General features: G+C 47.2%; 40 protein-coding genes and 3 tRNA genes (1 of these 43 running past the window's edge). 25 read left to right on the forward strand and 18 right to left on the reverse strand.

Going from position 1 to position 57,671, the window contains the following annotated elements:
* The 3 genes from H608_RS0110900 to H608_RS0110915 form a co-directional block, all read right to left on the reverse strand.
* On the reverse strand, positions 1-1,352 hold a 1,352-nt coding region (locus H608_RS0110900; protein ID WP_028787712.1), incomplete at its 3' end, for a hypothetical protein.
* A 51-nt stretch (positions 1,353-1,403) separates the two neighbouring features.
* Positions 1,404-2,789 (reverse strand): coiled-coil domain-containing protein, encoded by a 1,386-nt coding sequence (locus H608_RS0110905; protein WP_155990131.1) that lies wholly within the window; start codon positions 2,787-2,789, stop codon positions 1,404-1,406.
* Positions 2,790-3,137: 348 nt separating this feature from the next.
* On the reverse strand, positions 3,138-5,570 hold the full coding sequence (locus H608_RS0110915) for a TonB-dependent receptor (RefSeq protein WP_028787715.1): 2,433 nt from the start codon (positions 5,568-5,570) through the stop codon (positions 3,138-3,140).
* Positions 5,571-5,850: 280 nt separating this feature from the next.
* Here H608_RS0110915 and miaB point away from each other — a divergent pair, with 280 nt between their 5' ends.
* The 9 genes from miaB (at position 5,851) to H608_RS0110970 (ending at position 13,573) form a co-directional block, all read left to right on the forward strand.
* Positions 5,851-7,305, forward strand: coding sequence for a tRNA (N6-isopentenyl adenosine(37)-C2)-methylthiotransferase MiaB (gene miaB / locus H608_RS0110925; protein WP_028787716.1), 1,455 nt, complete (start codon positions 5,851-5,853; stop codon positions 7,303-7,305).
* A 10-nt stretch (positions 7,306-7,315) separates the two neighbouring features.
* On the forward strand, positions 7,316-8,566 hold the full coding sequence (locus H608_RS0110930; RefSeq protein WP_028787717.1) for a sigma-54 interaction domain-containing protein: 1,251 nt from the start codon (positions 7,316-7,318) through the stop codon (positions 8,564-8,566).
* A gap of 20 nt (positions 8,567-8,586) precedes the next feature.
* Positions 8,587-9,111 carry an LPS assembly lipoprotein LptE gene (lptE, locus tag H608_RS0110935; protein ID WP_081658865.1) on the forward strand — a complete coding sequence of 175 codons (525 nt, stop codon included), beginning with the start codon at positions 8,587-8,589 and terminating at the stop codon, positions 9,109-9,111.
* A gap of 24 nt (positions 9,112-9,135) precedes the next feature.
* A complete protein-coding gene (locus tag H608_RS0110940) occupies positions 9,136-10,101 on the forward strand; it encodes a hypothetical protein (RefSeq protein ID WP_028787719.1) in 966 nt (321 codons plus the stop codon).
* 2 nt (positions 10,102-10,103) lie between these two features.
* A complete protein-coding gene (secG, locus tag H608_RS0110945; protein WP_038008183.1) occupies positions 10,104-10,448 on the forward strand; it encodes a preprotein translocase subunit SecG in 345 nt (114 codons plus the stop codon).
* A 130-nt stretch (positions 10,449-10,578) separates the two neighbouring features.
* Positions 10,579-11,607, forward strand: coding sequence for an endolytic transglycosylase MltG (gene mltG, locus H608_RS0110955; protein ID WP_028787721.1), 1,029 nt, complete (start codon positions 10,579-10,581; stop codon positions 11,605-11,607).
* 14 nt (positions 11,608-11,621) lie between these two features.
* Positions 11,622-12,590 carry a YihY/virulence factor BrkB family protein gene (locus H608_RS22030; RefSeq protein WP_051268236.1) on the forward strand — a complete coding sequence of 323 codons (969 nt, stop codon included), beginning with the start codon at positions 11,622-11,624 and terminating at the stop codon, positions 12,588-12,590.
* Positions 12,591-12,629: 39 nt separating this feature from the next.
* Positions 12,630-13,241, forward strand: a complete 612-nt coding sequence (locus tag H608_RS0110965) for a thioredoxin family protein (protein ID WP_028787722.1) — start codon at positions 12,630-12,632, stop codon at positions 13,239-13,241.
* A 122-nt stretch (positions 13,242-13,363) separates the two neighbouring features.
* Positions 13,364-13,573: a hypothetical protein gene (locus H608_RS0110970; RefSeq protein WP_028787723.1), complete on the forward strand. Its 210-nt coding sequence runs from the start codon at positions 13,364-13,366 to the stop codon at positions 13,571-13,573.
* Here the strand turns inward: H608_RS0110970 and H608_RS22035 are convergent.
* On the reverse strand, positions 13,567-14,049 hold the full coding sequence (locus H608_RS22035; RefSeq protein ID WP_081658866.1) for a TlpA disulfide reductase family protein: 483 nt from the start codon (positions 14,047-14,049) through the stop codon (positions 13,567-13,569). The two genes, H608_RS0110970 and H608_RS22035, sit on opposite strands and share 7 nt — an antisense overlap.
* A gap of 131 nt (positions 14,050-14,180) precedes the next feature.
* Complete coding sequence (locus tag H608_RS0110980; protein ID WP_028787724.1) at positions 14,181-14,780, reverse strand: TrmH family RNA methyltransferase; 600 nt, start codon at positions 14,778-14,780, stop codon at positions 14,181-14,183.
* 157 nt (positions 14,781-14,937) lie between these two features.
* On the opposite strand from H608_RS0110980, the gene H608_RS0110985 reads away from it, so the two are divergent.
* Together H608_RS0110985 and H608_RS23630 are read left to right on the forward strand one after the other, a co-directional pair.
* Positions 14,938-18,024 (forward strand): AsmA family protein, encoded by a 3,087-nt coding sequence (locus H608_RS0110985; RefSeq protein WP_028787725.1) that lies wholly within the window; start codon positions 14,938-14,940, stop codon positions 18,022-18,024.
* Between the two features lie 304 nt (positions 18,025-18,328).
* A complete protein-coding gene (locus tag H608_RS23630; RefSeq protein ID WP_028787726.1) occupies positions 18,329-19,603 on the forward strand; it encodes a DUF6624 domain-containing protein in 1,275 nt (424 codons plus the stop codon).
* A 333-nt stretch (positions 19,604-19,936) separates the two neighbouring features.
* On the opposite strand, the gene H608_RS0110995 is transcribed toward H608_RS23630, so the two are convergent.
* From H608_RS0110995 to H608_RS0111015, 5 genes are all read right to left on the reverse strand, one after another.
* A tRNA-Pro gene (locus H608_RS0110995) sits at positions 19,937-20,010 on the reverse strand.
* A gap of 78 nt (positions 20,011-20,088) precedes the next feature.
* Entirely contained in the window at positions 20,089-20,382 is a 294-nt protein-coding gene (locus H608_RS22045) for a GIY-YIG nuclease family protein (protein WP_071836949.1), read from the reverse strand.
* Between the two features lie 205 nt (positions 20,383-20,587).
* A tRNA-Pro gene (locus H608_RS0111005) sits at positions 20,588-20,666 on the reverse strand.
* Complete coding sequence (locus H608_RS24945; RefSeq protein WP_028787727.1) at positions 20,657-20,905, reverse strand: GIY-YIG nuclease family protein; 249 nt, start codon at positions 20,903-20,905, stop codon at positions 20,657-20,659. The genes H608_RS0111005 and H608_RS24945 overlap by 10 nt, the downstream gene beginning before the upstream one ends.
* Before the next feature lie 41 nt (positions 20,906-20,946).
* Positions 20,947-21,020, reverse strand: a tRNA-Pro gene (locus H608_RS0111015).
* A gap of 254 nt (positions 21,021-21,274) precedes the next feature.
* On the opposite strand from H608_RS0111015, the gene H608_RS0111020 reads away from it, so the two are divergent.
* Positions 21,275-22,027, forward strand: coding sequence for a DUF4397 domain-containing protein (locus H608_RS0111020; protein WP_028787728.1), 753 nt, complete (start codon positions 21,275-21,277; stop codon positions 22,025-22,027).
* 231 nt (positions 22,028-22,258) lie between these two features.
* On the opposite strand, the gene H608_RS0111025 is transcribed toward H608_RS0111020, so the two are convergent.
* The 5 genes from H608_RS0111025 to H608_RS22055 all read right to left on the reverse strand — a co-directional run bounded on the left by H608_RS0111025 (position 22,259) and on the right by H608_RS22055 (position 30,043).
* Positions 22,259-24,385 (reverse strand): Ig-like domain-containing protein, encoded by a 2,127-nt coding sequence (locus H608_RS0111025; protein ID WP_081658867.1) that lies wholly within the window; start codon positions 24,383-24,385, stop codon positions 22,259-22,261.
* A gap of 370 nt (positions 24,386-24,755) precedes the next feature.
* The gene (locus H608_RS22050; RefSeq protein ID WP_038008190.1) at positions 24,756-26,387 is read right to left on the reverse strand and encodes a PAS domain-containing sensor histidine kinase; all 1,632 of its coding nucleotides are present in this window, start codon (positions 26,385-26,387) and stop codon (positions 24,756-24,758) included.
* Positions 26,388-26,460: 73 nt separating this feature from the next.
* Positions 26,461-28,188 carry a S41 family peptidase gene (locus tag H608_RS0111040; protein ID WP_028787730.1) on the reverse strand — a complete coding sequence of 576 codons (1,728 nt, stop codon included), beginning with the start codon at positions 28,186-28,188 and terminating at the stop codon, positions 26,461-26,463.
* A 136-nt stretch (positions 28,189-28,324) separates the two neighbouring features.
* A complete protein-coding gene (locus H608_RS0111050) occupies positions 28,325-29,461 on the reverse strand; it encodes a FecR family protein (RefSeq protein ID WP_028787731.1) in 1,137 nt (378 codons plus the stop codon).
* A 39-nt stretch (positions 29,462-29,500) separates the two neighbouring features.
* Entirely contained in the window at positions 29,501-30,043 is a 543-nt protein-coding gene (locus tag H608_RS22055) for an RNA polymerase sigma factor (RefSeq protein ID WP_071836950.1), read from the reverse strand.
* A gap of 122 nt (positions 30,044-30,165) precedes the next feature.
* Between H608_RS22055 and H608_RS0111060 the strand changes: the two genes are divergently transcribed.
* The 7 genes from H608_RS0111060 to H608_RS24110 all read left to right on the forward strand — a co-directional run bounded on the left by H608_RS0111060 (position 30,166) and on the right by H608_RS24110 (position 47,075).
* On the forward strand, positions 30,166-33,612 hold the full coding sequence (locus tag H608_RS0111060; RefSeq protein ID WP_245565752.1) for a TonB-dependent receptor: 3,447 nt from the start codon (positions 30,166-30,168) through the stop codon (positions 33,610-33,612).
* A 75-nt stretch (positions 33,613-33,687) separates the two neighbouring features.
* The gene (locus H608_RS0111065; protein ID WP_028787733.1) at positions 33,688-35,265 is read left to right on the forward strand and encodes a RagB/SusD family nutrient uptake outer membrane protein; all 1,578 of its coding nucleotides are present in this window, start codon (positions 33,688-33,690) and stop codon (positions 35,263-35,265) included.
* A gap of 11 nt (positions 35,266-35,276) precedes the next feature.
* The gene (locus H608_RS0111070) at positions 35,277-36,224 is read left to right on the forward strand and encodes a DUF5017 domain-containing protein (RefSeq protein WP_028787734.1); all 948 of its coding nucleotides are present in this window, start codon (positions 35,277-35,279) and stop codon (positions 36,222-36,224) included.
* A gap of 6 nt (positions 36,225-36,230) precedes the next feature.
* On the forward strand, positions 36,231-37,652 hold the full coding sequence (locus H608_RS0111075) for a sialate O-acetylesterase (RefSeq protein ID WP_028787735.1): 1,422 nt from the start codon (positions 36,231-36,233) through the stop codon (positions 37,650-37,652).
* Positions 37,642-39,669 (forward strand): polysaccharide lyase family 8 super-sandwich domain-containing protein, encoded by a 2,028-nt coding sequence (locus tag H608_RS0111080; RefSeq protein WP_051268240.1) that lies wholly within the window; start codon positions 37,642-37,644, stop codon positions 39,667-39,669. Before H608_RS0111075 ends, H608_RS0111080 begins: the two co-directional genes overlap by 11 nt.
* Positions 39,670-39,680: 11 nt before the next feature.
* The gene (locus tag H608_RS23640; protein WP_051268241.1) at positions 39,681-43,715 is read left to right on the forward strand and encodes a polysaccharide lyase family 8 super-sandwich domain-containing protein; all 4,035 of its coding nucleotides are present in this window, start codon (positions 39,681-39,683) and stop codon (positions 43,713-43,715) included.
* Positions 43,716-43,721: 6 nt separating this feature from the next.
* On the forward strand, positions 43,722-47,075 hold the full coding sequence (locus H608_RS24110; RefSeq protein ID WP_155990132.1) for an FAD-dependent oxidoreductase: 3,354 nt from the start codon (positions 43,722-43,724) through the stop codon (positions 47,073-47,075).
* Between the two features lie 135 nt (positions 47,076-47,210).
* On the opposite strand, the gene H608_RS0111095 is transcribed toward H608_RS24110, so the two are convergent.
* The 3 genes from H608_RS0111095 to H608_RS0111105 form a co-directional block, all read right to left on the reverse strand.
* On the reverse strand, positions 47,211-47,666 hold the full coding sequence (locus H608_RS0111095) for a RidA family protein (RefSeq protein ID WP_038008193.1): 456 nt from the start codon (positions 47,664-47,666) through the stop codon (positions 47,211-47,213).
* Between the two features lie 29 nt (positions 47,667-47,695).
* Positions 47,696-50,848, reverse strand: coding sequence for a PAS domain-containing protein (locus H608_RS23645; RefSeq protein WP_051268242.1), 3,153 nt, complete (start codon positions 50,846-50,848; stop codon positions 47,696-47,698).
* A gap of 139 nt (positions 50,849-50,987) precedes the next feature.
* Complete coding sequence (locus tag H608_RS0111105) at positions 50,988-53,147, reverse strand: tetratricopeptide repeat protein (protein WP_162142868.1); 2,160 nt, start codon at positions 53,145-53,147, stop codon at positions 50,988-50,990.
* 320 nt (positions 53,148-53,467) lie between these two features.
* Here H608_RS0111105 and H608_RS0111110 point away from each other — a divergent pair, with 320 nt between their 5' ends.
* From H608_RS0111110 to H608_RS0111135, 6 genes are all read left to right on the forward strand, one after another.
* On the forward strand, positions 53,468-54,112 hold the full coding sequence (locus tag H608_RS0111110; protein WP_155990133.1) for a hypothetical protein: 645 nt from the start codon (positions 53,468-53,470) through the stop codon (positions 54,110-54,112).
* A gap of 13 nt (positions 54,113-54,125) precedes the next feature.
* Positions 54,126-54,782, forward strand: coding sequence for a hypothetical protein (locus H608_RS0111115; RefSeq protein WP_028787740.1), 657 nt, complete (start codon positions 54,126-54,128; stop codon positions 54,780-54,782).
* A gap of 28 nt (positions 54,783-54,810) precedes the next feature.
* Complete coding sequence (locus H608_RS0111120) at positions 54,811-55,479, forward strand: hypothetical protein (RefSeq protein WP_028787741.1); 669 nt, start codon at positions 54,811-54,813, stop codon at positions 55,477-55,479.
* Between the two features lie 93 nt (positions 55,480-55,572).
* Positions 55,573-56,295, forward strand: a complete 723-nt coding sequence (locus H608_RS0111125; protein WP_028787742.1) for a LytR/AlgR family response regulator transcription factor — start codon at positions 55,573-55,575, stop codon at positions 56,293-56,295.
* A gap of 146 nt (positions 56,296-56,441) precedes the next feature.
* Positions 56,442-57,101, forward strand: coding sequence for a hypothetical protein (locus H608_RS0111130; RefSeq protein WP_028787743.1), 660 nt, complete (start codon positions 56,442-56,444; stop codon positions 57,099-57,101).
* Positions 57,102-57,320: 219 nt separating this feature from the next.
* Positions 57,321-57,671, forward strand: the 5' end (the start) of a protein-coding gene (locus H608_RS0111135) for a T9SS type A sorting domain-containing protein (protein WP_028787744.1). Its footprint extends 1,272 nt past the window's final position; 351 of the gene's 1,623 nt are visible here — the first part of the coding sequence; it begins with the start codon at positions 57,321-57,323; its stop codon lies beyond the right edge, outside the window.

Raw genomic sequence — 57,671 nt, forward strand, 5'->3', positions numbered from 1 at the left:
TATCCCCAGAAATCGTTCAGCTTCGAGTCGCGCAGATTCAACTGTAAAGGATTGTACTCAAATACCGTCGGACGCGAGATCACCCCGTCATTGGAAATTTCTTTGATGGAATCCAGGCGGAGACGCTTGGTCCAGTCATTGCTTGAGAGATAGCCAACATGAGGACTGCCGGTGGAAGCAAAATAACCATAACTAAATACCGTTTTCTTGACCAGTTCCTGGTTCATGTTTTTTACCGACAAGCCTGTCAGCGCACTGCTGCCCGCGAGGTCCTGACGCACCAGGTCATAGTCAAACGTTACTACCGAACTATCGGGGAGACGGATTTTTTTCACAAAACCTTCTTCAAAAATTTCCAGGTAAGTATAACTGCGGCTTTGATCATTGACCGTAAAATCCGTGATCACCGTGTAGTCCATCGGGTCGCGTTTGGTGATACCAAACGTCTGGCTCTCGTTAAAACCTGTTTCATAAGCGATCCCTGACGGTGTGGATGCATACTCAAAAGTGATCTCGTCATTGGTTTCCGGGTCTTTAATGGAGGTGATCAGCCAGCTCGAAGGAAGGGTTACCGAACCGGGTGACACCGAAGAAGAAGTGGAATAGGTCGTTGCCTGCTGTACTTCTTTTTTGGCAAACGTGTAAACGATGCCTATATCAGAAAGAACCGTAAATGAGTTGATGCGTCCGGTTGTGCCGTCCAATAAATAAGCAACCTTGTTATTATTTTTCTCCAGTTGCACCACCTCGCCATTTTTATTGATCACAAAACGGCCGGAGCCTCCGGGAAAGGAATAACTAAACAGATCGAGTTCTCCGTCCGTCACGCCTTCAGCAATATCACGGACAAGATTGGAATAGGCAGAGTTGTAATGGGAGACCGCTTCGTTAGGATTCTGGCTGGTCCAAAGTGACGTGAGGTAAGCCGGCATGGCCACATAACCTCCATTATATAACGTCGTTACCAGCAAAGGCAGTGCTGCCGTATACAGGCTTCCTTTCACCACCAGGTCATCCGGCAACCCTCTCACCGTACGAGATACACGGCCGATGCCGCTCAGCGCCCAACCCAGACCCGTATTCGGTGCCATGTCTTCGACCTTGTGGCCACCCGCATGATAACTTAATCCCAATGCGAGGGAAAGTTTGTTACGTTTCCAGCTCCACAGCGGATAGGAAATCTGCGGCACACCTGTGGAATAATCCACTGGGATCGTTCCAAACTTGTCAATGGCGGCTGAGTTAGGTGTGGAAGGAATCACATTGTTCAATGCCTGGTTGAGCTCTTCTGAGGTTTGTGCAGAAGCCCCAAGGCTCCACCATAAACAGGCGGCTACTAATAATCTTCTCATCTTGGTTTGTATTAAAACTCCACCAGTGGTGATACCGGCTTCGTGGTTCGCTTAAAAATTATATCCTACCCGGAACAGGAACTGCTGCGTTCGCGGTACCTGCCGGTAGCTTAAGAAATCCCACAATAACTTTATGCTGGTTTTCTTGAATACTTTACTTTGAAGGGAAACAACCTTGCTCATACCGATCAGCCCGCTCTGCTGCCAGGCATTCCGCCCCTGCAACTCTTCCCATCTTTTAAATTCCGCGCGGTGATGTTGCTCGTAGCCGCCCGAGAGCCAGAAGCTGCCTTTGAGTTTCACATCTACAAAACTCCTGAACCCGATTCCCTGGTGGCTGATGCGGATCTTGCGGATGCCTTCATGGCCCCAGCCCATGCTGTAGTCCATGCCAATGCCCACGATACTTTTATCATTGATCTTATAGCCAACCGATAAGCCGAGGTCGGTACTTGCTGGCAGGTAACCATTGCCCTTGCGGCTCTGCACCTGTGTGCTGTATTCCAGTCGCTGAAAGAATGATTTATTCTTCTGGTTGTTGGGTTTAAACCCTTCCGGCATTTCCACATCCCCGTTACCACCGGCTTTATTGATCTTATCTTTTAACGAGTTGAGTTGCGATTGTGCCTGTTGCAGGTTGTTGCGGAACTGCTCCCTCGCCGCAGGGCCGCCCGCTGCCAGTTGGTTTTCGATGAGGTTGTTGATCTCGGTCCTGGTCTGCAAACCAGCGAGGGACGCGGCATTGCCATCTTGTCCCGGTGTGCGGAACAAAGAAGCCAGCATACTGTTGCGCTTCATGAAGTCGCGGAATACGCGCGTCTTGCTCAGCATTTCCAGTGCTTTCTTCTCTGCCTTCTTATGATCTTTTAATAACTCCTTGTATTCGGCAACCTGTGATTGGTAATAATAAACCTGTTTGTTGAGTTGTTTGAGTTCTTTGGCCCACCCCATTTTCAACAGTTGCTCTTTTAGTTGCGCGCGGCGTTCTTTGATGAACTGCTGCACCGATTCTGCCTGCGCAAAGCCTTGCTGCAGTCCTTTTACTTTGTCCAATGATTGCGTTACATCTTTGGCAATCCCATTTTGTTGCAGGAACTGCAGGCTAGTGGCCATGGTATCGATGGACGCATTGTAAGAACCGGATTGTATGTGGGAGAGTTTGTCGCGGAGGCCGTCGTATTTGGCCCTGGTGTCGCCGAAGAGCTCGGCGGCTTTGGCGGAGTCTTTGCGCGCGAGTTTACGGCGCATTTTTTCTTCCTGCTTTTGCAGGGACGACAGCAGTTTATCCGTTTTTTTATCGAGTTGTTTGTCGATGGACGCGGCTTTAGCGCCGATCTTATCAACGTAAGAAGCTGGTACCTTTTCAGGTGCCAACGTATCGTGTTGGGCAAATACTATTGCTGGCACCAGCAATAGTACGAGTAGCAGGTGGCGCATCGGTGGATGGACGGTTGGTTGGTTTGGACTGCATGCCCAGCGATGGCTCAGGTCGCCGTACATGGTTTATTCTTCTCAGACGCAAAAGTCGGTTGTTTACACAACAAATCCTGAACGACTTCCAAAGAAGTTTTCCACGAAAAAATAAATTAACAAATAAGAAAAAAATTAGAAGTGAAAGAGATTTAAACAAGATTGACGGCATGTTCGCAGGAGACTAAGCAGCACAAACTGTACTGACTGACGACGCAATTTTCACGCAAAGACGCTTAAGGAGCAAAGACGCAGAGAACAACTTTATTCTGGTTGGCTGTTTATACTTATAACTTATAACGGTTGTTTAACTTACTACTTTATCGCCTTCAGCAGCGCCTTCTGCTGCGCCTTTGTCGCTTTCTGTTTATTACGTTTGAGATTGTACGCAACGGCTATACGCACATTGCGCGTGCGGGTCTGCGAGTAACTGTCCACCTGGAAATTTTTTCCATAAGTCACTGTATTGAACTCCTGCTGCGCAAAGATGTCGATCATGCTCAGCGTTACCGTCAGTTGTTTATTGAGCCATTTGGTCATCAGGCCGAGGTTTTGCTTGATGTTGCTCGATGAGCGGCCCTGCGCATTGGCAATGGAGTTATAACGGATATTTCCTTCCAGCGTAATGCGGTCGGTAAAAATATAATTGAAGTTGAGACTGCTGTAAAATGTGCCGCCATTGCGATAGCGGTTGTTGAGCCGGTCATATTCACTATAGACATTGTAGGAATAACCCGAGCTCGCATTCATGCGCAATTTTTTCGAAAAAGTGTATCCACCAAATATACTTGCCTCGTATTCTTTGCGATCGGTAATATTCTGATAAGTGATCTGCGTTTTATCGCCGGGGATCAATGTCCTGATCGACTGAATGATATCCTTTACCAGGTTGTATCCGGCTGATACATTTACATAATACTTTCCTTTATACAATCCCACATTCCAATCGAAGTTATCGGCCAGTTGTGGCAACAGCACAGGATTACCAAAACGTAAATTGTATGGATCGTTGTAGTCGATACTCGGATTCAGCTGGCCGATACCGGGACGGCGGATGCTTTTACGGTAAATGACGGAACTGCTCCAACCACTGGCCAGCCATTCCTTCCGCAGGGTGAAATTGGGCAATACATTCCAGTAGTTATTGGCATAGTCTTCCGCTATTTCTTTGAAAGCAAAAGAGATTCTTGTGTTCTCTGCCTGCGCACCGCCCACGATGCGCCACTTGCGCGGCAGATCGATGGTGAATGCGGCCCGCGCCGTATGTACGTCCTGGTAAAACCAAAAGTCATTACTCAATAAAGGATTGTTGAAATAATCGCCACTGCCATTGCGCAGCACATCTGTATTCAAAATATTATGAAATCCTGAACGGCTGCTCGATGCTCCGGTGCTCAATGTCAGCCATTTCATCAGCGGTTTGGTATAATCCAGCCGCAAGGTCCAGGTGCGGTTCGTATTGTTTGTTTTCTGGCGCTGTGTACTGTCCAGCCCGGTCGGCGATGCGTCCGGATTCAGGAATTGCTGAAAGAAGATGCGTTTGTTATCATAACTGCCGGTAGCAAAACTTCCGATAAAACGCAATACTTCACGCACATCTTTGCCTTTGCGCGTGTAGGTTACCGAACCTGTTGGCGTAAGACTATTACCGGTAGTGGCATTGCTACGCGTGCTGTAACGGTAGATATCTTCAAACCGGTTACGGTTGATGTATTCGGTTTCGCTGAGGTTGTCAAAGAGGTTGGCATTGAACAAAGCCGTTACATTCAGCAGGTTTCTTTTATTGAATTCATAATCCGCCGTGATACGCAGATTCGGGCGCAGACTTTTATTGACATAATCGCCGCTGGTAGCGAGGCTGTTTGTTGAATCCGCATAAAAATTCTGCCGGAAGGAAGAGTTATCGCCGGTAATGCGGCTTGCCCCCGCTCCTGCGGTCAAATTCAAAATCAATTTTTTCTCTCGATACGAAACGTTACCCGAGAGGGTTGCCTCGCCCCTGGTGCCATAAGCCAGGTTGATGCGGCCGGTCAATCCTACACGGCCTTTCTTGGTAACGATATTAATCACCCCTCCGCTTTCACTGGCGTACTGTGGAGGCGGATTACTAAGCAGTTCAATTTTTTCAATCAGACCGCCGGGCATCGATTCCAGCAGATCACTCAGTTGTTCGGCAGTAAGATCCGTTGGTTTGTCGTCGATCAGGATTTTGGGTTCTTTTCCTTTTAATAAAATTCGGCCGTTGGCATCGGTTGACACCAGCGGCATGTTTTTCAATAACTCCGAAGTGCTCGATCCCGCGCTCAGCGCCGACTCGCCTACATTATAAATAATGGCGCCGTCTTTCGCTTCAATCAATGGCTTTTCGGCATAAACGATCACTTCATTCATTTCGCCAACGGCTGGATACATCCGTACATCACCCAGGTTGAAATCGAAACGGTCTTCACGGATATGAATGCTGTCGATGCGAACGGTGCCCATGCCCACGGCCGAGAAACGTATATTATAATAACCAAAACGGATATCGTTGATTTCAAATACGCCGTCTTTATCCGTCAGAAGTGATTTGGAGTGCAGGGAATCGTCGAGTGACAACAGGTCGATGGTAACGGAAGGAATGCCTTTTCCGGACAAGGTGTCGATGACATTGCCGATGATAATACCGGTGATTTCTTTTTTGCCGGATTGGGCGCGGGTGGAAAGGGTAATAAGCAGTAATAGAAAAGCCAGCCAGTTTCTTCTCATGCCGCAAAAATAGCAGAATGAAGCATTAGGAAATGATTAGAACCCTTATTTTATCTGACTTCTGCACCGCAGAAAACCGCATTTTAAAAGTCAAAAATCCGCCTCGTTTCAGCGAAAGGTATTTTTCACGCAAAGATGCATAAGAAGCGAACGCGCAAAGGCTTCTATCAGTTACTTTTTTGACTTTTGAATTTTGACTTTTGAATTATACCCTCCCTGCCATCCTGTCACTTTTCCCTTCTTTTTCGCTATCTTTGCCTTCTTTTCAATTTTCATAAGTATGCTCGATTCAGGGATCAATAAAGTACACGATGAAACGCGGCAGGGTGAGGCATTTGCTCCCTTTGCCCTCGACCCCAATCAATATTCGAAACGTTTCTATATTGAAAGCTACGGGTGCCAGATGAATTTTGCGGACAGCGAGATCGTAGCGTCTATTCTCAACCAGCAGGGTTTTGGTGCCACGCGCAACGTGGAAGAAGCGGATCTCATTTTTGTCAACACCTGCTCCATCCGCGAGAAGGCAGAACAGACCGTTCGCAAACGCCTGCACGATTTCCGCCGTATCAAAGAAGAGAAGCCCGGCCTGCTCGTAGGCGTACTGGGTTGTATGGCCGAGCGCCTGAAAGCGAAATTCCTCGAGGAAGAAAAACTCGTGGACATGGTGGTTGGCCCCGATGCTTATCGTTCGCTTCCCGCACTCGTAGAAGAAGCCGGCAGCGGAAGCCGCGCCATCAATGTGTTGCTGAGCCGCGACGAAACCTATGCCGATATTTCTCCCGTGCGTCTCGACAGCAACGGCGTTACCGCTTTTGTCAGCATCATGCGCGGTTGCAATAATATGTGTTCGTTCTGCGTAGTTCCTTTTACCCGTGGCCGCGAACGCAGCCGCGACGCAGGCAGCATCCTCCGCGAATGCACAGACCTGTTTCAACAAGGTTACCGCGAAGTGACATTGCTCGGACAAAACGTGGACAGCTATCATTTTAATGATGATATCCATACCGCGCCCGTCACCTTTGCCAACCTGCTGGAAAGCATTGCACAGATCTCTCCCCTTTTACGTGTGCGTTTCTCTACCTCGCATCCGAAAGATATCACAGACGATGTGTTGCACACCATGGCGCGTTACGACAATATCTGCAAATACATTCACCTGCCGGTGCAAAGCGGCTCCACCCGTATCCTGCAGATGATGAACCGCACTTATACCCGCGAATGGTATATGGCGAAGGTCGACCGCATCCGCGAGATCGTGCCCGACTGCAGCATCAGCGCAGATATCATCACCGGCTTTTGCACGGAAACGGAAGAAGATCATGCCGAGACACTCAGCATCATGGAGTATGCCGGTTATGATTACTCTTATATGTTCTTTTACAGCGAACGTCCGGGCACATTGGCGGCACGCCGCTATAAAGATGATGTTCCCGAAGACGTGAAGAAGAGAAGATTGAGTGAAGTGATTGCCATGCAAAACAAACTTTCGCGTGAACGCAACCGCTTCGATATCGGGCAGACCTACAAAGTGCTGATCGAAGGTGAAAGCAAAAAAAGCAAAGACGACTGGATGGGTCGCAACTCCCAGAATAAAGTAGTAGTGTTTCCCAAAGGCGACCAGCCCCGTGCAAAAGGCGATTATGTATGGGTGAAAGTGAACGAATGCACGCAGGGAACGTTATTAGGAGAAATTGCAGTAGAACAGCCTGATGAACAGGCATTGGTCACTGCCTAATTAACACGTAATGGATATTCAAAGTATAAAAAACCGTTTTGGTATCATCGGCAATTCTCCTGCGCTCAACTATGCGCTGCAGGTGGCCGTGCAGGTAGCCGCTACCGACCTCACGGTGTTGATAATGGGCGAAAGTGGTGTAGGTAAAGAAGCCTTCTCCGGAATCATTCATGCCCTGTCATCAAGAAAACACAATGCCTTCATTGCCGTTAACTGCGGCGCGATACCCGAAGGCACCATCGATTCAGAATTATTCGGCCACGAAAAAGGCTCGTTTACCGGCGCTGTCGATGCACGCAAAGGTTATTTCGAAACCGTAAACGGCGGCACTATTTTCCTGGATGAGATCGGGGAAATGCCACTCGGTACACAGGCGCGTTTGCTGCGTGTGCTCGAGGCCGGTGAATACATCCGCGTGGGTTCATCCAAAACACAAAAAACGGATGTACGCGTGATTGCCGCCACCAACAAAGACCTGCTTCAATTGGTGCAGCAGGGCAAATTCCGTGAAGACCTTTACTATCGCCTCAGCACTGTGCCTATCCGCGTGCCGGCACTGCACGACCGCACCGAAGATATTCACCTGTTGTTCCGCAAATTCACCGCAGACTTCGCCGACAAATACAAGACCTCGTCTGTACAACTGGACGACGAAGCAAAAAACCTGTTAATTACCTATCCGTGGCCCGGTAATGTGCGCGAATTGAAGAATATTGCCGAACAGATCTCCGTGCTGGCACAGGATAAACTGATCACCGCAAGAGAACTGTCGAAATACCTTCAACCCTATTCCAGCAATCGTCTGCCCGTACTCGCACACCAGAACGGAAGTGCGCCGGGACAAGACTTTGCGAATGAACGGGAGATTCTTTACAAGCTCTTTTTCGATATGAAAAAAGACGTGACGGAGTTGAAACGTATGTTCCTGGATGTATTGCAAAACCCCTCGCTGGCCACACAGAATCCTGCCTTCATCAATGAACTGAAGGAACTGAAAAACCACGAGAGCTTTGCCCCGGTTCCGGCTGTTGGTGTACAACCCGTATTGCAACCAACGCATCATCAACCGATGATACTGGACAACGACATTCATGATCATGTGGAAGTGGAAGAAAGTCTCAACATCATGGACAAGGAAAAAGAACTGATCATAAAAGCGTTGAAGAAACACCGCGGCAAACGCAAAGACGCGGCACTTGACCTGGGCATCAGCGAAAGAACCCTTTACCGCAAACTAAAAGAATACGACATCGAGGAGTAATCCTTCTGAAAATAATCTGCATGTTGTCATTATCGCGTTTAGCAAAAAAAATAAATACGGGCCTGCTTCTTTTACTGGCTGTGGCTATTTTCGCCGGCTGCAAGGTGTATAAGTTTGTGGACGTATCCATTCCTGCGGATATCAAAACGATAAAGATCAACTTTATCGAGAACAAAGCGCCTTACATCAACCCGCAACTCAGTCAGCGCGTAACGGACCGTCTGCGTCAGAAAATATTGAGCCAGACGCGGCTTAACCAGACGAATGCCGACAATGCAGACTGGGAAGTAAGCGGTGAAATCCGCGACTATTCCTTCAGTACATCCGGTATCTCCAATCAGCAAACAACCAATTCGCGTATCACGGTCAGCATACACATTACGGTGTATGATCACAAAGCCGGCAAGCCGACGGAATATGATGTCAGCCGCAACTTTGAATTTGATTCAAAGCTGTCGCTGCAACAAGCCGAAGCGGCACTGGCCGACAACATGATCCGTGACCTCACAGACGATATCTTCAACCGCATCTTTTCAAACTGGTAGGTAGTTTATTATTAACTTGCGCCCATGAATCAAGCTGTCAACGACATAGCTGCCATATTGCTTCAGAAGGAGTTGAAAGATGCAGACGAAACGCAACTTCGCCGTCTCGCAGAAGCGCATCCGTACTTTGCAGCCGCCCAGTTGTTGCTGGCAGCAAAGCTTCAGCAAAATGACGATGCACAATTTAGTGCCCAGTTACAAAAGACCTTTCTCTATGTGCAGCCGCCGCTGCGCCTGCAACATTTATTATACAGTACAGGCGATGCCGATGTGGAAGAAAAAGCGGGAACGGAAATCATTGCTCCGGTTATCGAAAAAGAAGAGCCGGCGGCTGACATCCCTGTTCCGCTTGTTGAAACTACTAGTCCTGCTGTTAGTGAAACAATAGATCAAGTGCCCGTAGCCGATGCCGGCAGCAAAACCATTTTACCGGAAGAATTACCCGAACAACCTGTAGCCCCTTCATTGGAAGAGACCGAACTGGTGATCGATCAGACGCCACCGGCCATGGAAACAGCATACGAAGAAGAGCCGCTGCCTGAAGGTGCAGAAGATGATATGCCGGCAAGACCCATTCCCGGTTTAAAGATCGAGCCCATCGATCCGGCAAAAGCAGAACTCAATTTCACACCTTATCACACAGTCGACTACTTCGCATCGCTGGGAATCCGCATGCGCGAAGAAGAAAAACCTTCCGATAGTTTCGGCCGTCAACTGAAAAGTTTTACGGAATGGATCAAGGTAATGCGTAAGCTGCCGACGAGCGAGCTAAACGCCCGCACCGATGCCGTAGCCGAGAAAAAAGTGGAGATCCTGGCCAATGATTCGGTGACCGGAGAACAGGCTGAAACAGAGGCGATGGCGGAAGTCTGGGAAAAACAAGGCAATATTACCCGTGCTGTGGCCCTTTACCAGAAATTAAGTTTGCAAGATCCCGCCAAAAGCGCTTATTTTGCGTCCAAAATCGAAGAACTAAAGAAAAAGAACTGAATATGACACTTTTGTTTGTGATCCTGATTGTAATTGCGACGGTGGTGCTGAGCCTGATCGTACTGGTACAAAACCCCAAAGGTGGTGGCCTGGCCGGCACATTCGGTGGCATCAGCAACCAATTCATGGGCGTTAAACAAACCAACGACGTGCTGGAAAAAGGCACCTGGATTTTCTCTGGTATCATTGGCGCACTCTGCCTGCTGTCTTCCCTGTTCATTTCAGGCGGTAGCGGTCCCAACACTTCTACCATTGACAACGTTGGTGGCAAAGCAGCTCCTGTACAGCAGACAGCTCCCGCTCCGGTAACACCTGGTCAGCCTGCTGCGCCAGCTCCGCAGCAATAAGTTTTCAACTATCTTATTCTGAATAGATTAAACCCTGTCGAAAGACGGGGTTTTTTATTATTTTGAGATTGATTTCCATAAGGTCTGGCATGATGTTTTGACGCTTCAGCCCGGCATTATCCCCCATTTTATGCGTATAAGAAAAATTCTGTTGCTGCTCCTCCTGCTGGTTTTGCTGATTGGCGGTTTTGCAGCTTATAAAATAATCGGACCCGCTACCCGCAAACCGGCCGATGGCTTCCTGTATATTCCCACAGGTTCCTCTATGGCCGATGTTAAGCGTTTACTCGTTGAACAGAAAGTGGTGAGCAGCACCTACTGGTTCTCCTTAACCGCACGCGCTGTGGGTTACGACCGTGTAAAACCGGGAAAATATGCCGTGCCATCCGGTACCAGTATGCTCACCCTGGTACGCAAGCTCAACAACGGCCGGCAAAGCCCCGTTGAATTTGTGATTACCAAACTCCGCACAAAAGAATCATTGGCGGGAAAAGTGGGCCGGCAATTCGAATGCGATTCGCTGGCCTTTATCAACTTCCTCAACAGCCCCGACTCGCTCAGCCGCTTCAATCTCGATACCAATACCGTAATGGCCGCCGTGATGCCGTACAATTATGAATTGAAATGGACAACAACGCCAGGGCATATCATGGAGCAGTTTGAGGCTGCTTATAAACGTTTCTGGACGGATGAACGCAAAGCCAAAGCAACGGACCAGGGATTAAGCCCGATGCAAGTGATGATCCTCGCATCAATCGTGGAAGAAGAAAGCAACGATGCCGAAGACAGATTAAAAATTGCCAGCACCTATATCAACCGTTATAAAAAAGGCATGTTGCTGCAGGCTGACCCTACGGTGAAATTCGCATTGAAAGATTTCGCACTGCGTCGCATTTTATTTGGGCATCTGAAAGCGGTTTCACCTTATAATACTTACCTGAATAAAGGCTTGCCGCCGGGTCCGATTTGTACGCCATCGCAGCAGGCTATTGAATCGGTGCTCAACGCTCCTAAAACGGAATACATTTATTTTGTAGCCAGCGCCAAATTTGACGGTTCGCATATCTTCACCACCAATTACGAAGACCACATGAAGTATGCGAGAGAATTCCAGGCAGAACTAACACGCCGGCAGAACGCCCGCAAAAACGCACCCTAAACATTCTTAATCTATTGTCCCTGTTCAAAAATATCCGACACAATATTGCCACATCGGCTCCCGTGAACTTTGTGGTAAACCGCAGCAAAAAAGTATCGCTGCCGGGTTTCAGGCGAATCCCTATCTATGATGTAGTGGAGTTTTTCTTCAAGCAGATCCGCACGGCGGGTATGGTGGAGCGGGCTTCGGCCATCGCGTTCAATTTTGTCATGGCCATCCCTCCCGCCATCATCTTTTTGTTTACACTCATTCCTTACATTCCCATTAACCGGCAATTTGAATTCGCTTTGTATGGTTTGATCCGCGATATTATTCCCGGTGAAAATAACAACGGCGCCATTATTGCCTTCCTGAGAGACTTCATCAACAACCCGCGTAATGGTTTGCTGTCATTGGGTTTTCTATTATCGCTTTTCTTTTCGTCCAATGCGATGATGGGAATTATGCGTTCGTTTGATAAAAACTATCCGGGTTTCCGCAAGCGGAAAGGCCTGCAGAAACGCGGCACGGCCCTGCGGATGACATTGGTCTTATTCGTGTTGTTCTTTATCTGTATTGCCTTATTGGTGTTGCAGGGAGCGGTATTGAAATGGCTGGGGGTGGCCAGGGCCGATATCCGTGCGCTGATCAATAATGTGCGGTGGATCTTCATAGCCCTGTTGTTCTTTGCCTGCATTTCCTATATCTACCGCACGGCGCCCGCCGTGCATAAAAAGTGGCGGTTTATCAATCCCGGCTCTATTCTTGCTGCCTTCCTGATGATCCTGTTTACACTGGGATTTTCGTGGTGGGTCAACAATTTCGGCAACTATAACAAGCTCTACGGATCTATCGGAACTATCCTGATCCTCATGCTGTTAATCTTTTTTAACTCCCTGGTGCTCCTGGTCGGATTTGAGTTGAATGTGAGCATCAGTTCGCTGAAAAGAATTGCAGATGAGCGGAAAAATAATGAGGCGGATGGTCAGGTAAGCTCCTCCTGATTTCGGATATTTACAACTCAACCTAAAAACAGACCTTTTATGAAAAAGATGCTTTTGCCGCTCCTGGTACTTGGAGCCACTCTGGGTTTTGCATTCCGTCCTGCGGCAATCGACCCGCTGCCGATCGGTGCTGCCATGCCTAAAGCTGATGTAAAACTGACTGCGATATATGGTAGCGACGGCACGCTGGCTGATGCCCGCAAAGAAAACGGCCTGCTGGTGATCTTCAGTTGCAATACCTGTCCTTATGTAATCAAAAATCAGTCGCGCAACAATGAAGCGGCTGCTTTTGCTGAATCAAAAGGTATTGGTGTGATCATCCTCAACTCCAACGAAGCCCAGCGCGAAGGCGCCGACTCTCCCAAAGAGATGAAGAAGTATGCGGCCGCACAACAATACAAATGGACTTATGCCATCGATAAAAATGCAGAGATCGCCGATGCGTTCGGTGCCACCCGCACACCGGAAGTATACCTGTTCGACAAGAATAATAAACTGGTTTATCACGGAGCCATTGACGACAATCCTTCTGATGCGGCAGCGGTTACCCGTAACCACCTCAAAGAAGCTATCAATGATCTCACAAGCGGACGTGAAGTGACGGTGAAGACGTCGAAGTCTGTCGGCTGTTCGATCAAACGCGCTAAATAATCATAGCAAACTGCTCGTTTCAAGGTCCTCCTGCCAACCGCAGGGGGATTTTTTTTATTCCTTTTATGGAAAAATAAATCCCGTGCGTCTAGTGCTTATTACCTCACGCTAAAACCGGGCTTATGAAGAGTAGTACATTCCACCTCATCTTTATCGGATTTCTCGCGCTCGCAGGTTATTCACTGGGCTGGGCTATCCGTCAGAACAGCATTATCGGCATGGTATCGTCAGGCATCAGCCTTTCGGCTGGCGCCTGCTTCCTGTACCTGCGTACACGTATGGAAAGGGAGTTGAAGAAAGCTGGTAACGAGATGCGCGACACGGGTTACTGACCCAGCATCTCTTTCATTTCTTTTATTAATTGCGCTTCGCTGAGTTGTTCTTCGTGAAAGCGGCGGTAGTTGCGTGCGTTGTTGACAAACAAAGTGGCAGGAATAGCGCCTGACCAATTGCTGTCCACTTTCGGACAGAAGTAATCTGCGTTTGTTTCATTCAGCCACACGACCGGCGCCGTAATTTTTCTTTTTTTCATGAAACGGCTGATGCCATCCGGATACTCATCCGGAAGATCGAGGCTTACGAGCAATAGCTGCACACTGTCTTTTTTGCGCGTTGCCACCTGCTGCTGGAAGTAAGGTATTTCTTCTATGCAGGGAATGCAGAAGGTTGCCCAGAAGTTAACGATCAGCGGCGTGGTGCTTTCCTGTATAGTCTGCTCCAGATCGGTGATTTTTATCTTGCGGATGGATTGTGCCGAAGCACATACCGAGAGCAACATAAAACTGCATATGATTGATAAGTGCTTCATGAGTTGGTGAATGAGTGAATGGTGAATAGTGAATGGTGAATGGTGAATGGTGAATAGTCAATGGTACTTATAACTTACTACTTATAACTTACTACTTATAACTTAATACTTGCCCCTTACGCCTTACCCCTCTAAAACGGGCATCCTCTCGGCTTCACACTCCACTCCTGCAGCAACTGTTGTTTCAGCTCGCCATGAAGATCGCTGCGGTTATAATGACCGGCCAGGTTTTTCTGGCGGAATGCCTCGTATAAAGATACGGCACAAGCTACACTGATATTCAGTGAACTGATGATGCCCATTTGCGGGATCAGGAAATTTCCGTCGGCAATCGCTCTTATTTCATCACTCACGCCGGTGTGTTCGTTACCAAATACCAGCGCCACACTTTCCGTCAGGTTCATGTCGTATAAGGAAACTGCATCGTCTGCCAGATGCGTGGTGTAAACGCGGCTGTAGCGGCTGCGCACGGCTTTAAAACAGGCCTCCGTGTCTTCAAACTGATGCACGGTGAGCCATTTTGCTGCGCCGGATGAACTTCTTGGCCCGAACTTCGGATGACGCGGAATCCGCGTATTGAGGATAAAGATATCCTGTATTCCCACCGCATCGCAGGTACGCATGACCGCTGAAATATTATGCGGATCAAATACATTTTCCAGCACTACCGTCAGATCAAACTGGCGGCTCGACAGCACACGGCTTAATTTTTGTTTTCTTTCTGGCGTCATCTCCTGTATTAAATGACAAAGTTAAGGCAAGCCTGCCTTATTTTTGAGGTGCAGAAAGTTGCAGGTATAATATGAATAAGGCGTAAGGTTTAAGGCGTAAGGCTTAAGGTTAGAATGCCCTATTGACGATTCACGATTCACTATTCACCATTCACGTATGAAAAGAATACTTCGAAAAACGTTAAAGATCACGGGCATTTCCATCGGTGTGCTGTTGGTGCTGCTCTTCACGCTGCCGCTGATCTTTAAAAACAAGATCATTGCTTTGGTTAAAAAAGAGATCAACAAGAACCTCGAAGCCGTCGTGGATTTCAAGGATGTGGACATATCTTTTTTCCGGCGCTTTCCGCGCGTATCGGTACGCCTGGAAGACGTGTATGTGGCGGGCAAAGCAGATTTTGCCAAAGACACATTGATTGCGGCCCGCGGTATTGATGCAGCGGTCAACCTCTGGAGTTTTGTGAAAGGTGATGAGATGAAAATCTACAGCGTTGACCTTAAATCGCCACGGATCCGCGCGCTCGTGAATGAAAATGGAAAAGCAAACTGGGATATCGTAAAAGCAGATACCACCACCCAAACACCCGATACTGATACCAGTGCCTCCTCCTTCAACCTCAAACTGAATCATTACAGCATCTCCGACGGATACATTTATTACAACGATCAACCCGGCGGACTATCCGCCGAGATCACGGGACTGAATCATGAAGGCAGCGGAGACTTTACCCAGGATATGTTTACGTTATCGACCGGCACAAAAGCTGATGCCGTCAGTTTCACCTCCGGTGGCGTGCCCTACCTGGTCCAAACGCGTACCGTCATCGATGCCAACGTGGCCATCGATAATAAAAACAGCAAGTATACTTTCAAGACGGATGATATTGAACTCAACAACCTGAAGCTGTCTGCCGGCGGGTTCTTTCAATTGATAAACGACAGCACCTACGGCATGGACATCACCTTCAAAACGCCATCCAATGATTTTAAAGATATCCTTTCACTGATACCGGCCATTTATAAAACCGATTTTGACAAACTCAAAACAGAAGGCAAGGCCGCCTTCGAGGGATTTGTGAAAGGAACATACAGCCCGCAGCAAATGCCAGCCTACGACGTAAAGCTCCAGGTCGATAATGGATTTTTCCAATATCCCGATCTCCCCAAGCCTGTGCGCAATATCCAGATCAACCTGCAGGCCAGCAACCCAGACGGCCAGCCGGACAACATGGTGATCAACCTTTCCAAAGGCCATTTGGAAATGGATAAAGAACCTTTCGACTTTAAATTTCTGTTCCGCCAACCCGAAACACAGCAATACATCGATGCCGTTGCCAAAGGCAAACTGGATCTGGCACAGGTGAGCCAGTTTGTAAAACTGGATGACATGAAATTAGCCGGCCTGGTATGGGCTGATATATTTGCCAAAGGCAGCCTGAAAAGTCTTCAGCAGCAACAGGGCGATTTTGCAGCGGGAGGATTTCTCGATGTACGTAACCTGTTTTATTCCTCCGCGGCTTTTCCCGCTCCCATTCAGAATGGCAATATGAAAATCGATATCACCAATACAGGTGGCGTGGCAGACAACACAACGGTGTCTATCCCATCCGGCCACGTGGAAGTGGGCAAAGATCCGGTCGACTTTTCGCTGCAGGTCAGCAAGCCGATGTCGGTACTCAATTTCAGTGGCCAGGCAAAAGGAAGTTTTGTACTCGATCATGTGAAACAATTTGTGACGCTCGAACCCGGAACTTCACTGAGTGGTTTGTTGCAGGCCGACATAAAATTTGCCGGCAATAAAGCCGCCATCGACCGCGGCGCATACGACCAGATCAACCTCGGCGGCACCGCAAATGTCAGCAACCTGAAATATGCCGCCCCCGATTATCCGGGAGGCGTACAAGTGCCCATACTCAAAGCCACGTTCAATCCGCATACAGTATCGATCGATCAATTCAATGCCTCTTATCTGCAATCCAATTTTAACGGAGCCGGTACGGTCGAGAACCCGATTGGTTATGCGCTCCGCGATGAACCGCTGAAAGGATCCTTGTCGGTGGCAGTCGATAAAATGAACCTCAACAAATGGATGGGCACCAGCGAAGCCGCCGCTCCTGCGAAAGACGAAAAAGCACAACCTGCTGCATCCTCATCAGATCCCTTCCTCGTGCCATCCAACCTCAATCTTACCCTGAATGCAAAGGCGGGAGAAGTGATCTATGATAAGGTTACTTACAGCAACATCAGTGGTACGGTGGCGCTTGCGGATCAGACGGTGCGGCTACAAAACCTGCAGGCGAATGCATTGGAAGGAAACATCATTATCAATGGCTCCTACTCTACCAAAGTCGATAAAAAAGAGCCGGATGTCACCCTCACTTATGATGTGAAAGATGTGGACATTCAGAAAGCTTTCCTGGCCTTCAACACGGTACAGAAACTCATGCCCATTGCGCAATTCATCGATGGCAAACTGAATTCACAACTGACGGTGCGCGGTAATCTCGAAGGCAACATGATGCCTGATCTGGCAAGCCTTACCGGCAACGGTAACCTGCTGTTACTCGATGGTGTGCTCCGTAAATTTGCCCCGCTGGAAAAACTCGCCGGTACATTACAGATCGATGAACTGAAATCTATCACAGTAAAAGACATCAAGAACTATATTGAATTTGCGAATGGCAAAGTATTGGTAAAACCATTCACCATAAAAGTAAAAGACATCGAACTACAGATCGGTGGTACACACGGACTCGATCAATCGATCGATTATATCGTCGGCTTAAAAGTACCGCGCAAATACATCGGTACGCAAGGCAATAACCTGATCAATGGCCTGGTTTCGCAGGCCAACAGCAAAGGCATTCCCGTAAAGCTGGGCGATATGGTGAGCTTAAATGTAAAAATGGGTGGCAGTTTGACCAATCCTACCATCAAAACCGATCTGAAAGAAGTAGCGGGCGATGCGGTTGCCGATCTCAAACAACAGGCTGCCGATTTTGCACAGGAGAAAATCGATAGCGCCAAAGCACGTGCAAAAGACTCCCTGAATGCGGTGAAGAACCAGGTAGTCGACAACCTGAAAGACGAACTGAAGAACCAGTTGTTCGGCAAAGACACCGCGCGCAAAGGCGGCGTCGACAGCGCGAAGAAAAAGACCGAACAGACTTTGAAGAATACGCTCAACGACCTGCTGAATAAGAAGAAAAAACCGGCGCCTGCAGCGGCGGATACCATGAAGTGAGGTGGTTTAAAGTAATAAGTTATAAGTATTGAGTTTTAAGTAGTTGGTTAAAAGGCCCTGGTTGGTGTACGCACGAACCGGGGCTTTTTTTTCGGATTAAGTTGCAGGGGTGACATTCTCTCTTTGTGTTTGGCTGGTCAAAAAAGAGGAAGACAAACAACAACTATTACAACAAGAAATGGCCGCGAGAGCCTCGACCCAAAAAGGCAGATCAATTCATCGGCTAAATTATTAAATTCGATTAATTAAAGCAACTTTCGAAAATTGGTCCTATAGTTATGCTCTATTAGACAAGACACTTTACATGAAAAGACTTTACATTTTCTGCTGCTGCTTTCTTTTTTTATTTAGCGCAAATGCACAATCAGATAGCCTCTATCAAACATTGATAGCAAAAGCTGGGTTGTTGCATTTGCAGAAAGATTATAAGAACGCTATTCGGTATTATGAACAATCTTTTCAAATACAAAAGCCCGATGCATTGACCGCTTATAAAGCAGCAGGTATGTATTCATTAGACAGTAATGCAGACCTGGCATTTCATTATTTACAAATAGCGTTAGATTCCGGATGGACAGAAGCCGATTGGCTTGCTTTTGACTCTTATTTTGATTACCTAAAAAAAACAGAACAGGAAAAATGGAAAGCAACAGAACAGGAAGCGCTTGCCAGAGAAGAGCAATACGCTAAAACTTTACAATTACCGTCTCTGAGAAAAGAAATCAATTTAATGACGCTCAGAGATCAGCAATTAAGATATAAGCGGGCACAAACAAATAATGACAGCTTAATGGCCATTATTGATGAACAAATCAATCAATCCGACCTCAGTAACCTGAATAGGGCAAAAGCAATTATTCAACAGTATGGCTGGATTAAAATATCACAAATTGGAAAAGATGGTCAAAATAATTTATGGCTTATTGTTCAGCATGCAGACCAGGATGTAATGTTTCAGCAAACAGCCTTGCTTGCTATGGAAAAACTAAAAGGTACAAAAGAGCTCAATATGGAAAATTATGCTTTTCTGTATGACAGGGTTCAATGTAATCTTAATTATAAGCAATTATACGGAACACAAGTAGAATGGACAATGAATGGAAAAGCTGCACGCTTCAGACCTATTAAAGAAGAAAATAAGGTTAATGAGCGAAGGAGAAAAATAGGATTACAACCATTAGAGATGTATGCGCTTACATATGGATTTAGTTACCAGCAACCAACAACTGCACAAGCAAGGTATAATGATTCTGCAGCGAATGCGAATGTTCAACTGCTAATGGACAGTGCAAAATATTTCTATTCAAAAAAGGACTTTCAAAAATCGTATGACTATTATAATACAGCTTCTACCTTTTTAAGCGGGATGAGCAATACAGACAATCTTGATGCAGCAATTATTTTTTCAAAGATTGGAGCAATAGATAAAGATGAAAAATATAAAAGTATCTCCTTGGACTTTTTGAACTTGCTTTATGCGAGAAGAACTTTGACCAAAATGCAATTGCTGTCACAACCTCCTTTTAAAGTATTATATAAAGAACAACGTTGGGTGGATATGATTAACGGACTAAAATAACAAAACGGTATACAACCAATGCATTGGTAAAAGCATGGCTTGACCAGCAACATTTGTACAGTGGTAACTCTTATCATTTTTTGTTCAAGCCGGCATTACGCTACTGAGCATTTGCAATTATCTTCAACACGGTTTTCAATTAAGCCATTTGAACCGGGTAGTAAGGGACCGAATTCTGTCGGAGCAGAACCGCCAGAAGAAATGCTTAGAGAAGCTAAATTCAAGAAACAAATTATAAAGTGACGGAACGGCGGAGCAAATACCAGCAAGAGGAAAAAATTTATTCTACCTAAAAAAGCCTTCATATCCAATGACCTGAAGGCTTTTTTTTAGTCGGGATGAATGGATTCGAACCAGCGACTCCTACGTCCCGAACGTAGTGCGCTACCGGGCTGCGCTACATCCCGTTTTCCGGAAAGGCAAAGTTAAATAAGTCTATCAAAAATGAAAAAAGTAAGGCCGGCAGATAATACCTCGGGATCGAACTAGCGACCCCTTGCCCCCCATGCAAGTGCCCCGCCAACGGCGGGGCTACGTCCCCGATAATAAGCTTTAAACGCGCTGCCGCCTTTCCAGGATTTAAGCTGTTTTTCTCGCTTCAGCGCTTCCTGCTTCGTTAAGTAACGCTCCGTCAGTACCAATCGAAACGGTATCCTGTGTTTGGTAGATCGCTGCAACCCCGCATTGTGAAATTTAAGACGCGCCGCTACATCCGTTGTGTAACCGATGTAATACTTGCTGTCCTTCAGGCTTTGTAAAATGTATATGTGATGAAGCATAAAAAAAAGGCCCTAATTGCTTAGAGCCTCTTCCTTATTAGTCGGGACGACCAGATTATCTGCGATGATCTTTGGATGGGGAGGTTCTCAACGAAAGCCCAACCGCCAGAGGCGGTTTGCTTTTTACACGGATCCGCTTACGCGGTCAAGCCCTCGACACGGCTCCATGCAAAAAGCCCTTCAACATAGTTGAAGGGCTTTGCGTTGGTCGGGACGACTAGATTCGAACTAGCGACCCCTTGCACCCCATGCAAGTGCCCCGCCAAAGACGGGGCTACGTCCCTGATACTAATTCTTTAAAGGGCCGCCCACCTTTCCAGGACTTGATTTGTTTTTCACGCTTGAGTGCTTCCTGTTTTGTTAAGTAATGCTCCGTCAGTACCAACCGGAACGGTATCCTGTGTCGGGTAGACCGCTGCAACCCCGCATTATGAAATTTTAGACGTGCCTCTACATCCGTTGTGTAACCGATGTAATACTTGCTGTCCCTCAGGCTTTGTAAAATGTATATGTGATGAAGCATAAAAAAAAGGCCCTAATTGCTTAGAGCCTCTTCCTTATTAGTCGGGACGACTAGATTCGAACTAGCGACCCCTTGCACCCCATGCAAGTGCGCTACCGGGCTGCGCTACGTCCCGAACATTCGACCTTTTCAGGTCAGGGGCAGCAAAACTAACACTTTTCACCCAAATTGCCCGCATTTTCTTGTTTTTTCTTTGCTCCTAACCGCCTGACGCTCATGTTGCAGCCGCCTCCTGTTAAGATGCTCATAACATCCCGCCTGTAGACAAGCGTCAGCCGCTTTTGGCACTATTTTGTTAACCTATTTGGTTACCGTTTGAACCAATCCACTGCTCCCGATTTTTTAACCTCGAAAAATTAAAAGCAGCGTATGAAACGTATCCTGTTAGTTACTCTCTCTGTTGCCAGTGCAGCTATTATTTTTACCGGATGTCTCAAAGATAAAAATGACAATCCCACCGTGCCTGTTTCCGGCCTCATGGCTTTTAACCTGGCGCGTGACCAGAATTCGATAGGTTTTGCCTTATCGGGCAGTCCTATCAGCAACACACCGCTGGCGTTTACCAATTACACCGGTGGTTATCTGGGCATTTATACCGGCCCGCGCAGTGTAGAAGCCTATGAGTTTTACACCGGTAATACACTCGCAACAGCCAACGCGGAATTCCGCGACAGCCTGTATTATTCCGCATTCCTGGTAGGTGCCAATGGTACTTACCAAACAGTCATTACCCATGATGCATTCGATTCGCTCGATGCATCCACCGGTAAGGCATTTATCCGTTATATCAATGCCATTCCCGATTCTTCCCGCCCTACGGTAACCGTATCGGCAGGTGGCAGCAACGTGATTGATGAGCAGGCCGCCTTTACCAAAGTAAATGGTTTTACGGCTGCTACGCCCGGTTCCGCTACGATCCGCGTGAGCAATGGCGGTTCCATTAGTAAAGAACGCACGATCACTACCGAAGCGCGCAAACTTTACACCGTATTATTGTTAGGTAATCCCGGATCAGGAAATGCAGCAGACAGCGTGCAGATCCGATTTGTGGAGAATGGTACACTCGATGCCACACAAGGCAACCGCACCACCACACAAGGACGGGCGGCAACTTTTCGTTAATAATATTAAGCTGACCCTGGAAAATGAAAAAGCTACGCATTGGCGTAGCTTTTTTTAATTCAAAAGTCAAAATTCAAAAAGTAATAAGTATTAAGTTGTAGGAGGCGGAGGGGAAACACAAGATTGTTTTCACCCCTTCCATATTCAACCGGCTGATCAATCTCCTCTAAAAACCAACGCCTCCCGGACAGTTAGTCCGGGAGGCGTCAGAAAAAATAAGGCGCTTATTTATTACTGCACAATGAATTTGTTCGTTGAGCCCGCACCTGTTTCCTGCGTTACTCTTATCACATACACACCTTTCTGCAGTTCAGCAGTTTCAATCTGTTTGTTTTGACCAATCGTGCCTGTCCATTTACGTACCAGTTGTCCGCCCTGGTTATATATTTCGCCGGTATAAGTCTGTCTGCTGGCAGACGCGCCAGTATACAGCGTAACAGTCTGGCCACCTGTTACCAGCGTCGGGTTTACAGACGTAACCATCTGGCTGCCGAAATTGACCAGGTTGACGCGGCTATAGCTGTACCGGCCATCGTTGTCGATAATCTTCAACCTGTAGTATCCTTTCTCCATAAATGCTTTGGCGTTCACATCGGTGAAAGCATAGCTGCCGGACAAACCATTATTTACGGCTACCGTACCCACCACGGTAAATGCGTTGGAGGCAAACGCTGAGCGTTCGATCTCAAAACGGTTTACATTATCCTGATGATCGGTTGTCCAGTTCAGTTTCACGTCACGATCACTAACGGTAGCGTTGAATGACGTAAGTGTCAGCGGAAGTGTTGTTGCTGAAGGGAACACCAGCAGATACAGTGTTGCGTTTGCGCAAGCCACCGGTGATCCGTCATCACAAACCTGGTAAGGAAAGTTTACAGGTCCGCTGTAGCCCGTTGCAGGAGTAAAGGTGTAGAATCCACTGGTACTGAGTAACAACGTTCCTCTACCTGAGATAGTCGTGTTTTGAGGTGTAATCGTTTGCGGATTGCCTTCAGGATCGCTGTCATTGATTACAACACTGCCGGATACAGCTGTATTCAGTCTTGTACTGTTATAGTCGTCGGACGCCAGGGTGCTGTTGGCTCTTGCAGCCGGCAGGATGGTGATGATCTGATAAGCCGTAGCTGTCTGCGGCGTTGGCGACGACAGATCGGCAACCTGGTAAATCAGTGTATCGTAACCTGTATAACCGTTGTTCGGTGTATAGGTAATGTTGCCATTGCTGCTGTTAACCGTTGCCGTACCGCGCAAAGGAGCCTGCGTAATAATAACAGATGAAGCATTCAACGACACAGAGGTATTGTTTCCGGCTTTGTCGTTTGCCAGCGTATTGAGGGTCACTGCGGTGTTAATTGGCGTAGTAGCCATATCCGTATTGGCAAAAGGCTTATTGGTGGTGGCATTTGCATCGCTTACCGTAATGATCAGGTCAATAAGCGGGCAATCGGGCGACACGACACTTCCGGGACACATCGGCACGGAGAATTTATACACCCCTGCAACCGCTGCGGTAAAGCTATAAGTACCATTGGCATTGATAACAGGTAATGCAGATGTGGGGTTACCCGGCTTCGCTACCGCTGTGCCATACGTGGTACCGCTGGGCTGGATATCGTTGGTGCCAACATTACCGGTAACAGCCGTGTTTACGAATGTAGCATTGATATCCGGCGGAACTTTTACACAGCGCGTGTAAGCAACAGATGTAAAGCCCAAAGTAACCGTGCTGGTATTGTTGGCATCTGCCTTACCGCTGGTCATCACGATCCTCGTTACCGGGCCGGGAATATTCAGCGTGATGCGGTTGGTGTTAACAGATGTACCGCCGGCAGTGTTGTTGCCTGTTAAGGTATTGCCGTTCGATATCACGATCGTACCCGAATTACCGGGATCTGCCACGTTATCGGAGAAGTTGGCGGCAGAGATCGTTATGGGCGTGGCTCCGTTGAAAGCCGTAATTCTAAGCTGGTCCTGGTTGTTAAGTCCGGCACAGCGCAGCGAGAAGTTCGTAACGGCTTCCGCAAAATCGATCGTGTACGTGGCGATATTAGCGGTACTTGTATTATTCGTATTGTTGGGTTGTACATAAATGTAATTGCCCACGGTTGCGTCGTTCTGGATTTGTATACCATTACCCCATCTTGCATTGCCTGCCACACTGCCGGTAAAACTAAACATGCCGCTACTCAGGTTATTAATGGTGGCAGGCGCCGCATTACCGGAATTAAAGGCCGTGTTTAACGTGTAATTGGGGGTGTTCAGGTTCGCTGTACCTCTCACTGTAGCCGGTGTGCATTGCGAGAATGCCACATTAAAACAACCTGCCAGTGAAAAGAGAATTGTGTAGAATTTTTTCATTTACTTTTTTTTGATTTAGACTTTCGTGTTTTATCTGATTTTATCCGATCTCTCGTTTTAAAAATTGTTCAAAATTGACAGTTACGGTCAATTGTTTATTTACACAAGGCTTGAACCTATGGCTTTACTTTACAATGAAAACCAGCAAATTACATTGTTAAAGCTGTAAAATTTTTCCCGGAAAAAAGTGCACGGCTTGTTGGTTGCTTTCGGGGCCGCAAAGATAGATCGTTGTAAGCTTTTTTACAATCGAATTATTTCGATAGCAGGTATAAATTTTTCTGAAACTGGTAGCCGGGAGGATGGATACCAGCACGATCACACCAATGTGTGATCACACAATATTGATCAGAAGATTGAATAAAGATATTTACAGTAAATCCGCCAACGGCAGTGAAAACCAGAAGACGCTTCCCTGGTCGGCTTCGCTCTGCACCCCGATTTTTCCTCCGTGCCGTTCAACAATTTCGCGCGAGATATACAGGCCGATGCCAAAACCCTTCACGAATTTTGTCTTCTCATTGTTGGCACGGAAAAAGCGGTCAAATACCAGGGGCACCTCTTCCGGAGTTAAACCAATCCCTTCATCATGCACACTGATCTTCACCTGATCCTTTTCCACGACAGATGAAATGATGATCTTACTTCCGTTTGGTGAATATTTAACTGCGTTGCCCACCAGATTGGCCAGCACCTGTTCGATTTTGGCAGCATCCGCCTCTACTACAGCCGGCATCAACGGGGCATACTCAAGCGTGTGGGATGCAATCGTCACCTCGTTTTCATGACGCACGGCTTCAATTACCTCAAGTATATTAAATTGTTTTTTGACTAATTCAATTTTGCCCTCTCCCGCTCTTGCCACATCCAGGAAGTCGCTGATCAACGCGGTCATGCGATCCACCTGGCGCTTGGCACGTATCATAATGTTGACGGCAGCGGCGTCGGCCGTCACGCATTCATTCAATTCCAATACCTGTATATATCCGCTCAATGAAGTGAGTGGTGTGCGCAATTCATGGCTGACGATCCCGATAAAATCATTCCGGCGCTGCTCTTCCTCTTTACGTTGCGTGATATCGGCAATGGTGCCGTAGAAAGTAGTTTTTTGTCCGTCATCTCTTTTTAACGCGCGGCCGACTGATCTTACCCAATGGAGCTTGCCGTCTGTTCTGCGGATGATGCGGTATTCCTGGTCAAACAGGATTTCCTGTTCAATGGAATCGCGCATAGCCCGTTCAACACGCGGAGCATCTTCTTCCATCATATTAAATCCATCGGCAGCGGTAATAACCGCATCAGGCGGAAAGCCGAATATTTCCCGGCAGTATTCATTTACCGTAACCACACCGGACGCAATGTCAAGGCTATACACTCCCAGTCTGGCTGCCTCTATGGTGAGTCGCAGGTTTTCCTCTTTCTCGTGAAGCTGGTGATTGAGACCGATCAGTTCCTCCTCGATCAGCAGCAATTGATTATTCCTGGAGGCCAGTTCTGCTATGCTTTCCTGCAAGGCTTCATTTGCCTTTGAAAGTCCTTCATTGGAAATGGCGAGTTTTTCGATGAGTGTTTGTTCTTCTTTTTCTTTGTGAAGAAGTTGAAGGCGGGCATCTATTCTGGCGGTTACATCGGTGGCGCGGTGAAGGATAGCATAGGTTTTGCCTGTTTCATCCGCCAGAGCCCTGTATTCGAAGTCAAAATAACTGGTAGTAAGTACGCCATCGCTTTCCAATTGTGCGGGCATATCCTGTGCGCGGTATGTTTGGCCGCTCCGCCACACTTCCTTCAGGATATCGATAAAGGGTTGGCCCGCCAGCTCGGGGACGCCTTCGATCAATGTCTTGCCGACGATACTGCGGTCTTTGCCGAAAAATCGCAGCATGGCATCGTTTACAAAACCGATATGCAGCTCCTCACTCGTAAAAATAGTCGTGGGATCATCGGACAGGGTCAGCACTTCGAGCAGGGCCCGGTCATCCAAATGTGGCAGAGGTGTCGTCATCAGGCAGCCTTGTTATCCTACTAAATTAGCACAGTTTTCTGCAATAGAAAAGAGCTATGCCGGGGAGCAACAATTATTTCTGCTGATCGATGATTTCGAATGCTTTCAGCAGCAGCAGGTCTTCTTTATTGCGGATGCTGCTGACCGTGGGCCTCACCACCACATCCGGTTTTATGCCGATGCGCTGGGTTTCTCCTCCGTCGGGATAATAAATCCCCAGGCCGGAAAAAATGATGCGATTTCCATTTGTCAGGCGAATAGAAGTCTTGTTGCCATCAGCACCGGCGGTCTGGCTGCCAACAAACACTACCCCGGGGATGCGCTTGAATATCATTCCCCACATCTCTGCCGCGCTTTGCGTATACTCATTGATCAGCACTACTACTTTGCCCTTGTATGCGTCGGGGTTATTTTTACCCGTTAATTTAAGTTCAGGGGTGATGATATTATCTTCAAAACAATACATGCCGGGGCGATTAAAATCAGCATGTGTCTTGATGCCAAAGTGTTGAGGACTGGTAAACAGGTAGTCGAAGATGCGCAGCAACGCACCGTTGTTATTATAGCCCCGCAGGTCGATCACCATTCCTTTTTTGGTCATGGCAACAGGCAGCAAACTGTCGATGTCTTTCAGGGTAAGCGATGCAAATTCGAAATAGGCTTTATCATCGAGGAAAAATGCGGGATCCAGTTTGCCGAGTTGCTGGTTCCATACAAGAAATTCATGATCTTTCCCTTTATAACGCAAATGATAATTAGGAATGCCGTCCTGGTCCCATTCATCGAGGAAGATGCGCGCAATGCGCGTCAGTTTCACGCCGGAGAAAGATGAGCCATCTACATGCTGTCCCTTTATCACACAAACGGAGTCATTGGAACTGAACAGAAAGTTATAGGCTTCGCGATTCAGCACCGACTTATTGGAAGCTGGTATGAATTTGCTGTAACGCTGAATGATGCTGTTGACCGGTTCGTTGTTGATATGGGTGATGCGATCGCCCAGGCTGAGACCGGCAGCTTTCACTTTCCCGGCGTCTTTGATCACAGTGATTATCACCGAGCCATCTGCTACCTGGAAAGAAAAAGGTGAAGTCAATTTACCCAACACATCATACTGGTAAGTAGATTCGAGACTCGTGTGCGTGTCCTGGATATTGGCGGTCAGCAGCATGATTGCCTTTTTATAGGCAGCGGTTGAATGGATGCTACGGAATACCGGGATCATCTCCTTCAATACATTGTCCCATTTCTTATCGAGCAGGTATTTATACGGATAAAAATATTCGATGGCATTCCAGGTTCGGAACAGATCGATCCAGGCATAATCGAGTTTCCAATCAGTAAATACTTTTTCACTGTTTGAATTAAACCGGATGGGTTCTTTCTCCGAACGCGTGTAATAGAAGCCGATGTTGGCAGGTTGATCCACCAGTTTTCTGAACCGTTGGCGGGCTACCGTTGACAAACCCTGCTTATCGATCCAACGGAGATCGTAGTTGCGTTTGGTGAGGCTGTCGCATGTAAAGGCGGCGGGTGAAATGGTGTCGAACGGAAGTTTATCAAGCAACAGAATCCATTGATCTGCTACGCGCGAGGCTTTGGTGGTGGCAGGTCCTTCGAGCACTTTCAGCAGTTCAGCGTTCCAATCGATCTTTCCCTGCGAGGTAACGGGATGGTAATATTTTAGAAGTCCCCATATTTTGCCGATGGCAAACAATTCTTTATCGGGGATGCGGGTTGGAGAGACCTGGGCACGGGCAGAAAGGGAGAAAAAGAGTACGATAACACACAGTATGCGCATAACTAATCGGAGCGGCAGGTGAACGATAATTTTGAGCGGTGAAGATAGTACAAACCGCGGACTGTCTGGATTTTGAGACCTTTTTGAAGGGAGGTTCCGACGGGTGCTTCGTCCGGGACGGAGAGGCCGCTGTCCATCAGTTCAAATAAACAACCCCACCCTTAAATGTATAACTCACTTCGCCCCCACCCGACAACCTGTCTAAAAAATCTGTGACGGATTTATGCTTATCGATCATCCCGGTAAAACGCTTCGGCGCAACAGTTTTATTGCTTATTACCACTGTATATCCATAACATCTTTCCAGTATCCCAGCTATCTGCGACAACGGCGCATTGTGAAAATGATAGTAGCCCTCCATCCACGACAGTACTTCTTCCTTATCAAAAACACTGACTGCCGGTGCCGCCGCATTTACAACCGTTCCCTGCTGGCCGGGCCTGAGTTTCACTTTGCCTGCCACAGAACTAAGGTTTACTTTGCCTTCTACCAGCGCAACGCTGACCTGTCCGCTATCATAACTGTTGAGATTGAATTGGGTGCCCAGCACCTCCACATCTGCCCCCGGTAAATGTACCACGAAGGGATGTGCGGCATCGGCAGACACTTTCAGATAAGCTTCGCCGTTTACTTCTATCTCCCTTTTATTTCCGGAGAAATTCATGGGAAACCGCACGGTAGTAGCTGAATTGATCCATAACTCCGACTTATCCGATAATTGTATTTTGTAGTCTTTTCCGGCGGGTACAACAATCCGCGCCCATTTGTTGCTGCCTGCATCATAAGTCAGCGATTTGCCATCGGTCGTCAGTGTCGTACCTCCGCCGGCCTCGATTGTTTGCCGGGTGGAATCATCGAGGCTGATGGCCGCAGCACCCTCTACCTGGAAAATAATGTTTTCTTCTTTTTTGATACCAGGTCCCTGGGCGATGCCTGTATTCCCGGGAGAGGTGAAAAAGGGCCGCAACAGGAAGACTGCAAGGATTACGGAAGCAGCAACTGCAGATGGAATCAATAACCCCAGCACCTTCGCTTTTTGCGTTCTTTTTTTAATCCTTTGCTCAATGACCCGCCATTCTTCCGCTGTGTCTACAGAAGATAAAAAGTTTTGCGTTTCTTCTTCCTTATAAAATGAGCTCACTTTATTCCATAAATCCTGGGCAGGGCCGGGTTTGCTGATCAACGATTGCAGCAAATCATCATTATCCGGGTGGATAGTGTTGCTTAATTTTTCAAAGATGAGGTTTTTTATATGGTCCAGGTCGTATTCCATGGTTGTGTTTAGACAGTGATTCAATGAAACGGGTGACAGCTATTTGAGTTTTGACCGTAAAACTTTTAATCCCCGAGACAATACGGTCTTAACGGTATTGACACTGATGCCGAGTTCTCCGGCAACGGTGTGGCGGTTTTTTTTCTCCAGGTAGTACAGCCGGAAGATTTCCGCTGTTTTCTCGGGCAGTTCGTCAATAGCTACGCGCATCTGATCAAGCCTGTTATCTTTTTGGATGTCTGTGTGGGTATGGGCATCTTCCGCTTCGTGCTGCCCGTTTGTCAAATATTCGTAAGCGGCCCGTCTTTTTTCGGCGGTCCTGGATGACTGCAGATGATTAAGACAGCGGTTTCTAACGGCCGTTCCGAGATAGGCACCCAGCGAATGAATATTTTTCCAGTGCTGCTTGTTCCAGAATTCGATAAAGATCTCCTGAACGATGTCTTTTGCCTGCTGCTCATCCTGCAAAAGAAAAAAAGCTTCCATCAGCAGGCGCTTGTGGAAGTGAGAGAATATATCACCGAATGCGGTTTCATCTCCCTGCTGCATCCGGTGTAGTAGTGTTTGATCCGTCGTTGACATGGTAGGAATAGCAGTCGTTAGACCCCAAACCTACTATTTTATTTAATTTATTTCTTCAAAATGTCACCCTGTATTGCATCATCCCTGTCTAAAGACAAAACGTATCGACCAAACGATTGCTTATGTTTATTTCATTACAGAATTCCCTCCGGTTACTCCTGTTGGTTGTTGCCTGTACCGTCATCCATTCCGTAAACGCCCAAATGCCGTCGGGTAAATATTCCGTACAATTTAAACAGGCCACATTGTCCGAGGTATTCCGGTATATCCGGTCCCAGACAGGCTTTTCCTTTTTTTATAGTAATCAACAGTTGAACGATCAGCAAAAAGTCAACCTTCAGTTCAGCAGCGCCACCACCGACCAGGTATTAAAGGCGGCTTTGGGAGACCAATACAGCTGGACGGGCAGGGACAAAACCATTACGATAACGAAGAATCAACCCGGCCTTTCAACAGGATCAGCTAAAGACACCCTGCCTGCGCAAACAAACGGCTTGCTGATTCATGGCCAGGTAGTGAATGAAGAAGCAATGCCCCTGGCAGGCGCTTCGATAACTATTAAGGGATCGACTTCCGCAGTCACCATATCCGACGGAAAAGGAAATTTTCAACTCAGGGACGTTACCGGTGGAAAGGCAGTGCTGGAAGTAAGTTATGTCGGGTATCAAAAAACCGAAATACCGGTGCCACAGAAAATGCCCCTTACCGTAACGTTGAAGAATGGAGACAACAGCATGACCGATGTAGTGGTCATTGGATATGGTGCGGTTAACCGGAAAGATCTCACAGGTTCGGTGGCGCAGGTAAACATGGAAGACCTGAACAAGGCACCGGTTGCTTCTTTTACGGAAGCATTGGCAGGCCGGATAGCGGGCGTGCAGGTCAGCTCCAACGATGGCCAGCCCGGCGTGACGCAGGAGATTATTATCCGCGGTGCCAATTCCCTTACGCAATCAAATGCTCCCTTGTATGTAATCGATGGATTTCCTGTTGAAGACCTGCAGGCTGCCGCCGTTAACAATGAAGATATAGAATCGATCAACATTCTTAAGGATGCTTCAGCTACGGCCATATATGGAGCCCGCGCCGCAAACGGCGTTGTCGTGATTACCACTAAAAAAGGGAAAGCCGGAAAGATGGCCATAAACTTCAGTACGTCGCAGGGGTTTCAATCAATCCGGAAGAAAATGGACATGATGACGCCTTACGATTTTGTAGAATACAATCTCGAGTTAAAACCGCAGGTAACACAGGATCGTTACCTGCAGCCGTATAATAAAACACTGGAAGATTACAGGGGGCTGGAAGGCGTCGACTGGCAGGATGCTATACTGGCCAACACACCCATCACCAGCATGTATAACCTGAGCCTGCGCGGAGGAAATGCGCAAACCAAGTACAATATATCCGGCTCTATATTTGACCAGGACGGCATACTGCGCAATTCGGGCTTTAAACGCTACCAGGGAAGAATCGGCATCGATCAAACGATCAGTACCAAATTGAAAGCTGGCGTCAGTATCAACTACAGCAGGACTGCAACCAATGGTCAGCCCGTATCAAATCCTGAATCGGAAAGCAATCAATCCACCGCCCTGTTATATCGCGTATGGGGTTACCGTCCGGTGGCGGCATCGGCCATCAACCTGCTGGAGGAAGAATCTGATCCTGAAAACCTGACGAATAATGAAATAAGATTGAACCCCGTTATTACCAACGACAACGAATACCGAAAAGGCAAGATCACCGATATCATCGCCAATGCTTACCTGGAATATAAAATAACCCGCGACCTTACCTTCCGCGCTACGGGAGCACTCAACAGCCGTGTGCAAAGGAATGATGCATTTTATAATTCAAAAACAACACAGGGCTCACCACTAAATCCGCTCAATACAAGAGGACAATGGGGTTCGGTAACCTACGCCGAACGTAATATCTGGATCAACGAGAACACACTCAATTACAACAGAAACCTCCGGCACAATCATAAGCTGAACCTGCTGGCAGGCTTTTCCATGCAACAGACATCTGTGAGCACCAACGGGTACGCAGCAACGCTGGTGCCTAATGAAGAACTCGGCATTGATGGTCTCGATGAAGGCACGCCCTACAGCATAAGATCTTCCTCAAGCCGTTCAACACTTGTCTCTGTATTTGGCCGGGCCAATTACAGTATCGACTCGCGCTTTCTTTTTACCGCCACCCTGCGTGGTGACGGCTCTTCCAAGTTTGCACCAGGCTATCGCTGGGGTTATTTCCCATCCGGTGCTTTCGCGTGGAATGCCGGCGAAGAAAAATTTCTGAAAAACAACCGTATCATCTCTTCTGCCAAAATACGGACCAGCTATGGTGTCACCGGTAATAACCGCGTAGCGGATTTTGCCTACCTCCCCAGCCTGATGATGCCGATCCGCTACTCCTACTCTTTTAATAACGGAACCCCAATAAACGGAGTGATCCCAAATGACCTTGGCAACGCTGAATTGAAATGGGAAAGTACCGCGCAACTGGATGCCGGAATTGATCTCGGTTTCTTTAAAGAAAGAATCAACCTTACCGTTGATCTGTACCGCAAGAACACAAGCGACCTGCTCTTCTTTGCCGATGTGCCTTTTACATCCGGCTATGAAAAAGCCTATAGAAATATCGGCAAGATCCGCAACGAAGGAATTGAGATAAGTCTCAATACGACTAACATCAACAAAAATAATTTCCGCTGGGAGTCCAGTTTTAATGTCAGCTTTAACCGGAACAAGATCCTGGCACTTTCCGGCGACCAGCAAAACCTGTTCAATTTCGTCAGCGTATTTACGCAATACAATAACTCACCGCTGTACTTATCGCAGGTAGGTCAGCCGGCCGGTATGTTCTACGGTTATATTTACGATGGAGTATACCAGTACGACGATTTTATCAATGCCAATAACACGTATACATTAAAACCGGAGATTGCCACCAACGGAAATGAACGGAGCACCATTCAACCAGGCGACATCAAATACAGGGATCTTAACGGAGATGGTGTGGTTGATGCATACGACCAGGCCATTATCGGCAATGGAATGCCCAAACATGTAGGCGGATTCACCAACAACTTCCGGTACAAAAATTTCCAACTAAGCATTTTCTTTCAATGGTCATACGGAAATAATATTTACAACGCCAACCGTCTTTTTTTCGAAGGCAATACATTACTGGTTACCGATCTCAACCAATACAAATCCTATATGAACCGCTGGTCACCGGATAACCAGACGAACGCCAATTTCAGAGCGGGTGGCCAGGGCCCTGCCGGCCGGCATTCTTCCCGTGTACTGGAAGACGGCTCGTACCTGCGATTGAAAACATTTTCGTTTGGTTATGATGTTCCTGCTAAATACCTGCGCAGAATATCCATGAAATCACTCAACATAAACCTGTCTGCACAAAACCTGCTGACCTGGACAAATTACTCGGGAATGGATCCTGAAGTATCTGTACGCAACAGTGTGCTGACGCCGGGCTTCGATTATTCGGCCTATCCGCATGCACGTACCGTTGTATTTGGCATACGTGCCGGTTTTTAAAACAGGCATTGACGTATTGCAACGAAATCATTTTAGTCAACAAAAGTTCATCAGACCATTCTAAATAAACACAAGATGAAACGATTTACCTGCCTATTGCTGCTGACAGCTGGATTAGCGCTGACAGCCTGTAATAAAATGTTGGATACGACACCAACCGATTTTCTTTCCCCTGTCACCTACTATAAAACGGAGAAGCAATTGAATTTTGCGCTTGCCGCTGTGTACGATGTCATGGGAGACGCAGGCTTTTATAAACAAATCTATACGGCAAGGATGGGCAATGAAGCCGATGAAGGATTCTATGCCCGTAACACCGTTGTAGCCGGCGTACAGGTTTATAATTTTTCCCCGACTGACAACGATGTACAGAACCTTTGGAAGTCATTGTATGATGGCATCAACCGGGCGAATGTATTGCTGGCGAACATTCCATCCGCTACGGAAGTGGCAGACGATATCAAAAATGTGATCAAAGGCGAAGCGCTCTTCCTCCGGGCATATTACTATTTCCTGTTGGTGCAGCATTGGGGGGGCGTTCCCCTGATCACACAGCCCACTACATCTGCGAATGAAACGGCTGTTGCCCGCTCTTCTGTCAAGGACGTATATGCACAGGTGCTTACCGATATGGAAGAAGCCGAAACCCTCGTGCTGCCAGCCGGTACGGTCGGTCATGGTGGACGGATCAACAAATCCGCCGTGAGAGGATTACTGGCAAGGGTTTGCCTGTTCATGGCAGGTGAACCGCTGCGCGACATAAGCAAGTACGAGATGGCCAGGACCTGGACAAAGAAAATAATGGACGATGCCGCTTCCGCCCATGCCCTGAACCCGGATTACTCACAGGTCTTCATCAATTACGCTCAGGATAAATATGACATCAAAGAAAGCATCTGGGAAGTAGAGTTCTGGGGCAACAACACGAATGCCTATAATGAAACGGGATGTGTCGGCGCATGGAATGGTATCCAATCTACGGATCAAACCATCGGTGTGGCTTATGGATTTATCAATGCCACTTCTAAATTATTCAATTCTTATGCCGCTGCCGATCTCCGTCGCGACTGGGCCATTGCACCATTCTCTTATTCAGGAACCACTAAGGTGATGAAAGCCAATACACCCGCCAGCGCGTTGTGGACACGAAATATCGGAAAATTCAGACGGGAGTACGAGCTCCTCACACCTAAATCAAACAATGCAACACCGCAGAACATGCCCTTGCTGCGGTACGCGGATGTATTACTCATGTTCGCCGAAGCAGATAATGAAGTAAACCACGGCCCGACCCAGGAAGCATATAATGCCATCAACCTCGTGAGAAAGCGGGCTTTCGGAAAATTATTACCCAACGCACCAAATCCGAATGAATATGACCTCTCCGGTATGGACCACGAATCTTTCTTCCAGGAGATCATCAAAGAACGTTCGAGGGAATTGTGCTTCGAATTGCTGCGGAAACAAGACCTGATCCGCTGGGGCATCTTCGTGCCAACCATGAAAGGCATTGAAAACCTGATTGCCCTGGAGGCATCAGGTCAGTATTACGCACTTACGTTCAGGAACGTTTCCGATAAACATCTGCTATTCCCGATCCCGGCAAGGGAAATGGCGCTGAATAAAAGCCTGGTGCAAAATAATAACTGGTAAAAACGATAACAATGGTAAAAGCTATTACAACCAATATAACAACCGGTATCATCCTGCTGATAACCGTTCTCGCGCAAACAGGCTGCTCAAAAAAAATAGAGGTGAATGGTGGTGAACCGGATCTGAAAGTAAGCCTGCCGGCCATCACCTTCAAAGCCGGCGAACCCGTTACATTTCAGTTTAAAGGAGATGCGGGCCTGATCAGCTTTTTCTCCGGTGAAGTATTTCACGATTACAATTTCCGGGAAGGACGCGTGTTGGAACAGGGAGCCCTTAAACTTTCCTTCAATACCGCTGTGCAGTATGGTACACAAGCCAATCAATTCTCCGTGCAGGCTTCTTCGGATTTCAATGGAAACTATACAGCATTCAGTAACGTACAGCAAGCTAGCTGGACAGATATCACCAACCGGTTTACAATCGGAACGGGAACAACCTACACGCTTTCCGGAGTCAAAGACATTACAGACCTCGTGCAGGAAGGAAAACCCCTGTATATCGCATTTAAATATATCTACCGGCCTTCGGCCACGTATGGCACACGCCGTACCTGGAGGGTGCAAAACTTCAACCTCAGCTCTACCACTGCCTCACTTGGTACACAGGTGATCGGCAATATGACCACTTCAGGCTTTACAACGGTTGAGCAGAATCCGCTCACCGAACCATCTGCCACTACTATTTCCGCCTCTACTATTTCCCTTGTTGGCACAGCCGTAACCCCGTCAACACTTACCAATGAAACCTGGGTGATCACAAAGGGTTTCAGCACCGGTAAAGTTGATTTGGGGCCTGACAGACCTGTTGCCATCAAAGGTATTGCAGATGCAAAACTCACCAGCTTCTCGCATATCTATGAGAAGCCCGGCACCTATAAAGCCTATTTCATTGCAGCGAATGCAAATATTGATGATAAAAAGGAAACTGTTCAGAGCGTTGATGTAATCGTTGAACCCTAACCATTCATGCAGTTATATAGAAACATATTTTTCAGCAGTGTACTTGTCTTGCTATTGATAATCCCCGGGGCACTACAGGCGCAGGTTCAACTGCCATCCTTGTTTGCCGACAACATGATACTGCAGCGTAATTCGACACCGCCGATCTGGGGCAAAAGCAACAAAAATGCAAGAGTAAGCATAAAGACGTCCTGGAATAATAAAACCTATACCACCACCGCATCCGCCGATGGTGCCTGGAAATTGAATGTGGAGACCGGCGAGGCGGGAGGGCCTTACACTATTACCATCAAAAGCGGATCGAAATCCCAAACGCTTTCCAACGTGCTTTTGGGTGAAGTATGGCTCTGCTCCGGTCAGTCCAACATGGAAATGCCGGTAAGGGGAGCATTGAATCAACCCATACTCAACGCAAATGAGATTTACATGGAGGCGGACAATCCGCTTATCAGGATTTATAAAATGGAACGTGTTGCCGCGGGCACGCCGCAGGATAGTTGCACCGGCGTCTGGCGGGAAAGCGCTGCCGAAGTGGTAAAATATTTCAGTACGGTCGGGTATCTCTATGCACAGTTATTGCAGAAAAAGCTGAATATTCCTGTCGGTATAATAGGCGCTTATTGGGGCGGCTCACAAATACAGCCCTGGATGACGCCGGGCAGCCTCGATGCCTTTGGTATTAAAGTACCCAATGACCTTAGTGGTATGCCGGTACCCCGCCGGGCTGCCGCTTCGCTTTATCACGGCATGATCGCACCCCTGGCAGGATATGGTATCCGAGGATTTCTATGGTACCAGGGCGAATCAAATGTCGGGCAGCCTGATTTGTACAAACGGCTTCTTCCCGCACTGGTGCAGTCGTGGAGAGATAAATGGAACAACCCCGGTCTCCCGTTTTATTACGTTCAGATCGCACCTTATGAATACAACGGGGCCGATTCAACAGGCGCTGCACTATTGCGCGAAGCGCAGCTAAAATGTCTCGATTCCATTCCCAACAGCGGCATGGCCGTGGCATTGGATGCCGGTGAAAAAACCTGCATCCACCCGGCTGATAAAGCTATTATAGCCCGCCGTCTTGCCTACCTCGCATTGCACAAAACCTACACCTATAAAGGCATCGCTTATGCGGGGCCAACCTACCTCTCCCACACCGTCAAAGACGGCAAGGTGACGATACAATTCAGGAATGCAGATAATGGAATTACGTCTTATTATAAGCCGGTAACGCTTTTTGAAGTGGCAGGTAACGATAAAGTGTTTTATCCGGCGGAAGCCCTGATCACCAAGGAAAAAGGGATCATTGTGTGGAACGATAAAGTAAAAGACCCGGTTGCGATACGTTATGCATTCAGGAATTGGGTTAAAGGAGAAATTTACAATAACGAAGGACTTCCCATGTCTTCTTTCCGTACCGATGACTGGTAAAACATTCAGCATATACAAAGCGGCAGGTATCAACCTGAAGGCTATTTGCCTGACGTGCATCCTGCTCGCCGGACTTGCAGCACGTCCGCAGGTGCCGGACACGGATACGATTATCAGCCGGCTTGCACGACATATTATTCAGCAGGCATCGCCTCGCGGAGTGGACAAATATGTCTTTAAGCTGAACAGCAATAACAGATGGGATGATATTGATTACAGCGATCTATCCAAATCCAAATGGAAAACAGCAATTCACCTGGAACGGGTAAAAGACCTGGCCATAGCCTGGGCCTCCGGCTCTTCTGTTTATTATAAAGACGAGCGGGTATGGAACATTTTTTCACAGGCATTGGATACCTGGTTGGACAAAAAATACCAGAATCCCAACTGGTGGCACAATGAAATCGGGGTACCACAGCTCATGCGAAACATCCTGGCGATCACGGGCAATCATTTAAGTGAGAAGCAGCGAAAAGCGGCGCTACAGGTGTTGGCACAATACCGTGTGAGAGGAACCGGAGCCAACCTGATCTGGAGCGCAGACCTGGCGCTGCATTATGGAGCCTTTATAAAAAATGATTCGATCATTGAACACAGCCGCCGGTTGATCGTCACCGAGATAAGAAATGATACAACGGAAGGCATACAACGGGACTACAGCTTCCATCAGCATGGCGCCAGGCTCCAATCCTTTCATTACGGTATGGATTACCTGAATGACCTGCTGCGCATAGGCTGGCAACTGCAGGGCACCAGATGGTCTTACCCTGCTGACAAGGTATGCCTGCTGATAGACTATGTACTAAATGGCTGGCAATGGATGACCAGGAACAATTACACCACCCCCGCAACCGTTGACCGGGCGGTCAGCAGAAAGGGGCAACTTAAAGTAACGTCATTGCAAGCTGTAGCGGGCTACCTGCTGAGCCTGGATACTTCGCGAAAAGACGCGATTAAGGAAATGATGAATGCTTATCGTCTCAATAGCCGTCAACCCGCCTTTCATTCCTTTCCGTACAGCGATTTTGCAGCTTACCATCAGCAAGGCTTCAGCATTTTTATCAAGACCATTTCAACCCGTACACTGCCGACAGAATCTATTAACTCAGAAAACAAAAAAGGACAGTTACTGAATAATGGCAACGTTTATATCCTGAGAGACGGAAAAGAATATTTTGACCTGATGCCGCTATGGGACTGGCAATACCTGCCCGGCATTACCAGTTTCGATCCGCAGGCGAAAATTGAAAGATCTGCTTATGCAGGAACTGTTACGGATGGGGAAAGCGGACTTACCGCCATGCATTATTCACTGCGTAAAGACAGTAGTCTGCTGACAGCCCGTAAAACCTGGATCATACGCGGCAACCAAATGATTGCCTTAATCGCCGGACTCAACCGCAAAAACATCAGTGCACCCGTATTCACAGTAATCGATCAATCTCTCTGGCGCGAACCAGTTCTATCCGGAAACAAAAAAATAAACAAGCCCGGTGTCTATTCTTTTTCCACTAATGAAAATTTATTCCATAACGGGTTGATGATATCCCTGCTCACAGCGGGTTCAGGCAAGCTGATCCTGAGAGACAGCACGGGCACCTGGAAAGCAATTAACGAAGGAGAACAGCGGACGGAGGTGAAAGCAAAAATATTTCAACCCATGCTTGAACACCAAAGCGACAGCGCTGCAGCATACATGGTAAGCTATTGTTCATCACCGGATGATAGAAAGACTGCAAGTGCCCGGCAATGGGAAATCATCCGGAATGATAAAGACTGCCAGGCTATTCGCTTTACCGATGGAATGATAATGGCAGCTTTTCATGAAGCCGGCAGTTTGAATATTGACGAAACAACCCTGCGGGTTGACCGTCCCTGCCTGCTGCATTACTATTCAAACAAATTAACCCTGAGCGATCCTTTACAACTTGGAGGAAAGTTAAACCTGACCATTGGTGCGAATCACTTGCGTATCGATCTGAAAAAAGACGGATCGTGCATTAGCATAAACCTGTAAACTTTTATATCATGAAATTTTTCCTGGGACTGCTGCTTTTTGTTGCGGTACAAACCTCCGCACAATCAAGAAAAATATCAACTGCTACGGGCGGAAATTGGCAGGACGTTACTACCTGGGCAGGTGGAGTACTCCCTGCATCCAATGATACGGTCGAGATAGTCAGCGGCGCCGTTGTTACCGTTAACAAGACTACTGCCAATACGATGGCTGGCAGGCTTGAGTTATCGGGCACGATTGAATTTTCCGCGGCGGCCTATCCACTGGAAATAAACGGCCACCTGGTGATCAATAGTTCCGGTATCCTCAAAGCGGTGAAAGCGAATACAACCTTTGCAAAGGCGGTGATCATACACGGCAGTATTACCAATAACGGAATCTTTTATGCACCTTATGCCATCGAAGGAACTACGCCTTCTACCACCGGCGGTATTACCATGGCGCAGGCCAGCGCCGTCACGGGCATCAGCGGCACCGGCACATTCAGCGTTATCCGTCAGCTCACCATCGATAATTCATATGGCGTAAACCTCAACGTTGTCCTCAGTCTCTCTTCCAAACTGATCCTGTTGAACGGCATTTTTAATAACCGTACAAACCTCACCATGGATAATACGGTTGTTGGTACAGGTCCCAACGGCAATGCGACCAGTTCAGGCAACCTGCGTACCGAGCGTTCGCAGGCAGGCGTACTGGAAGATCCTTTTACGTTCGGCAGCAGTGCCTCTTTATTCCTTACCTATTTTACCAATACAGCAGCCGCCAACCCGTCAACAACGATCACCGAAGGATACGAGATACCCTCAGGCCGGTCTATCCACGGAATCACTATTGACCATGCCGGCGGCATCATTATCAAAAACGATCTTACATTAAGATCGGGTTCTGTACCGCTGGTGCTTAACGCGGGGATTGTTTATGTTAATAAAGGCAAGACAGTAACCTGCAATAGCCCATCTTTTGCGGGTTCGGCAGGTTTAACCAACAGCTTTGTACAGGGAGGGCTGGCGCTCGCTGTGGGCACTACCGCTGCCACACGCACCTTCCCTCTTGGCTTTGCCGGTTCCCGGAGACAGATCGTTGTCAATGGAGTGAAAGCTGCAACCGGCACCGTGATCATCCGTTTCGAGATAACCGATACCACAGGTGGCACGGCTGGCGCGGGTATCACAATTGAACCCTCCATCAAACGCCGCGCGAGCGTTGTAAGCGGAACATTGCACAGCTTCACCGGCCTCAATTTCGTTTTCGGAAGGGAAGAAGAAAAATATGCCATAGGAACAATTGCAGCATCTTCCACCTGGAACGGTACATATACCAGTCTTGGTGCCGTTACACGCACACTCACCGGCATCAGCCTTGCTTCAGGCACCTACACAACATTGCAGAGCTATGCACTGGCATTACCGGTAGTGCCATCTCCGGGCAACTTCGATTCGCTCCGCCATAAATGGGCAAGTTTTCTTACAGGAGGCGATTATTCTATGGCCGATCCGGAAATCAACACAAGAGTGCAGGCGATTAACAACAGCGGCAACGCTACCTGGCGTACCAATTTTGTGCAGGATACTACCGGCAGAACAACCCTCTGGACGGATTTGAATTATACCTCCTCTGATCAGCTCACCACCAGCTATTCCCGTTTGAAAACGATGGCCCTCGCCTATTGTACACAAGGCGCGGCCCTTTATCAGAATGACACGTTGCGCAATGACATTATCTATGCGCTTGATTGGCTCCACAGGAATCACTACAATGAATCGGTGGTTGTGCCCGTATCCGGTTCCGGAAGTTCCGGCAACTGGTGGGACTATCGCATCGGCGTTCCGCTGCGCCTCAACGATATTGCGGTATTAATGTATGCCGATCTCGACAGTGTGCAACGCCTCAATTATTCCAACGCTGTGAGGCATTGTATTCCCAATACAGGTGACTATACCGGCGCCAACCTCGTATGGGCCAGCACTGCGATGACGATCCGGAGTCTCATCGCAAATGATTCGGTTTCGCTCTTCTATGCAAGAGACCAGCTAAGCCCGGTTTTTCAATATGTAAATACCGGTGACGGATTTTATGAAGATGGTTCATTCATTCAACATGAGAAACACGCCTACAATGGCGCATATGGTCTCGCATTATTCAGCACACTGACCGACATTCTCTATTTTTTCGCTGATACGCCCTGCGACATCACCGACCCGGCAAAATCAAACGTGGTGAGTTGGGTATACGATGCTTTTGAACCGCTTGTATTCAAAGGCGGCATGATGAGCATGGTAAGAGGAAGAGAGATCGCGAGACGGACCTCTTCTGAGCATGACCAGGGACGGGCGCTGGCAGAAGCCTTGTTATTGATGAAAGAGATGGCAGACTCAGCAGATGCGGCAAGAATCGGCTCCATGGTTAAGCACTGGCTGATCAGCGACAACAGCTTCTCTACACCTTACGAAGACCTTAACTCGATCATGGCCGTAACCCTCGCCAAGAATCTCCTGGAAGATTCCTCCATAGCAGCGAGGCCAGCCTACAACACCTACCGGCAGTTCTCCGGAATGGATAGAGCAGTTTATCAAAGTGCCAACTACGCATTCGGTATCAGCATGCATTCCTCCCGTATTTATAATTATGAACTGATCAACGGAGAAAACCTGAAGGGCTGGCATACCTCGGATGGCATGACCTATCTGTACAACAATGACCTGCTGCAATACGACAACTTCTTCTGGCCAACAGTAAATGCGTACAGGTTGCCTGGTACCACCGTAGAAGACAGTGTTACCGCCACGCAAAACCGTAACAGCAACAATGCCTGGGTCGGAGGTTCTTCATTGCTGGGAAAATTCGGTACAACGGGTATGTTTCTCACTCCGAACGGCACAACCCTCAATGCGAAAAAATCATGGTTTCTTTTTGATGGCAAGATCGTTGCATTGGGCGCAGCCATCTACAACAACGACAATAAATCCGTATCCACCTATATCGATCAACGGAAAATAAACAGCAATAATTCGAATACATTTCAGATAAATGGTGTGACACAGGCATCCGGTTTCGGCACGGAAAGTTCGCCGGCAACTTTTACCAATGTTGACTGGGCACATTTATCCGGCAATGTGGCCGGGGCTGACATCGGATATTACTTCCCCGGCTCTCCCGTCCTGCGGGGTTTACGCAAAGCGCAGACAGGCCGCTGGAGCGATGTCACTACCGGGGAAAGCACCGTGCTGCGAACCCAGCAATATATCACGCTTTGGAAGGAGCACGGTAATCATACCGCCGACATTGACAGTGGCTATAATACTTATGCTTATGTGTTGCTGCCTGGTTACTCTGCCACGCAGACAGCCGCCTATGCTGCCAACCCGGACATTACCATACTGCGAAATGATCAGCATGTTCAGGCAGTGAACGACAGCTTACACGGTCTGCTCGGCGCCAATTTCTGGAACAACGGAACGCAATACGTTCCGCTTAATGGCGATACGGCCTATTTATCCGCCAATAAAAAAGCATCCGTAATGGTGATGAGTAACGCCGATACCATTGCTTTTGGGGTTGCAGATCCAACCATGCTCAACACGGGCAGCATTACCATCCGTTTAAAGAAAAGCGCCTCCTCAATTTTATACAGCGATCCTGCTATCACCGTCAACCGGCTTAGCCCGGATATCGAATTCACCGTAAATGTTGCCGGCTTAAAAGGGGCGACCAGTCAGCTTATCCTTGCTACAGCAGCAGCAAGGTCGCTGCCGGCAAGTCCTGCCGCTTTAGCGGCTGATCCACAGGGACAGGCAGATGACTTTTCTTTTTTAGTAACCTCCTCAACGGATCCATTCTCCGTCGACTACCTGATACGATCTGATAAAAACGCAACAGGACTCCTGGCAATATATAACCTGAACGGTAGTCTGATAGGGAAATACCAGGTATCCTATAACCCCGGCGTCAATAGAAGGCAGTTGCCGGTTGCCCATCATGCCAAAGGAGTTTACCTGGCGGTATTAACCACCGATGGAAAAGTATACACGCAGAAATATTATAAATAGTAAATCATGAAAAAGAATTTGAAGAAGCGCATACGAATGCGTATGATGCAGGCCATTGCTTTGATGTTCATGTCGGGAGCCAGCGCGCAGGATCAGGCAGTGAAAGTAACGGAGGTAACGGGCACCGTAGAAGCTCATTTATCCGCTATGGTGGCTGCTCAAAAAGATGTCTCCCGCTTTCCCCGCTCGGTAAAAGAAGATGGTTCGCTGCATACGGTTAAATCTTCTGACTGGACCAGTGGATTCTTTCCCGGCACGCTTTGGTATACTTATGAGTTGAAAAAAGATGCCCGATGGAAAGATGCAGCTACAAAATGGTCGAAAGAGCTGGAAAAGGAAAAATTCAATAAGACCACCCACGATCTCGGTTTTATGTTATACTGCCCGTTGGGCAATGCCTACCGCCTCACAAACGATGCAGCTTATAAAGAAATATTGTTGCAGGGTGCGGCTTCGCTCAGCAGCCGGTATCACGCAAAAACGAAAACCATCAAATCATGGGATAAACCCGGTTATCAATTTCCGGTGATCATCGATAACATGATGAACCTGGAACTATTGTTCTGGGCAACACAGGTATCGGGCGATTCTTCCTATTACAAAATAGCTGTAGCACATGCCGATCAGACGTTGAAACATCATTTCCGCGCCGACAACAGCAGCTATCATGTAGTGGACTATGATACCCTTACAGGGCAGCCTGTAAGAAAAATCACGCACCAGGGCTATAGCGATGCGTCTGCCTGGGCCAGAGGACAGGCATGGGGACTTTATGGCTATACGGTAGCCTATCGCTTTACGCATGCCAAACGCTACCTGCGGATGGCGGAGAAGATCGCTTCATTTTACCTCAATCATCCGGGATTACCAAAGGATAAAATTCCTTACTGGGATTTTAACGCCCCCGTCACCGGTTCCACACCACGTGATGCTTCTGCGGCCGCTATTGTCGCCGCCGCATTGCTAGAACTGGCCGATTATTCAACCGCTCATCAACAGCGGTACCGCGACGCCGCCGGCCTGATGTTGAAGAGCCTCTCTTCTCCGGCTTACCTGGCCGCGCCCGGCACCAACCAGCATTTTATACTTAAACACTCCACCGGCCATTTACCGCATAAATCAGAGATAGATGTACCGATCAATTATGCCGACTATTATTTTGTAGAAGCCCTGGTGCGTTATAAAAAAATCACTGACCAACATTCTGCATCCGGCGCTGTCTCTCCCAGGACCGCATCCATGGATAAACGGACAACCAAAACATCAGCCGATGTGATCGTTTATACAGCCAACCCGGGCGGCATCATGTCTGCCATCGCTGCTGCGCGTGAAGGCGTCTCCGTATTGCTGATAGAGCCGTCGGCGCATGTGGGAGGCATCATCGCACAAGGCGGACTCTGCGTCACCGATATCGGTAATCATTCCACCATCGGGGGACTCAGCCGCGAATTCATGAGCCGTGCAGCCAGCTACTACAAGGAGAAGTATGGTGAAAACTCCGCCCAGTTTAAAGCCAGCATCATCGACGGATTACCCGGAGCTGCATTTGAACCCAAGGTGGCGGAAGCTATTTTTGAAGAAATGATTGCAGCTTATCCTTCCATACAAATCCTGCGCAACACAGAATTGATCAGCGCAAATAAACAGGGAAAGGAAATCAGGAGTATTAATTGCCGCAATATATCCGGAAATGAACAACTCGTGCTTGAAGCAAAGATATTTATAGACGCAAGCTATACCGGAGACCTGATGGCAAAATCAGGAATTGACTTCCTGCTCGGAACCGAAGGCAGGAACGTATTCAACGAACCCGCTGTACCTGCCAAATCATCGGCGGCCATACAGGCATTCAACTACCGTGTTACGCTTACCAATGATCCTGCCAACCGTGTGATGGTGGAAAAGCCCGCAGGTTACAATGCGGCGGATTATTCGATAAGACTCGCGGGTCTGTTAAAAGACAGTACGTCAAGAGTATTCAAGTCGTACTGGAAACTCCCCAATAAAAAGATCGATGCCAACATTGCAGACATGCCGGGCATAAACTGGAATTATCCGTCGGCCAGTTACAGCGACCGTAAAAAAACAGAAGAAATTCACCGGAAAAACTCCCTGGGCTATATTTATTTTCTTCAGAACGATCCCCAGGTGCCGCTGCGGATACGAACCGAAGCAAGCGAATGGGGACTGGCCAAAGATGAGTTCACCGACAACGGAAATTTCCCCCGCCATATCTACATACGTGAAGGAAGGCGCCTGCATGGCGAGTATGTAATGCGTCAGCAGGACCTGCAGAAAGACCGGCAAAAAGAAGATGCCATCGCCCTGGGAAGTTATTCAATGGACAGTCACGCAACCATGATCACAAAAAAATCTGACGGCACAATGGCTTATACAGGTGGTGGCTTATGGGAACCGGTAAAAGCCTACGAAATCCCCTATCGTGCATTGTTGCCCAAAGCTTCGCAAAACATCAACCTGCTGGTGCCGGTATGTTTATCGTCGAGCCATCTGGCCTGGACTTCCCTGCGAATGGAGCCCGTGTTCATGATGACAGGCGAAGCCGCAGGACTCGCGGCAGCCATGGCGGTATCAAACAACCTTACCGCGCAGACCGTACCGGCAGCAACACTTCGTCAAAAATTAAAAGCAGCCGGAGCGATTGTCAATCTTCTACCCGAAACCGTAGCCGATTTTGATTGGCAACCCAAACACCCACGCGCCGGAGAACTGGTGACGTTTACGGTCAAACAAACTCCCGGCAATTCACCGGCTGTACGGTACTACTGGGATTTTGACGGAGATGGTATAGTGGATGGAGAAAAAGCAGCAGAACAAAAGGCGCTGAAAACGGATAAAACCCACCTGGTAAGCCTGGTGGTGGAAGATGCAACAGGAAAAAAATCACAACCCATAGCGAAAACGATACCGGTAGGAAATGCACTGGCAGGCGATATCCAGATAGATTCGGAAGACGACAAATACGTAACAGTAAAACTGGTAAAAAAATCCATTGCGCAAACACCTTTCTGGGGCACTTATTTCCATACGGACGGCAATCTGATGAAAGGATCTTCCTTTGCCTCTTATGACGCTCCGATCAAAAAAGCAGGCAAATACGCGGTATATGTTTCGTCCATTCCCGGCAACGGACGGAGTGCTAATACGCTGGTTGAAATAAAACATGCCAAAGGAACGGAGAAAGTATACATTGATCAGCGGAAAGCAGGCCCGCTCTTCGGTCTCCTATTCCTCGGCGTATTTGAATTTGAGCCCGGTGCTCCGGCGAATGTTACCATTCATAACAACGACCCGGACAAATATATTCTTTATGACATTGCCCGGTGGATTATGCAATAAGCTCTATTCATCCGGACGGCATTAAAAAAGCCCACGCGTTGCGTGGGCTTTTTTAATGCACGGTATGCCTTGTCATGAAATAACTGGTCTATTTAAAATCAATTTTCCAACGGAAACGACAGCGTTGCGTATCCGTTATCTTCCCGGAAGGTGCGCTACCAGTTCTACCTCCAATTTCGCATCGGGCATATACAAGCGCTGCACCTGAATCCAGGTAGCTGCGGGAAAGTCTTTTTTGTAAAATGCCTTCCTCGCATTATTATATTTTTTCATGGCTTCCATATCGGTGGTATACAGGTTTTCTTTAACCACATTTTGAAAACCCACTCCAAAGCTTTGTAAGGATTGTTCCAATGCCCGATATACCTGCGTAATTCCTTCCGGGGTTACTTCCGTACTTACAGCTCCTGAAATGTAAAGGACGTTGTCCACCTTTACCACCTGTACATATCCGGCCGCAGTATCCTGCTTCAGCTTATTACCCCAATGCCATTTTTCTTTTATAATGTCATTTTGCTGTGCCAGTGAAGTGGTGCTTATGACCAGGAAGGAAACTAAAGCCAGGTATTTAACGTGGACTTGCTTCGGCATATCAAAACCATTTATTGGTCAATAAAAATCTATAAAGGAATTTTAAAATAAAAAGTGGAGCCTACGCCCTTTTCGCTGTCCACGCCAATTTCGCCATGATGCCGTTCGATGATTTCCGCACTGATGTATAAGCCGATGCCAAATCCACCGATGGTTTCGGCTTGTTTGCCTTCTACGCGGTAGAAGCGGTCAAATAATCTGGACATATTGGCCTTGCTGATGCCTACTCCTTCATCTGTTACCCTCACAACGGCCCAGCGGTTTTCGGTTTTACAGCTGACCGTGATCTGTTTGCCTTTGGGCGAATACTTTACGGCGTTGCTGAGGAGGTTGGTAACCACCTGTCCTATTTTATCGCGGTCGGCATTGACACGAACCGCCGGACTTTCTGTAAAAATGATTTCGTGGTGACGGTAAATAAGAAGGGTGTCCGCTACAACCTCCGCCAATAATCCGTTTAATAAAAACTCCTGTTTTTCAAGATGGATCTTGCCCGAATGAAAGCGTGACATATCCAGGAACCCGGTGATCATGATATTCATTTTCTTCACCTGGGCGACCGATTTGTCGAGTAAGTCGCTCAGCTTTTGATCTCCCTGTTCCCGGGTAATTATTTCCAGCATCTGCACATAACCCAGCAGCGAAGTCAACGGCGTTTTTAATTCATGGCTCACCATGGCGATGAAATCGTTTTTGCGCTCCTCGTCTTTCCGTTGTTCCGTAATATCCTGCAACACGCCGCTAAGCCTCACAGGTTGATGTTGTTCGTCAAACAGGGTTTCTCCTTTCGCTTTTACCACTCTCGGCAGCCGGTCAAGGGGGTTGACAATTGTATAGGAAATTTCGTACTGTCCACCCTGTTTGTAATCCAAAGCATCCGCAATTGCCTTCTGTACCTTCTCCCGGTCCTCTTTGGCAATTACATTAACAGCACTGGTCAGTTCAATCTCGTCCCCGGGCTGTAAACCAAACCATTCTTTGATCAGGTGATTTCCCTTGAATTTTCCGGTAACGGGATTCAGGTCAAATGTAGCGAGTGATGCTGCATCGATCGCCAATTGTGTTTCATCGCGACTGATGCGTAGTTCGGCAGCAATTTTACGATAAAGCTCTTCACTTTCCTTGATAGTGTCCAACGCATTCACCTGTTCGGTAATATCCATGATCACACCTGTAAAGGCGCTGAATTCGCCGGAGGCATCCACTTTGAGATTACCAACGGCACGCACCCAGCGGATCTGCTGATCATGGTAGCCCCTGACTTTATAAGACAAATCGTAATCGCCCCCTTGCGTAATAGCATGTTCGATGGCGGCGCTTACTCCATCACGATAATCGTCGGTGATCTGCGCTATGCAGTCTGCAATAGTGATGGTTTCGCCGGGAAGAAAACCAAACAATTCCCGCAACCGGTCGTTGGCAATGAGTTCACGGGTTTCACTATTGATATGCCAGGTGCCAAAACTCGCTGCTTCCAGCGCAATATTTAACCGGTGATTGGTTTCCGCCAGTTCGTTGTTCAGTTTTTGTAAAGCCTGGTTTGCTACAACGCGTTCAGTGATGTCGATAGACGAGCTGATCGTTCCCGCGTAATCACCGTCTTGCAGCAACCGGGGATGTATTTTGGTATAAATATGCCGAGGTTCACCGACGGCATTCAGCATCCGGAACTCGACTGTAAAGGATGTTCTGGAAGCGATGCCGGCCCTGAAATCTTTTAATAGTTGTTCCTGGTCATCCGGGTGCAGGAATTCACCCCAGCCATAGTCCTGCATTTGTTCCTGTGTCTTTCCGGTCAGGTTGAGCCAGGCCTGGTTTACAAACAGCACATTACCGTCTATATCGTTAACGGAGATCATCACCTCGGAGCCTTCGGCCAGGGAGCGGAACCGGGCTTCGCTTTCTTCAATCACTTTTTGGGTCAATATCCTTTCGGTGATATCCGAGGTCAGCCCGACGATACGGGTAGCATTACCATCGTCATCATAGCGGGGTTTACCGAACGCACTGATCCAATGCATTGAGCCGTCCGGCCAGGTGATTGGGTATTCTGCGGTGTAAATGGTATCCGTGGCAATCGCATGTTGAACCCTCCGGCGGATCTCCTCGCGGTATTCAGGTACAATTGCTTCGAAAAGATCAGCGTAGTTGAAGGTTTCGCTTTCGTTTCTGCCAAAATTCTTTTTGAACTGCGGGCTGGCCTGCATTTCCCCGGTTGCGAAAACTACTTCCGTAGACCCCAGGCTACCCGCTTCCATGGCAAAATTCAACCTGATATTGGCTTCCTGCAGATTTTCCTGTGTACTATAAAGTGCTTCATTGGCCGCTGTGAGTTCTTCATTAACGGCGGTGAGTTGGTCGTTAACCTCTTTCTGCTCCTGCAATATTTGTGCGATGGCCGTTACTTCGTATACAAATGCCATCACGCCATCGATTTCACCATCCTGGTTTTTTCTTGCGGTATAATTGAAAGTAAAATACCGGTCGCGCGTGGGTCCGCCTTCATATTCCGATACGGGAATCAACAGCTCGTTTATCCTGAAATCTTCTCCGGTATGGTATACGTTTTTTATAATTTTTTCAATGGGGGTGCCCACCAGTTCGGGCAACGCTTCGAAGATCGGACGCCCCAGCAGGGCCCTGCCCGGCAGCAATTCCTGGTAGCTGGGATTAACTAATTCATAAACCAGCTCGGGTCCGTTGAGAATACAGATGCCCGCGGGTGCCTGCATAAAAAAACGCTGAAGACGATCGCGTTCTTCCCGGAAAGCGGTTTTGGCTGCTTCTGCCTTTTGGCGCTCTGTCACTTGTGTAGTGTTTTCTAAAACCCACACGGCCACTTTGGTGATTTCGCCTGCCGCATTTTTTACGGGTGCATATACGAACGTTACATAAATCCATTCCTCGCGTCCGTGCCGGACGAGCATCATGCTCACTTCGTCGGCATAATAAGGTTCACCGGTAGCAACTACATCATTCAATGCATTCTCATAGAAAGCCTGCACTTCTGCAAAAGGTTCCCAATACCATTTATTTACAATAGCGTCTTTGGGTTTGCCCGCAATTTCCAAAAATTTTGTGTTGAGAATTTCAACTTTAAGAGTGGCGGCTTCCAATATAGCAACACCTATCGGGGCGCTTTCAACAATCTCTGTTAAATGTTCATTGTCCGTTAAGTTCATTGCACAGTTCCATTTTTAGATTTATTCCCAAACACGAATGAACTGGCCTGAGATTGAGAAAATATGGAAGCTATAAAATTAAGGCAGAATGACGAGAATCAGGATTCCTTATTGAGTACGTGATGGGGTGCGGGCTATTTTAGTTCAGTACTGATTGCCCTTCGAAAAAAGGCAGGTGTATTTCCGCTGTTGTGCCTTTTCCGGCCTCACCGCGGCCAATCGTAAACCGGGCCTTTCCTCCGGGGTATTGCTTATTGATCATGGCGATACGGTCTTCTATGGAAGCCAGTCCCATTGATTTTTCTTTGATGCCGGATATCCGGGCTGGATTTACCGTATTTTCAAATCCCGCTCCGTTATCTTTTACAGTAATACAAACGCCTGTGTCTGTTTTTTTGAGCGATACGGATAAATGACCATGTTCCCGCCCGCCAGTCATCAGACCATGCAGAATAGCATTTTCAATTAAAGGCTGGATGAGCATAGGCGGTAAAAACAATGTTTTTAGTTGTAGTTGTTCGTCAACATTAAAAATGTAGGTAAATGAATTACTGTACCGGATATCTTCCAATTCGGTATAGAGCAGCAATGCTTTCCATTCCTTATCCGCCGTAACGAGGCTTTTGGTGGAATTTTCCAGTATCAGCCGGCTTAAGGCTGCAAACTTCTGGATTAACCTCGATGCAGTTTTTTTATCATTGTCCATTATATAGGACTCGATGGAGTTTAATACGTTAAAAATAAAATGCGGATTCATCTGTGAGCGAATAGCTTTTAACTCACTTTCGGATAACTGATGCTGGTGTTTTAGCTTCAAAGCATTTTGCTCCGATTCCTGCAACTGAATTTCATTTTTATACTTCAGCCTTCGCAAACGGTAAAGGTTTAAAAGAAATACCAGGACGGAGAACAGGACCACTAAAGCCAATATCCCATATAACCACAATTGTTTAAGCTCAAGCCGGTCAAGTTGCTGTTGTTGCGACAACGCATTTACTTTACCCGCCTGTATCTTTTCATTATTCTGCGCGATGATTAATTGCTTTTGTTTCTCTTCATTCAGCAGTTTTTCATTTTGCAGTTGCACCTCCTGCAGACGCCTCAGTTGTTCGCCTTGCTGAAATTGTGAAGCACTTAATGCCAGCTCGAGTTGCTGCTGCCGGAGCTGTTCATCGGCCAATAGCTGTTTTTGTTTATAGACAGCTTCTGTTTTGTCAAATTCATATTTGAGGCCCATCCGGGTCACTTCACGCCTGTTGTTATCATTGCTTATCGAGTCGGAAAAGACCGTGAACATTTTATAATAATGCAAGGCGCTGTCTGGCTTCGACAACGCTTCATATACTTCACTTAATCCCAGGCTGGCCTCTTTTTTTATGTCAGTCGCATTCAGTGCCATGCCAATTTTTAACGCGTCGAGCCCATGCTCCCTGGCCAGTTTCAGGTTGCCTTTTTTCAAATAAGCGGCGGATACATTTTGTTCGTTGAGCCCCAGGCTTTTTGTGCTGCCGATTTCTTTATTGATAGCAATTGCCCTGAGACCATGTTCCAATGCCAGGTCGTGCTGACCAAGCTCATTGTAGTAAGCTGATAAGTTACCGTTTTCACGCCCTTGTGACCGGATATCCCTGACAGAATCTGCCAATGCCAGGGCCAATCTGCTGTACCTGATCGCCTCCGGGATATTTTTCTTTTTATAATAAACGATGCCGATATTGGTCAACGTGTTTGTCTGGCCGCTATAATGGTTATTATTTCTGAAAATCGTCAGTGAACGCTCGTAATGCTGCATGGCCTGCTCATAGTCTCCCATCTCTGTATATACGATACCGATATTTGCCTTGGTGGATGCCACGTCCAATTCACGATTAATTTTTTCCGCTTTGGCCAACGCGAGCAGGTAGTACCTTAAAGCCTCCGGGTATTTCGACTGGCTCATATAAACCAGCCCGATTGTATTCAGATCGCCGATCATGCCAAAATCAGCTTTCAGTTTTTCATCAATCTCCAGCGCTTTGTGCAAACTCGACAACGCTTCCGGAAACTGGGAAAGGTTAAGGTGTATGATACCCTTCACCCTATAAGCTGCCGAAAGCAAATGCTGGTTCTTTATATTCCTTTGAAAAAGCAGGATTTCATCCGCATAGGTAAGGGCCTTTTTAGCATCTGATGATAGATGTTGCGCTGCCAGGTTAAAAAATGCCGTGCCGATCTCGTCGGCTTTCCCGGGATGTGCTTTTAATACTGTTCGCAGCGAATCCGCCACGCTGGTTTGTGCAGACAGATCAGTTGAACACATGTTCCAACTTATCAGCGTGATAAAAAAATACAAGCCTTTCTGTAAAGAGACTTTTACGCTCATTTTCAGTATTGGATAAAAGAATGGTTGCAAAAAAAAACAGGAAATGGGGTTCGTCAAATATAGGACTAAGATCCCCAAGTAGTCTTTTTATTCGCTCGGTATAAAAAGGCGTTCACTCAATTTACGCCCCTTTTCAATCATTTGCTTCCAAAGCCCGGTTTACAGGTGATAAGTTTGGTTAAGAAAGGCGGCGCCATTAACCATTAAACTTTACCGCTGCCTTCTGCCAATTAAATAATATCAAAAATCAAACGACTATGTCAAAACTATTTTTTTCCGTTGCCTTTTTGCTGGTAACCATGCTTTTTATGCAATGTAAAAAGGAAGGCACTCCCGGCCCGGAAGGTCCGAGGGGTGAGCAGGGCGCAACCGGCAATGCCAATGTCAAAACGGACACCTTCCGCTTAACCAATGCGCAATGGACTGCAGGCGGAACCTATATCCTCGACCACGTGCAGGGCGGCTACATGTGGTCCGTCTCACGGTACCATGAGAGAAACTTTACCGCTATTACACAGGACGTGTTAAATACGGGTATGGTACTGTGTTACTTTACGCCTTCTCTCACTTTTAATGTGAACAACTGGGTACCCCTGAATTACAGTATGCTGAACCCCAACAACAGTTTCTTCTACAATATAGCTTATGAAACAAGCGTCGGAAAAGTTAAGCTGTATTATTTCTATCGGACCAACATCCCGGGAACGGATCCACCGGCTATTTCTTCTGCAGTAATACCCAATTACAAGTTCAAAATCGTCGCCGTATCCGGGACAATGGGTCGCACAATGAATAGCGGCACTGCAAAAAACATACATCTTAAAGGAAGAGATTATACGGAAGCACAGTTGAAAGCAATGCCCTATAACGAAGTGTGCCAGTTGCTTGATATTGCCCCATGATAAACCTGTAACCATGAAAACATATATCTGTTTCTGCTGCATTCTTCTTTTGATTGCCCATATGGCTATTGCACAAAATGTTCCGGCCTGCATAACTGCCTTGAACAAAAAAAGCTCACTTACCAACACGCAATTCGTAAAACCGCTGACGTTGAAAGACGGGCGAACCGTGTTTCAGTTTAAGGTATCAAGCGCCGCCCAATGTATGGATTGCCCTAACGGAACGATCTATTACGATTCCAATTGCAACGTGGTGGCAAGTTTTATAATGGGCAGAACTGCCAGTGGCTATGTGGCATATGGTTATACCGCCGGAGATTTTGGCAAATCGCAGTATCCCAATATCCGTTACGGAAAAAAGAATGACAGCATTCCGGCTTGTATCAGCAAAGCCATGCTAAACGAGGATTCGTTGATAAACGCAGGGGTAAAAAAAGTAGTACAGGTACGTATCAAAAACAAAACACTTTATTACTTCGAACATGCACCTGCAAAAGAAATAGCAAACTGCAAGGACTGTTCAACAAGTATGCAATACTATAATAACAATTGCGACAAAGAGGCAACGTTCACTGTTGGAGGTATAGCCGGTGCCAAGGCTAGTGAAGGCTACACTATGCCGGATTATTACAACCGGCAGGTATTACAGATTCTCTGGAACGCCAGGTAACAAATTATAACAACTTAAAAGACATACCATGAAACAATTCACAACCATTTCCCTGAAAGTTTTACTGGTTGCAACGCTGCTCACAATGTATACCGGTTGCAAAAAAGACAACGACCAGGACAACTCCACCATCAGTCCGGGAGAACTCGCCGGTTATCAATGGTTGCTCTTTATCAATAACGGTACTGGCACCGAAATGAGACTGGTCCATTTCACCCAATCTGGTAATGACGTGACCGCTACAATTGAAGATGTAGTATTGAAAAAAAGCCAGCCAGTCAGTTTGAGAAATGACAGCTTTTCCATCGATGAAAAAGATGATGGCATATCTGTCTTTCATTTCAAATTGAAAAAAGATGCAAATGGTAATCCTGTAATCAACACGGTAGCATATAAAGACAGGCAGAACCCGGCTAAGACTGTGCAATCAGTTCACTATATAACAAAATCATCGGAGATCATACCGTTTCAAACTAATAGTTACGAAGGGCCCGGAGTCCTGCAATTTAATGCAGGCACATGGAGATATTACGCAGTTCCAAACGCGATGGGCAATTACACTGAAATAGCTCCCGGTGCGTGGAAAGGAACGTTGAATGGAGCTCAGTATATGGGCGTAAGTGCAAAAATCAATAACCGCTGGCGTATGTTTCTACAGAAAGCAGGTGAGCCATCGATGATGTTCTCGGTTATTTGAACCGGTTTAAGCACCATACAGGCGTTGAACACACCGCAAACTTTATTGTGATTCCATTGTAAAAAACCGAAATTTACACAAAGCAGCCTACACATGTTAAAAGCAGCCATTTTGGATGACGAAATAAGAGGAAGCAAACTGCTGGCGCAAAAACTAAACGTTTTTGAAAATGAGCTGCAGGTGGCAGGGATTTTTAACAGCCCGGAGAAAGCACTTGATGCCGTGGCAGATCTGCATATAGATGTACTTTTTCTCGATGTAGAAATGCCGGGCATGAACGGTTTTCAATTCCTGGAAAAACTGGGCCGGTTCAACTTCGAAGTAATTTTTACCACTGCATACGACAGTTACACATTAGAAGCACTGCGGTTAAGTGCGGTTGATTACCTGCTTAAGCCGGTAGACACTGAAGAACTTGAGGCGGCCATTTCCCGGTTGCAGAAAAGAGTGAACGAGAAAACCAGCCTGAAAGCCATCAGGCCTCAGAAAAACCTGAGCACCAGAATACCGCTGCCAACGGCCGAAGGTATTTATATCGTGGACAAGCATACGATTACAAGGGTCGAAGCCATGAGTAACTACAGCGTATTCCTGCTCAGTGACAACAAAAAAATTGTTGTTTCAAAAACATTAAAAGAATACGAAACGATTCTGGACGACGACCGTTTCATGCGCATAAACAGATCGGTAATCGTTAACCTCGACTTTGTAACAAAATACCGTAAAGGCGACGGCGGCACATTGGAGCTATCCGATGGCACAGAAATAGAAGTGTCACCGCAGAAAAAAGACATTTTGTTACAACGGCTTTTTTGACCAAACCCGGTTTTCAACACACAATTTTTATATCACTCCCCCTCTCCCTTCCCTTGTATTTTGCCAGGCTGTCAATACCTGGCAAAAGTTATCGCTATGACTCAAGGTCAATAAACAGATTTCTCTACCTTTTAAAAAAACAGGTTATGCAACATTTTAAAAAACATATCAAGGCTGTAGCAGCACTGTTGCTGATTGTGCTTTGCTCATTCAGCGCAAAAAGCCAGGCAATTGAATTGAAAGATTATTGCATCGTAGGTTATTATGCTTCTTCGCCAACCGCCACTTTCAAGACGCCATTCATTTTCAATTTCGGCGAGAACAATACGTTCCAATATCTTGAAGTGGATGGCAGGCTGCATGAAGGAAAGTACACCGTTACGAACGGCAATATAAAATTTGAATTGATTGGTGGTGAGTACAATTACGAGCTAAAAGGCGAAACCGTTACGCCACGTGGCAACCGGACCTATGCCAGGCTTGAGAAAAAGATATTCGGCAACCGGTTAAAAAGCAACCGTTATACCGGCATTTTATATAAGCAGCAATCCTCCCTCGCAGTGCGCACCAGCTATCAATTTATCGGCGCCAAATTTAGTATAACGAATGAAAAAGGTACGGTGGTGCCTTATACAGAATATACATTGGTCGGTAATATGGCGGGTTATGCTGTTGGCGGAATTAAATCCAGCATCAAAAGAAGCATTTTTGTTTTATATGGTACCCAATTGGTGGTCATGAATATTTATAGAAATGAAAGTGAGGGCGCTACTTTCGGCATATTGGATCAGGTGAATACAAAATAACGATACGACAACAAGGAAATAAAACTTGCCGGCAAAGAAAGACCGTTTATTCCACGACTGCGCGGACCAATACGAAGATTAGAGAGATATTAGCGTTTAACAACAACTTTTTCAGTCTGTCAATTCGTTAAATAACGAATTGAATCCATTACTTTCGCGCTACTTTTTCGATCCAGACAATTCGTTGGAAAAACCAATTTTAATCCAAATACCAATCTGATGCGCAAGTTTTACCTGCTCTCTCTTTCGTTTTTATTGTCGTTAACTTCTTTTTCCCAGACACTTCTTTCAGATTTTCCTGTAACGAACGGAAATGTTAATGCAATAGCAATTAGTGGCAATACTGTTTATATCGGCGGCTCGTTTACCAGTATCGGTGACCAGACGAGGAATAATATCGCGGCTATAGATGCCACTACGGGCGAAATCACCGGATGGGATCCTTCGGTAACCGGCAGTGTGAGTACCATTGTTGTCAACGATAATACGGTTTATATCGGCGGCATTTTTACCGCTGTCGGCGGACAGGCGAGAACCAACCTCGCAGCATTGAATGCCACCACCGGACAG

Source organism: Terrimonas ferruginea DSM 30193 (assembly GCF_000425585.1).
GTDB lineage: Bacteria > Bacteroidota > Bacteroidia > Chitinophagales > Chitinophagaceae > Terrimonas > Terrimonas ferruginea.

What these genes read in the sequence shown, in the direction of transcription:
- H608_RS0110985 (WP_028787725.1), top strand. Translation starts at nt 14,938, where the DNA reads ATGAAAAGAATACTTCGAAAAACGTTAAAGATCACGGGCATTTCCATC.
- H608_RS0111050 (WP_028787731.1), bottom strand. Translation starts at nt 29,461, where the DNA reads ATGGAATACGACCTGGACCATATAAAAAACCTCATCTTTGAAAAATTA.
- H608_RS24945 (WP_028787727.1), bottom strand. Translation starts at nt 20,905, where the DNA reads ATGCTTCATCACATATACATTTTACAAAGCCTGAGGGACAGCAAGTAT.
- H608_RS0111025 (WP_081658867.1), bottom strand. Translation starts at nt 24,385, where the DNA reads ATGAAAAAATTCTACACAATTCTCTTTTCACTGGCAGGTTGTTTTAAT.
- H608_RS0111120 (WP_028787741.1), top strand. Translation starts at nt 54,811, where the DNA reads ATGAAACAATTCACAACCATTTCCCTGAAAGTTTTACTGGTTGCAACG.
- H608_RS0110915 (WP_028787715.1), bottom strand. Translation starts at nt 5,570, where the DNA reads ATGAGAAGAAACTGGCTGGCTTTTCTATTACTGCTTATTACCCTTTCC.
- mltG (WP_028787721.1), top strand. Translation starts at nt 10,579, where the DNA reads ATGCGTATAAGAAAAATTCTGTTGCTGCTCCTCCTGCTGGTTTTGCTG.
- H608_RS0111095 (WP_038008193.1), bottom strand. Translation starts at nt 47,666, where the DNA reads ATGCCGAAGCAAGTCCACGTTAAATACCTGGCTTTAGTTTCCTTCCTG.
- H608_RS0111130 (WP_028787743.1), top strand. Translation starts at nt 56,442, where the DNA reads ATGCAACATTTTAAAAAACATATCAAGGCTGTAGCAGCACTGTTGCTG.
- H608_RS23630 (WP_028787726.1), top strand. Translation starts at nt 18,329, where the DNA reads ATGAAAAGACTTTACATTTTCTGCTGCTGCTTTCTTTTTTTATTTAGC.
- H608_RS24110 (WP_155990132.1), top strand. Translation starts at nt 43,722, where the DNA reads ATGAAAAAGAATTTGAAGAAGCGCATACGAATGCGTATGATGCAGGCC.
- H608_RS0110940 (WP_028787719.1), top strand. Translation starts at nt 9,136, where the DNA reads ATGAATCAAGCTGTCAACGACATAGCTGCCATATTGCTTCAGAAGGAG.
- H608_RS0111075 (WP_028787735.1), top strand. Translation starts at nt 36,231, where the DNA reads ATGCAGTTATATAGAAACATATTTTTCAGCAGTGTACTTGTCTTGCTA.
- H608_RS0111020 (WP_028787728.1), top strand. Translation starts at nt 21,275, where the DNA reads ATGAAACGTATCCTGTTAGTTACTCTCTCTGTTGCCAGTGCAGCTATT.
- H608_RS22045 (WP_071836949.1), bottom strand. Translation starts at nt 20,382, where the DNA reads ATGCTTCATCACATATACATTTTACAAAGCCTGAAGGACAGCAAGTAT.
- secG (WP_038008183.1), top strand. Translation starts at nt 10,104, where the DNA reads ATGACACTTTTGTTTGTGATCCTGATTGTAATTGCGACGGTGGTGCTG.
- H608_RS22055 (WP_071836950.1), bottom strand. Translation starts at nt 30,043, where the DNA reads ATGTCAACGACGGATCAAACACTACTACACCGGATGCAGCAGGGAGAT.
- H608_RS0111060 (WP_245565752.1), top strand. Translation starts at nt 30,166, where the DNA reads ATGTTTATTTCATTACAGAATTCCCTCCGGTTACTCCTGTTGGTTGTT.
- H608_RS0110930 (WP_028787717.1), top strand. Translation starts at nt 7,316, where the DNA reads ATGGATATTCAAAGTATAAAAAACCGTTTTGGTATCATCGGCAATTCT.
- H608_RS0111115 (WP_028787740.1), top strand. Translation starts at nt 54,126, where the DNA reads ATGAAAACATATATCTGTTTCTGCTGCATTCTTCTTTTGATTGCCCAT.
- miaB (WP_028787716.1), top strand. Translation starts at nt 5,851, where the DNA reads ATGCTCGATTCAGGGATCAATAAAGTACACGATGAAACGCGGCAGGGT.
- H608_RS23640 (WP_051268241.1), top strand. Translation starts at nt 39,681, where the DNA reads ATGAAATTTTTCCTGGGACTGCTGCTTTTTGTTGCGGTACAAACCTCC.
- H608_RS0111040 (WP_028787730.1), bottom strand. Translation starts at nt 28,188, where the DNA reads ATGCGCATACTGTGTGTTATCGTACTCTTTTTCTCCCTTTCTGCCCGT.
- H608_RS0111070 (WP_028787734.1), top strand. Translation starts at nt 35,277, where the DNA reads ATGGTAAAAGCTATTACAACCAATATAACAACCGGTATCATCCTGCTG.
- H608_RS0110905 (WP_155990131.1), bottom strand. Translation starts at nt 2,789, where the DNA reads ATGCGCCACCTGCTACTCGTACTATTGCTGGTGCCAGCAATAGTATTT.
- H608_RS0110980 (WP_028787724.1), bottom strand. Translation starts at nt 14,780, where the DNA reads ATGACGCCAGAAAGAAAACAAAAATTAAGCCGTGTGCTGTCGAGCCGC.
- lptE (WP_081658865.1), top strand. Translation starts at nt 8,587, where the DNA reads ATGTTGTCATTATCGCGTTTAGCAAAAAAAATAAATACGGGCCTGCTT.
- H608_RS23645 (WP_051268242.1), bottom strand. Translation starts at nt 50,848, where the DNA reads ATGAACTTAACGGACAATGAACATTTAACAGAGATTGTTGAAAGCGCC.
- H608_RS0111080 (WP_051268240.1), top strand. Translation starts at nt 37,642, where the DNA reads ATGACTGGTAAAACATTCAGCATATACAAAGCGGCAGGTATCAACCTG.
- H608_RS0111105 (WP_162142868.1), bottom strand. Translation starts at nt 53,147, where the DNA reads ATGTGTTCAACTGATCTGTCTGCACAAACCAGCGTGGCGGATTCGCTG.
- H608_RS0110965 (WP_028787722.1), top strand. Translation starts at nt 12,630, where the DNA reads ATGAAAAAGATGCTTTTGCCGCTCCTGGTACTTGGAGCCACTCTGGGT.
- H608_RS0111065 (WP_028787733.1), top strand. Translation starts at nt 33,688, where the DNA reads ATGAAACGATTTACCTGCCTATTGCTGCTGACAGCTGGATTAGCGCTG.
- H608_RS0111125 (WP_028787742.1), top strand. Translation starts at nt 55,573, where the DNA reads ATGTTAAAAGCAGCCATTTTGGATGACGAAATAAGAGGAAGCAAACTG.
- H608_RS0110970 (WP_028787723.1), top strand. Translation starts at nt 13,364, where the DNA reads ATGAAGAGTAGTACATTCCACCTCATCTTTATCGGATTTCTCGCGCTC.
- H608_RS0111110 (WP_155990133.1), top strand. Translation starts at nt 53,468, where the DNA reads ATGTCAAAACTATTTTTTTCCGTTGCCTTTTTGCTGGTAACCATGCTT.
- H608_RS22035 (WP_081658866.1), bottom strand. Translation starts at nt 14,049, where the DNA reads ATGAAGCACTTATCAATCATATGCAGTTTTATGTTGCTCTCGGTATGT.
- H608_RS22050 (WP_038008190.1), bottom strand. Translation starts at nt 26,387, where the DNA reads ATGACGACACCTCTGCCACATTTGGATGACCGGGCCCTGCTCGAAGTG.